51 protein-coding genes and 3 tRNA genes (2 of these 54 only partly in view) are annotated in these 56,384 nt (G+C 70.6%); 31 read left to right on the top strand and 23 right to left on the bottom strand.

Annotation, left to right across the window (positions count from 1 at the left end; all coding sequences use genetic code 11):
• On the top strand, positions 1–629 hold the 3' portion of the coding sequence (locus tag ACFP2T_RS24325) for an ABC transporter substrate-binding protein (protein WP_377425162.1). The gene continues 487 nt to the left of window position 1, outside the view; only the last 629 of its 1,116 coding nucleotides appear in the window; the start codon falls outside the window, past its left edge; it ends in the stop codon at positions 627–629.
• A gap of 2 nt (positions 630–631) precedes the next feature.
• Positions 632–1,795 (top strand): ABC transporter ATP-binding protein, encoded by a 1,164-nt coding sequence (locus ACFP2T_RS24320; protein WP_377425160.1) that lies wholly within the window; start codon positions 632–634, stop codon positions 1,793–1,795.
• A 22-nt stretch (positions 1,796–1,817) separates the two neighbouring features.
• On the opposite strand, the gene ACFP2T_RS24315 is transcribed toward ACFP2T_RS24320, so the two are convergent.
• The 5 genes from ACFP2T_RS24315 to ACFP2T_RS24295 form a co-directional block, all read right to left on the bottom strand.
• The gene (locus tag ACFP2T_RS24315; RefSeq protein ID WP_377425159.1) at positions 1,818–2,378 is read right to left on the bottom strand and encodes a TetR/AcrR family transcriptional regulator; all 561 of its coding nucleotides are present in this window, start codon (positions 2,376–2,378) and stop codon (positions 1,818–1,820) included.
• A complete protein-coding gene (locus tag ACFP2T_RS24310) occupies positions 2,375–2,869 on the bottom strand; it encodes a hypothetical protein (RefSeq protein WP_377425157.1) in 495 nt (164 codons plus the stop codon). The genes ACFP2T_RS24315 and ACFP2T_RS24310 overlap by 4 nt, the downstream gene beginning before the upstream one ends.
• Before the next feature lie 138 nt (positions 2,870–3,007).
• Positions 3,008–3,622 (bottom strand): DUF305 domain-containing protein, encoded by a 615-nt coding sequence (locus ACFP2T_RS24305; RefSeq protein WP_377425156.1) that lies wholly within the window; start codon positions 3,620–3,622, stop codon positions 3,008–3,010.
• Positions 3,623–3,726: 104 nt separating this feature from the next.
• The gene (locus ACFP2T_RS24300) at positions 3,727–4,620 is read right to left on the bottom strand and encodes a DUF1996 domain-containing protein (protein WP_377425155.1); all 894 of its coding nucleotides are present in this window, start codon (positions 4,618–4,620) and stop codon (positions 3,727–3,729) included.
• A gap of 171 nt (positions 4,621–4,791) precedes the next feature.
• Positions 4,792–5,784: a cation diffusion facilitator family transporter gene (locus ACFP2T_RS24295; protein WP_377425153.1), complete on the bottom strand. Its 993-nt coding sequence runs from the start codon at positions 5,782–5,784 to the stop codon at positions 4,792–4,794.
• A gap of 183 nt (positions 5,785–5,967) precedes the next feature.
• Here ACFP2T_RS24295 and ligA point away from each other — a divergent pair, with 183 nt between their 5' ends.
• The gene (gene ligA, locus ACFP2T_RS24290) at positions 5,968–8,277 is read left to right on the top strand and encodes an NAD-dependent DNA ligase LigA (protein ID WP_377425152.1); all 2,310 of its coding nucleotides are present in this window, start codon (positions 5,968–5,970) and stop codon (positions 8,275–8,277) included.
• Positions 8,278–8,462: 185 nt separating this feature from the next.
• Positions 8,463–9,647 carry an alanine racemase gene (locus ACFP2T_RS24285; RefSeq protein WP_377425151.1) on the top strand — a complete coding sequence of 395 codons (1,185 nt, stop codon included), beginning with the start codon at positions 8,463–8,465 and terminating at the stop codon, positions 9,645–9,647.
• 89 nt (positions 9,648–9,736) lie between these two features.
• On the opposite strand, the gene ACFP2T_RS24280 is transcribed toward ACFP2T_RS24285, so the two are convergent.
• Positions 9,737–10,546, bottom strand: a complete 810-nt coding sequence (locus ACFP2T_RS24280) for a putative protein N(5)-glutamine methyltransferase (protein ID WP_377425150.1) — start codon at positions 10,544–10,546, stop codon at positions 9,737–9,739.
• A gap of 272 nt (positions 10,547–10,818) precedes the next feature.
• On the opposite strand from ACFP2T_RS24280, the gene ACFP2T_RS24275 reads away from it, so the two are divergent.
• From ACFP2T_RS24275 to ACFP2T_RS24265, 3 genes are all read left to right on the top strand, one after another.
• Positions 10,819–11,556: a hypothetical protein gene (locus ACFP2T_RS24275; protein WP_377425148.1), complete on the top strand. Its 738-nt coding sequence runs from the start codon at positions 10,819–10,821 to the stop codon at positions 11,554–11,556.
• 251 nt (positions 11,557–11,807) lie between these two features.
• Complete coding sequence (locus ACFP2T_RS24270) at positions 11,808–13,049, top strand: sodium:proton exchanger (protein WP_377425146.1); 1,242 nt, start codon at positions 11,808–11,810, stop codon at positions 13,047–13,049.
• 117 nt (positions 13,050–13,166) lie between these two features.
• Positions 13,167–13,829: a lipoprotein gene (locus ACFP2T_RS24265; RefSeq protein WP_377425145.1), complete on the top strand. Its 663-nt coding sequence runs from the start codon at positions 13,167–13,169 to the stop codon at positions 13,827–13,829.
• A gap of 123 nt (positions 13,830–13,952) precedes the next feature.
• Here the strand turns inward: ACFP2T_RS24265 and ACFP2T_RS24260 are convergent, their stop codons facing one another.
• The gene (locus tag ACFP2T_RS24260; RefSeq protein ID WP_377425144.1) at positions 13,953–14,555 is read right to left on the bottom strand and encodes a TIGR03086 family metal-binding protein; all 603 of its coding nucleotides are present in this window, start codon (positions 14,553–14,555) and stop codon (positions 13,953–13,955) included.
• Positions 14,556–14,672: 117 nt separating this feature from the next.
• Positions 14,673–15,554: an alpha/beta fold hydrolase gene (locus ACFP2T_RS24255; RefSeq protein ID WP_377425143.1), complete on the bottom strand. Its 882-nt coding sequence runs from the start codon at positions 15,552–15,554 to the stop codon at positions 14,673–14,675.
• Between the two features lie 274 nt (positions 15,555–15,828).
• On the opposite strand from ACFP2T_RS24255, the gene ACFP2T_RS24250 reads away from it, so the two are divergent.
• Both ACFP2T_RS24250 and ACFP2T_RS24245 read left to right on the top strand, forming a co-directional pair.
• On the top strand, positions 15,829–19,134 hold the full coding sequence (locus ACFP2T_RS24250; RefSeq protein ID WP_377425142.1) for a BTAD domain-containing putative transcriptional regulator: 3,306 nt from the start codon (positions 15,829–15,831) through the stop codon (positions 19,132–19,134).
• A 259-nt stretch (positions 19,135–19,393) separates the two neighbouring features.
• Entirely contained in the window at positions 19,394–19,924 is a 531-nt protein-coding gene (locus ACFP2T_RS24245) for a DUF6244 family protein (protein WP_377425141.1), read from the top strand.
• Between the two features lie 29 nt (positions 19,925–19,953).
• Here ACFP2T_RS24245 and ACFP2T_RS24240 read toward each other — a convergent pair whose 3' ends face one another.
• The gene (locus tag ACFP2T_RS24240; protein WP_377425139.1) at positions 19,954–20,577 is read right to left on the bottom strand and encodes a hypothetical protein; all 624 of its coding nucleotides are present in this window, start codon (positions 20,575–20,577) and stop codon (positions 19,954–19,956) included.
• 506 nt (positions 20,578–21,083) lie between these two features.
• On the opposite strand from ACFP2T_RS24240, the gene ACFP2T_RS24235 reads away from it, so the two are divergent.
• The 5 genes from ACFP2T_RS24235 (at position 21,084) to ACFP2T_RS24215 (ending at position 27,292) form a co-directional block, all read left to right on the top strand.
• Positions 21,084–22,553, top strand: a complete 1,470-nt coding sequence (locus tag ACFP2T_RS24235) for an MFS transporter (protein WP_377425233.1) — start codon at positions 21,084–21,086, stop codon at positions 22,551–22,553.
• A gap of 155 nt (positions 22,554–22,708) precedes the next feature.
• Complete coding sequence (locus ACFP2T_RS24230) at positions 22,709–23,644, top strand: polyphosphate polymerase domain-containing protein (RefSeq protein ID WP_377425138.1); 936 nt, start codon at positions 22,709–22,711, stop codon at positions 23,642–23,644.
• Positions 23,645–23,649: 5 nt separating this feature from the next.
• Positions 23,650–24,327: a DUF4956 domain-containing protein gene (locus ACFP2T_RS24225; RefSeq protein WP_377425136.1), complete on the top strand. Its 678-nt coding sequence runs from the start codon at positions 23,650–23,652 to the stop codon at positions 24,325–24,327.
• Positions 24,327–25,946 (top strand): CotH kinase family protein, encoded by a 1,620-nt coding sequence (locus tag ACFP2T_RS24220; protein ID WP_377425135.1) that lies wholly within the window; start codon positions 24,327–24,329, stop codon positions 25,944–25,946. Before ACFP2T_RS24225 ends, ACFP2T_RS24220 begins: the two co-directional genes overlap by 1 nt.
• A gap of 80 nt (positions 25,947–26,026) precedes the next feature.
• A complete protein-coding gene (locus ACFP2T_RS24215) occupies positions 26,027–27,292 on the top strand; it encodes an erythromycin esterase family protein (protein WP_377425134.1) in 1,266 nt (421 codons plus the stop codon).
• A 72-nt stretch (positions 27,293–27,364) separates the two neighbouring features.
• On the opposite strand, the gene ACFP2T_RS24210 is transcribed toward ACFP2T_RS24215, so the two are convergent.
• The gene (locus tag ACFP2T_RS24210; RefSeq protein ID WP_377425133.1) at positions 27,365–27,940 is read right to left on the bottom strand and encodes a hypothetical protein; all 576 of its coding nucleotides are present in this window, start codon (positions 27,938–27,940) and stop codon (positions 27,365–27,367) included.
• Between the two features lie 182 nt (positions 27,941–28,122).
• On the opposite strand from ACFP2T_RS24210, the gene ACFP2T_RS24205 reads away from it, so the two are divergent.
• The 8 genes from ACFP2T_RS24205 to ACFP2T_RS24170 all read left to right on the top strand — a co-directional run bounded on the left by ACFP2T_RS24205 (position 28,123) and on the right by ACFP2T_RS24170 (position 36,710).
• A complete protein-coding gene (locus ACFP2T_RS24205) occupies positions 28,123–29,403 on the top strand; it encodes an efflux RND transporter periplasmic adaptor subunit (RefSeq protein WP_377425131.1) in 1,281 nt (426 codons plus the stop codon).
• A gap of 30 nt (positions 29,404–29,433) precedes the next feature.
• A complete protein-coding gene (locus ACFP2T_RS24200; protein WP_377425130.1) occupies positions 29,434–30,138 on the top strand; it encodes a response regulator transcription factor in 705 nt (234 codons plus the stop codon).
• A gap of 2 nt (positions 30,139–30,140) precedes the next feature.
• Entirely contained in the window at positions 30,141–31,631 is a 1,491-nt protein-coding gene (locus tag ACFP2T_RS24195; protein ID WP_377425129.1) for a sensor histidine kinase, read from the top strand.
• Between the two features lie 41 nt (positions 31,632–31,672).
• The gene (locus tag ACFP2T_RS24190) at positions 31,673–32,905 is read left to right on the top strand and encodes an efflux RND transporter periplasmic adaptor subunit (RefSeq protein WP_377425127.1); all 1,233 of its coding nucleotides are present in this window, start codon (positions 31,673–31,675) and stop codon (positions 32,903–32,905) included.
• Positions 32,902–33,597 (top strand): ABC transporter ATP-binding protein, encoded by a 696-nt coding sequence (locus ACFP2T_RS24185; protein ID WP_377425126.1) that lies wholly within the window; start codon positions 32,902–32,904, stop codon positions 33,595–33,597. The genes ACFP2T_RS24190 and ACFP2T_RS24185 overlap by 4 nt, the downstream gene beginning before the upstream one ends.
• Entirely contained in the window at positions 33,594–34,784 is a 1,191-nt protein-coding gene (locus ACFP2T_RS24180; protein ID WP_377425124.1) for an ABC transporter permease, read from the top strand. Before ACFP2T_RS24185 ends, ACFP2T_RS24180 begins: the two co-directional genes overlap by 4 nt.
• 14 nt (positions 34,785–34,798) lie before the next feature.
• The gene (locus ACFP2T_RS24175) at positions 34,799–35,275 is read left to right on the top strand and encodes a hypothetical protein (RefSeq protein WP_377425123.1); all 477 of its coding nucleotides are present in this window, start codon (positions 34,799–34,801) and stop codon (positions 35,273–35,275) included.
• Positions 35,276–35,477: 202 nt separating this feature from the next.
• On the top strand, positions 35,478–36,710 hold the full coding sequence (locus ACFP2T_RS24170; protein WP_377425121.1) for a vanadium-dependent haloperoxidase: 1,233 nt from the start codon (positions 35,478–35,480) through the stop codon (positions 36,708–36,710).
• A 349-nt stretch (positions 36,711–37,059) separates the two neighbouring features.
• Here ACFP2T_RS24170 and ACFP2T_RS24165 read toward each other — a convergent pair whose 3' ends face one another.
• From ACFP2T_RS24165 to ACFP2T_RS24155, 3 genes are all read right to left on the bottom strand, one after another.
• Positions 37,060–38,214: a serine hydrolase domain-containing protein gene (locus ACFP2T_RS24165; RefSeq protein WP_377425120.1), complete on the bottom strand. Its 1,155-nt coding sequence runs from the start codon at positions 38,212–38,214 to the stop codon at positions 37,060–37,062.
• Positions 38,215–38,389: 175 nt separating this feature from the next.
• Positions 38,390–39,190 carry an alpha/beta fold hydrolase gene (locus tag ACFP2T_RS24160; RefSeq protein WP_377425118.1) on the bottom strand — a complete coding sequence of 267 codons (801 nt, stop codon included), beginning with the start codon at positions 39,188–39,190 and terminating at the stop codon, positions 38,390–38,392.
• A 72-nt stretch (positions 39,191–39,262) separates the two neighbouring features.
• Positions 39,263–40,342 carry an FtsX-like permease family protein gene (locus ACFP2T_RS24155; protein ID WP_377425117.1) on the bottom strand — a complete coding sequence of 360 codons (1,080 nt, stop codon included), beginning with the start codon at positions 40,340–40,342 and terminating at the stop codon, positions 39,263–39,265.
• Between ACFP2T_RS24155 and ACFP2T_RS24150 the strand changes: the two genes are divergently transcribed.
• Both ACFP2T_RS24150 and ACFP2T_RS24145 read left to right on the top strand, forming a co-directional pair.
• The gene (locus ACFP2T_RS24150; protein WP_377425116.1) at positions 40,312–40,734 is read left to right on the top strand and encodes a CdiA C-terminal domain-containing protein; all 423 of its coding nucleotides are present in this window, start codon (positions 40,312–40,314) and stop codon (positions 40,732–40,734) included. The two genes, ACFP2T_RS24155 and ACFP2T_RS24150, sit on opposite strands and share 31 nt — an antisense overlap.
• A gap of 15 nt (positions 40,735–40,749) precedes the next feature.
• Entirely contained in the window at positions 40,750–41,199 is a 450-nt protein-coding gene (locus ACFP2T_RS24145) for a SitI3 family protein (protein WP_377425115.1), read from the top strand.
• A gap of 191 nt (positions 41,200–41,390) precedes the next feature.
• Here the strand turns inward: ACFP2T_RS24145 and ACFP2T_RS24140 are convergent, their stop codons facing one another.
• The 3 genes from ACFP2T_RS24140 to ACFP2T_RS24130 all read right to left on the bottom strand — a co-directional run bounded on the left by ACFP2T_RS24140 (position 41,391) and on the right by ACFP2T_RS24130 (position 43,537).
• Positions 41,391–42,767, bottom strand: a complete 1,377-nt coding sequence (locus tag ACFP2T_RS24140) for a glycoside hydrolase family 6 protein (protein ID WP_377425113.1) — start codon at positions 42,765–42,767, stop codon at positions 41,391–41,393.
• Positions 42,768–43,336: 569 nt separating this feature from the next.
• Positions 43,337–43,412: transfer RNA gene (locus tag ACFP2T_RS24135), tRNA-Arg, on the bottom strand.
• A 34-nt stretch (positions 43,413–43,446) separates the two neighbouring features.
• Positions 43,447–43,537 (bottom strand) — tRNA-Ser (locus tag ACFP2T_RS24130).
• Positions 43,538–43,706: 169 nt separating this feature from the next.
• Between ACFP2T_RS24130 and ACFP2T_RS24125 the strand changes: the two genes are divergently transcribed.
• On the top strand, positions 43,707–45,419 hold the full coding sequence (locus ACFP2T_RS24125; protein ID WP_377425112.1) for a hypothetical protein: 1,713 nt from the start codon (positions 43,707–43,709) through the stop codon (positions 45,417–45,419).
• Here ACFP2T_RS24125 and ACFP2T_RS24120 read toward each other — a convergent pair.
• Positions 45,380–46,204: a CPBP family intramembrane glutamic endopeptidase gene (locus tag ACFP2T_RS24120; RefSeq protein WP_377425111.1), complete on the bottom strand. Its 825-nt coding sequence runs from the start codon at positions 46,202–46,204 to the stop codon at positions 45,380–45,382. The two genes, ACFP2T_RS24125 and ACFP2T_RS24120, sit on opposite strands and share 40 nt — an antisense overlap.
• 171 nt (positions 46,205–46,375) lie before the next feature.
• Between ACFP2T_RS24120 and ACFP2T_RS24115 the strand changes: the two genes are divergently transcribed.
• Positions 46,376–47,491 (top strand): globin domain-containing protein, encoded by a 1,116-nt coding sequence (locus ACFP2T_RS24115; RefSeq protein WP_377425110.1) that lies wholly within the window; start codon positions 46,376–46,378, stop codon positions 47,489–47,491.
• Between the two features lie 84 nt (positions 47,492–47,575).
• Here the strand turns inward: ACFP2T_RS24115 and ACFP2T_RS24110 are convergent, their stop codons facing one another.
• Positions 47,576–49,102 (bottom strand): peptide deformylase, encoded by a 1,527-nt coding sequence (locus tag ACFP2T_RS24110; protein ID WP_377425109.1) that lies wholly within the window; start codon positions 49,100–49,102, stop codon positions 47,576–47,578.
• A gap of 360 nt (positions 49,103–49,462) precedes the next feature.
• Between ACFP2T_RS24110 and ACFP2T_RS24105 the strand changes: the two genes are divergently transcribed.
• Positions 49,463–50,242: an IucA/IucC family C-terminal-domain containing protein gene (locus ACFP2T_RS24105; RefSeq protein ID WP_377425232.1), complete on the top strand. Its 780-nt coding sequence runs from the start codon at positions 49,463–49,465 to the stop codon at positions 50,240–50,242.
• Between the two features lie 252 nt (positions 50,243–50,494).
• Entirely contained in the window at positions 50,495–51,205 is a 711-nt protein-coding gene (locus ACFP2T_RS24100) for a class I SAM-dependent methyltransferase (protein WP_377425108.1), read from the top strand.
• 67 nt (positions 51,206–51,272) lie between these two features.
• Here the strand turns inward: ACFP2T_RS24100 and ACFP2T_RS24095 are convergent, their stop codons facing one another.
• From ACFP2T_RS24095 to ACFP2T_RS24085, 3 genes are all read right to left on the bottom strand, one after another.
• Positions 51,273–51,815, bottom strand: coding sequence for a YbhB/YbcL family Raf kinase inhibitor-like protein (locus tag ACFP2T_RS24095; protein ID WP_377425107.1), 543 nt, complete (start codon positions 51,813–51,815; stop codon positions 51,273–51,275).
• A gap of 202 nt (positions 51,816–52,017) precedes the next feature.
• Positions 52,018–52,386 carry a hypothetical protein gene (locus ACFP2T_RS24090; protein WP_377425106.1) on the bottom strand — a complete coding sequence of 123 codons (369 nt, stop codon included), beginning with the start codon at positions 52,384–52,386 and terminating at the stop codon, positions 52,018–52,020.
• Between the two features lie 243 nt (positions 52,387–52,629).
• Positions 52,630–52,716 (bottom strand) — tRNA-Ser (locus ACFP2T_RS24085).
• 172 nt (positions 52,717–52,888) lie between these two features.
• Between ACFP2T_RS24085 and ACFP2T_RS24080 the strand changes: the two genes are divergently transcribed.
• On the top strand, positions 52,889–53,866 hold the full coding sequence (locus tag ACFP2T_RS24080; protein WP_377425104.1) for an NAD(P)H-quinone oxidoreductase: 978 nt from the start codon (positions 52,889–52,891) through the stop codon (positions 53,864–53,866).
• Positions 53,867–53,892: 26 nt separating this feature from the next.
• Here ACFP2T_RS24080 and soxR read toward each other — a convergent pair whose 3' ends face one another.
• The gene (gene soxR / locus ACFP2T_RS24075) at positions 53,893–54,330 is read right to left on the bottom strand and encodes a redox-sensitive transcriptional activator SoxR (protein WP_377425103.1); all 438 of its coding nucleotides are present in this window, start codon (positions 54,328–54,330) and stop codon (positions 53,893–53,895) included.
• A gap of 90 nt (positions 54,331–54,420) precedes the next feature.
• On the opposite strand from soxR, the gene ACFP2T_RS24070 reads away from it, so the two are divergent.
• Entirely contained in the window at positions 54,421–55,128 is a 708-nt protein-coding gene (locus ACFP2T_RS24070; RefSeq protein ID WP_377425230.1) for a transketolase, read from the top strand.
• A gap of 5 nt (positions 55,129–55,133) precedes the next feature.
• Positions 55,134–56,030, top strand: a complete 897-nt coding sequence (locus tag ACFP2T_RS24065; protein ID WP_377425102.1) for a transketolase family protein — start codon at positions 55,134–55,136, stop codon at positions 56,028–56,030.
• A gap of 9 nt (positions 56,031–56,039) precedes the next feature.
• Here the strand turns inward: ACFP2T_RS24065 and ACFP2T_RS24060 are convergent, their stop codons facing one another.
• Positions 56,040–56,384 carry the end of a glycosyltransferase family 2 protein gene (locus tag ACFP2T_RS24060; RefSeq protein WP_377425101.1) on the bottom strand. 360 nt of this gene lie beyond the right edge of the window, so only the last 345 of its 705 coding nucleotides appear in the window; the start codon falls outside the window, past its right edge; it ends in the stop codon at positions 56,040–56,042.

Raw genomic sequence — 56,384 nt, 5'->3', positions numbered from 1 at the left:
CCGGCAGCATCATGGGCATCCTCTACAACACCGAGAAGGTGCCGGCAGCGGACGCCCCGAAGTCCTGGCGGGACCTGGTCGACCCGAAGTGGAAGGGGAAGATGGTCCTCGACGACGCCACCAAGAACGGGGCGGTCGCCGGCACCTTCTCCCGGATGCTGCACGACGGCAGGTACGACGACGCGTTCCTGAGCGGGCTCGCCGGACAGGAGATCCACTGGGTGGCCTCCGGCCCGGTCGCCGGACAGGCGGTCGCGACCGGTGAGTTCGCGATGGCACCGGTCTACCCGTACAGCTTCTATCTTCGTGACAAGGCCAAGAACGCGCCGGTCAACCTGGTGTTCCCGGTCGAGGGCGGCAACCAGGTCTCCCCGCACTACCTGGGCCTGGTCGAGGGCGCACCGCACCCGGACGCGGCCAAGCTGCTGATGACCTGGCTGTTCACGCCCGAGGGGCAGAAGGCGGTCGCCGACGCCGGGTACGCGCCGACGATGCCGAACGCACCGAACGTCAACGGACTGCCGCCTCTGAGCACGATGGACCAGCTCAAGCCGTTCGCGATCGCCGACGTGAACGCCGCCCAGGCCGCGTACCTGGCGAAGTCCAAGCAGATCTTCGGTAAGGGCTGACCATGTCGAAGGACCTGGTGATCGACGGGCTGGTCAAGCGGTTCGGTGACACGGCCGCCGTCGACGGCATAGACCTGCGGGTACGTCCCGGCGAGTTCCTCACCCTGCTCGGCCCGAGCGGCTGCGGCAAGACGACCACACTGCGCTGCATCGCCGGACTGGAACTGCCCACCGCAGGCGAGATCTCGTTCAACGGACGGATCTTCGCCGCGCCGGAACGGGCGGTCTTCGTACCCCCGGACAAGCGCCGGATCGGCATGGTGTTCCAGAGCTACGCCCTCTGGCCACACATGACCGTACGGGCCAACGTCGGTTATCCGCTCAAGATGGCGAAGGTGCCCCGGGCGGAGCTCCGGGAGCGGGTGCACGAGATGCTCGGCCGGGTGGGTCTGGCCAACCGGGCGGACGAGATGGCGGTCTCGCTCTCCGGCGGGCAGCAGCAGCGCGTCGCACTGGCCCGGGCCATGGCCAGCCGGCCCGAGCTGCTGCTCTTCGACGAGCCGCTGTCCAACCTGGACGCAAAACTGCGATACCAGCTCCGGGACGAGATCCGTGGCCTGCACGACCAGCTCGGTACGACGTCGGTGTACGTCACCCACGACCAGGAGGAGGCGATCGCGCTCTCGGACCGGATCGTCGTGATGAACGCCGGCCGGATCGAACAGATCGGGCCACCACGCGAGTTGTACTCCCGGCCCGCCAGCGCCTTCGTGGCGGACTTCATGGGCTACCAGAACATCCTGCCGGGGGTGGTGGCGGAGGTGGAGGCCGGGCAGCACGTGGTCCGGGTCGACGGGTCCACCCTCACGGTCACGGTGCCCGGCCCGCCGCCCGGCCCGGCCGGCGCCCCCGCCTCGGTCGCCTTCCGCGCCTCGGCGGTACGCCTGGACCGACCGCCGAACGAGCCGGCCACCGAGATCCGGGCCGCGGTGCTCCGGTCGACGTACCTCGGTCGTACCCTGAATCTGCTGGTCGAGGCGGATGGAGTCACCCTACGTACCCAGCTCGACGAGGGGGCCCTCGCCCAGCTCGGTCCGGAACTGCCCGCCCCCGGGGACGTCGTCACGGTGCACCTGCCGGCCCGGCTGGTCGTACCGCTGGCTCCGTCCGGCGTGCCGGCCCTGGCCGGCACGGGCGACGCCCCGGCGAAGACGTCGCTCGACTGATCCGGTCCCGGTCGTGGGCCGTTCACCGTCTGTGCCGGGCGGCGAACCCGGAGACCATCGCGGTCAGTCCGGCGTCGAACCAGCGTTCGTAGTACTCGGCGACCTCCGGCGTCTCCGGCGGTGCGGCCGGAGTGCCGGGCGGGGTGCCGACCTGGGCAAGGGCGTGTCCGAGTACGAAGACGGCGACCGACTGTACGGCGGTCAGCGCCTCGGCCTGGGACAGTCCGGCGGCGGCGAACCGGTCGAGTACGCCCCCCATGAGCCGGAGGCCCGCGTCGATGTCCATCGGATGGGTGGCCAGCAGCGGCACCGCTCGCGGATGCGCCAGCAGCATCCGGCGGTACACGGTCCCGAACCGGGTGAGCGCCTCGGACCAGGAGTCTCCGGGCTCAAGATCGGTGACCGCCTCGGCCGCCAGGTGGTTGACGACCGCGGCGAGTACCGCGTCCCGGTTGGACAGGTGCCGGTAGAGCGACATCGCCGCGACTCCCAGTTCGGCACCGAGCCGGCGCATGGTGAGCGCGTCCAGTCCATCGGTGTCGATCACCCGGAGAGCCGCGGCGACGATGTCGTCGCGGGTCATCTGGGCTGGGCGACCGCCGCGACCGCTGCGGCCGGCAGGTCGGCGTTCCGGTGTCGTGGCCATGACCTCATAGTGACGATGCCGGTAGCGGCCAGCATCGCCAGGGTGAGCAGTCCGACGACGGTGTGCTGGACGTCGATGACCACGTCGTGCCCGGCGGTGGGCAGGAACCTGAGGGTGTGGGAGTAGTACTCCAGGTAGTCCGCCCGCGCGGCGGCGGTGGCGCTGCCGAAGTAGGGGATCCACCAGGAGTTGACGTGCCCGACGACGCAGAGCGCGCTGAGCGCGACGGCGGCGATGTGGGACCAGCGCCGACCGAGGGCGACGGCCCCGGCGATCAGCAGCGGGACCGGATAGTTCGCGGCGGCGGCGATCGCCCGGTCCTCGACGCTGATCACGTCGAGGTCGTTGAGCGGGAACATCGGCACCCAGTCGATCAGGACGAGCCAGCCGAGCCAGACCAGCGGAGCGATGATCGCGATCTTCTTCATGACGCCTACTCTCTAGTTTGCTTACGACGTAAGCTTACGTCGTAAGCAAACTAGCCCGCGGCCGGTCCCGCTGTCAATCCATTGAGGTGTTAGGAGGGGGCCCTTCTTCTACAGAAAACGATAAGAAGGGGCCCTTCCTTACAGGTGGTCGAGCTGGGCCAGGTACGCCGTGCCGGTGCGGGCGATGGCGGCGGCGAGGGCGGTGGTGGCGGGGTCGGCACCCGACTTCTGCTCGGCGCGGGCCACCCGGGTCGCCTGTTCGAGATGCTCGCGCAGGTGGTGGGTGAAGAGGCGACGGAAATCGGCGTCGGTCGCCGTACCCAGCGTGGCCAGTTCGGCGGCGGTCACCATCCCGGGCATGTCGTGACCCTCGTGCGGATTGGTCTTCGGGGCACGGGAGCGGTCCAGCAGTTTCCGGGACAGTGCGAGATCGGCCCGGTGAGTGTCCCGGACCTGGGCCGCCAGTCGGCGTAGCGCGGGCTCGGCGGTCTGCGCCGGCACCAGGTCCAGCATCGGGAGCACCCGTTCGTGCATCGCGACCGTCAGTTGCAGCCAGGCGATGTCAGTGCCGTTGAACGGGTCGGACGAACTGGTCGTGCCCGTCGGGGTCACCGACCCGGCGGTGGCGGGGCCGGTGCTGGTCGCCGTACCCGGATCGGAGGTGGCCGGCGGTGTCGCGGAGCCGGCGCAGGCCGCGACGAGCAGCACCACGACGAGCAGTGCGGTGGGCGGTACGACGGCGCGGGGCCTCATCTGCGGCTTCCTTCCTCCGTCCCGGAGCCGAACGGGGGGGGTGGGCCCCGGCGTCCCGGAGCCGAACGGGGGTGGGCCCGGCGACCCGGACCCACCCCGTCCGATCAGCTCGGTCGGCCGTCCGCACCGCACTTGATCACGGGACGGATGCAGTCCTGCACCCGACGGAGCATCTCCGCCGCGGGCCAGGCGTTGAAGAAGTCGCCGTGCATCGTGAAACCGGGCCCGGAGGCGAGCCGGAACCGCGCCGGGTTGCCACTGACCGGATACCTGATCACCTGCCGGAGCTTCGGTACTGCCACCGGGTGGCTGGACGGGCAGGCCTGGTTCACCGGGTACGCCATGTGACTCTTGTGGTCGGGCGAGTCCAGGTCGCGGCCGTTCCAGCACTGCGGGAAGTCCAGGTACGACTCCAGCATCGTGCCGGAGGGACAGTTGACGAAGTCCTTGGACGCACCGACGTGCCCGGCGTGCAGGCAGGACCAGCGCGAGATGGTGGTCGAGTCCGGAGCGGTCGCCCGGGCGTTGCCGGCCACGATCCGCAGCCCCAGCGGGATGGGCTGGGTGTTCGCGACGATGTCGCTGCGCACCCCCTCGCCGAGGTAGTAGAACGTGACGATGGCAGGTTCCACCGGTGCGTTGTCCGCGTACAGGGTGGGCACCCAGTACGACGAGACGTCGACCCTCGGGTTGCAGGTGGTGTTGGAGTTCAGCAGGTCGGCCAGGTTGGTGTAGGCGTTGGTGGCCGTACTGCCGAAGAAGCTGTGCATGTGCGAGGCACCGGGCAGGCCCGGGTAGATGATCGGGTCGTCCGGTAGGCGGTGGCTGAACGGGCAGTCGGCCAGGAACTCGGCCACCCGCACGATGGGCGCGCGCGCCTCGGCCGGCTCCGCCCGTCCCGCCACGGCGTACGCGCCGAGCAGGGCCAGCAGAGCGGTGAGCATTGTGACAAGCCGCAGGCGGCGGCGCGTTCCGTTCCGGGGTGCAGCCCCATCCATCTCTGACTCCTAGCTGGTGAACGGACCAGGTCGGTTCCGATGGCGCCGCCGAGAAGCATCGGAGATCGCTGGCCAGACTGGTGGTGGTCTGTCCTCCTAAGGGAGGCGAGAGAGCGCTCTCTGACACCAGCTTGAGCCTGCCGTCGAAAACTGTCAATACCTTCGAGGGACTCAGGGCCTGCGGCGGGTCGGGTCGAGGAAGACGTACCGGATCGCGGGGTTCCGGGCGACCAGCCGGCGCTCGGCCTCGTCCGCGGCGACCTCGATCTCCGCCCGGGTGGCATCCTCGGCGAAGTTGACTTTGACGGCGACGAGGATGTCCTCCGGGCCGAGTTGCAGGGTCATCAGCCGGTCCACCCCCCGGACGTCCGGCACCCGGGAAAGCTCCTCGTGGATCTCCGCCCGGACCGCCTCCCCGGCCGCCCGCCCGACCAGCTGGCGGATGTTGTTGTGCGCCAGAGTCGTGGCCACCACCAGCAGCAGTGCGCCGATCGCGATGGAGGCGATCCCGTCCCAGACCGGGCTTCCGGTGAGTTCGGAGAGCGTCACGCCGGCACCGGCCAGGACGAGGCCGACGAGCGCCGCGCTGTCCTCCAGCAGCACCGCCTTGATCGTGGTGTTGGGGGTGTTCCGGACGACCCGCATCCACGGGACCCGCCAGCGGGCCGCCCGGCGGCGCAACTGCCGCACGGAGCGGAGCAGCGAGATCCCCTCCGCGACGAACGAGACGGCCAGCACCACGAACGCGACCGTGGCGTCCAGCTTCTCGTGCCGCTCCTGGATCGCCTCGACACCCTGGAAAATGGAGAATCCGGCGCCGACGACGAAGGTGACGACAGCCGCCACGAACGCCCAGATGTAGCTCTCCCGGCCGTACCCGAACGGGTACTGGCTGGTCGGCGGCCGGCTGCCCCGGCGCAGGGCGACGAAGAGCAGCACCTCGGTGGTGGTGTCGGCGACGGAGTGGGCCGCCTCCGACAGCACCGCGGCGGAGCCGGAGATCACCCCGGCCAGCGCCTTGGCCAGCGCGACCGCCAGGTTGGCCAGGCCAGCGACGATCACCGTGCCGACGCTCTGCGAACCCTGCGAACTCGCCGGACTGAGCGGGCTCTCCGAACCTTGCGCGCTCTGCCCGTCCCCCGGACGCTGCGCCGGCTCGGCCATGAAATCAGCCTAGGTGTCCGGGCCGGGGCCCATCCGGCGGTTGCGGATCGAGTTGAGCCGGGGTGCGGGCCGGGACCTGGGCAGGGGCGACTGAGCGACGCGGGATGCGTCGTACCCAATCTCTAGGCTGTACTCACGACACGACAGGAGGTCACAACTGATGCGGAGCGCGGGGGCGGCGACATGAGTGAGCTGGTGGTCGACTCCGTTGACCCGGTGGTGGACTCCGGGCTGGCCGAGCCGTTCGAGGACCGGGCGGACTACGCTACGGCGCTCGCCGAGATCAGGTCGGCGGCGGCCGCCTACTACAGCGGCACGGATCTCGCGATGGACGACGCGACCTACGACGCCCTGATGGCCCGGGTCATCGCGACCGAAACGGCCCAGCCGGGCTGGAAGAGCGACGACTCGCCCAGCGATCTGGTCGCCGCCGGTGCCGGAGTGGTCGGCGACGTCGAGCACAGCAGCCCGATGCTGAGCCTCGACAACGTGTTCGGCGAGGAGGAGTTGAGCCGCTGGGCCGCGCGGCTGGACAAGCTGCTCGGCCGTCCGGCCGCCGGTTACACCGTGGAGCCCAAGATCGACGGTCTCGCGATCGCCGCCCGGTACGTGGCGGGCCGGTTGACCCAGGTCGCCACCCGTGGGGACGGCCGGGCCGGCGAGGACGTGACGACCCAGGCCCGCCGGGCGGTCGGCCTGCCGGAGCAGCTCAGCGAGCCGGTGACGCTGGAGGTACGCGGCGAGGTGTTCATGACCGACGCCGACTTCGTCCGCGCCAACGAAATGCGGACCGGAAACGGCGAGCCGGCCTTCGCGCACCCGCGCAGCGCCGCCGCCGGCACCCTCCGGGCCCAGGACCGGGCGTACGACGCACCGCTGTCCTTCCTTGCCTACGCGGTGCACGGGCTCGAAGACGCCGTGCCCGGGATCGGTGCCGACGACGCCGCGCCGGGGATTGGTGCCGGCGACGCCGTGACCGAGGCCGGTGCCGGCGACGCCGTGACCGGGATCGGTGCCGGCGACACCACGGCGAGGCCGCACTCCGCGACCATGGCCTACATCGAGAGCCTCGGCGTCGCCACCACCGCCGGCTCGCCGGCCGGAATGCCGCTCTGCGCCACGATCGACGAGGTGCTCGCCGCGGTGGAGGCGCTCTACGCCGGGCGCGGCGAACTCGGCTTCGGCATCGACGGAGCGGTCATCAAGGCCGACCACCCGGCAGACCGCGAGCTGGCCGGGTCGGGGACCCGGGCGCCCCGCTGGGGCATCGCCTACAAGTTCCCCGCCGACACCCGCACCACGACACTGCTCCGGATCGAGGTGCAGGTCGGCCGGACCGGCGTGATCACCCCGGTCGCCGTGCTGGCACCGGTGCAGGTCGGCGGCGTCACGGTCACCTCGGCGACGCTGCACAATTTCGACGACCTGGTCCGGCGCAACGTACGGGCCGGCGACACCGTGTTCGTCCGGCGGGCCGGCGACGTGATCCCCGAGGTGACCGGCGCCAAGCTGGACGAGCGCCCGGCCGACTCGACGCCGTACGAGCCGCCGGTCGGATGCCCACGGTGCGGCGGCGAGATCGACCGGTCGCAGAAGCGCTGGCGCTGCACGCAGGGACGCGCCTGTGGGGCCCGGGAATCGCTGTCCTACTACGCGGCCCGGGACTCGATGGACATCGAAGGGCTGGGCAGCAAGATCATTGATCTCGTGGTCGGCGCCGGCCTGGTCACCGATCCCGGCGACCTCTACGACCTCGACGCCGCCACCCTGGCCACCCTCGACCGGTTGGGTGAGACATCGGCCCGGAAACTCGTCGCCAACATCGAGGCATCGAAGAGCCAACCGCTGTCCCGGGTCCTCACCGGCCTCGGCGTACGGATGACCGGCCGCTCGATGTCCCGGCGGCTGGCCCGGCACTTCGGCACGATGGAGGCGCTGCTCGCCGCGTCCGTGCCCGATCTCCAGCAGGTCGAGGGCGTCGGGCCGGAACGGGCCGTCACCATCGCGGCGGAACTCGTCGAACTCGCGCCCGTGGTCGACAAGCTCACGGCTCGCGGAGTCAACATGACCGAGCCGGGAGTCGTCCCGGCGGCGGCAACCGGCCAGGGCGACGACGGTGATCCCGACGCCTCCGCCCCGACCCCGACAGCGCTGCCGCTACGCAGGCCGGACGGCACCCCGATGACGGTGGTGGTCACCGGTTCGGTGCCGGGACTGTCCCGCAACGAGGGCAACGAGGCGGTCGAGCGACTCGGTGGGAAGTCCTCCGGGTCGGTCTCGAAGCGGACCGATCTGGTGGTCGTCGGAGAGGGCGCGGGCAGCAAGGCGGAGAAGGCCGTCACGTTGGGCGTACGGGTGCTGCCGGCGGAACGGTTCGCCGCGTTGCTGACGGCACACACGGCCGGCGACGTGGCGACGATCGCGGAGGTCCTGGCGGAAATCGACGGGCCCGGCGAGCAGACCGAGGCCGACGTCCCACAGGACACGCCGTAGTCGACGTTCGGCAGAGGCACGCCAGAGTCGAGTCCCGCCGGGCACGCCAGAGTCGAGTCCCGCCGGGTGACCGGCGGGGCTGACCGGTCCGGGGTCTCCGACCTGCTCAACTACACTGTGGCGCTGGTCCAGGACCTCCGACCTGCGCAACTACCCTGGTCGACGCAACGCTGAGGAAGGTGGGCATGGTCGCGACTCCGCAGGACATCCGTACGGCGGACCGGACCGACGAGATCGCCACCGGAGGTCCTCCCGAGACGCCGTTCCTGCTCCTGGACCGGGCGCGGGTCGAGCGCAACATCGAGCGCCTCCGGGCCCGGTTGCGGCAGTTGGGCACGGGGCTGCGGCCACACGTGAAGACGGCGAAGTCGGTGGACGTCGCCCGACTGCTCTTCGACGGCGGCACCGGACCGATCACCGTGTCGACACTGCGCGAGGCCGACGCCTTCGCCTCGCACGGGTTCACCGACATCCTCTACGCGGTGGGTCTCGCCCCGCACAAGCTCGGTCGGGTGGTCGCGGCGCACCGGGCCGGAGTGGACCTCCAGGTGTTGATCGACAGCGTGGCGCAGGCCGAGGCGGTCGCCGCCGCGACCACCGGCTCCGGCGTACGGATCCCGGCGTTCATCGAGGTCGACTGCGACGGGCACCGTGGCGGCGTACGACCGGGCGACCCGACCGCCGTACGGATCGCCGAGGTGCTGGAGCGCGGCGGCGCCGAGGCACGTGGCGTACTCGTCCACGCGGGTGGGTCGTACCACAGCCGTTCCCGGGCGGAACTCGTCGCCGCCGCCGAGCACGAGCGGGCGAGCGCGGTCCGGGTGGCCGAGGATCTGCGCGGGGCCGGATTCGCCGCTCCGGTGGTGAGCGTCGGCTCGACCCCGACGGCGCACGCCGCCGAGGACCTCAGCGGAGTCACGGAGGTTCGAGCCGGCAACTTCGTCTTCTTCGACCTCGTGATGGCCGGCATCGGGGTGTGCGACGTCGACGACCTGGCGATGTCCGTGGTGACCACGGTGATCGGCCATCAGCCGGAGAAGGGCTGGATCATCACCGACGGCGGCTGGATGGCTACCTCCCGGGACCGGGGCACGTCCAGCCAGCCGATCGACCAGGGGTACGGGCTCGTCGCCCGGCTCGACGGGCCGCTCTATCCCGACCTGGTCATGACCGACGCCAGCCAGGAGCACGGCACCCTGACGATCCGAGAGGGCAGTGGGGCGGCGCTGCCCGAACTGCCCGTCGGCACCCAGGTCCGGGTGCTGCCGATCCACGCCTGCGCGACGGCCGCCCAGCACGACGTCTACCAGGTGCTCCAGCCCGGAACCCGGACCATCGGTTCAGTCTGGTCCCGCCTGCGCGGCTGGTGAGCGGGGCCACCGGCCGGCGTACGGTCAGCGAGCTGAATCACCGGCCGGTCGTACGGTCGGTGGGTCAGGGCCGCGCGCCGGCCGTACGGTCAGCAGCGGCCGATCACGACCGTCGCCGGTAGGTCATCGTCCCGGGCCATCGCCGGGGCGAGGCCGGCCCCGGCCAGCGCCGACAACGCGGCGCCCGCCTGTTCGAGGCTGGTCTCCAGCAGCAGATGCCCACCCGGAGCCAGCCAGTCGCGGGCTCCGCTCGCGACCCGGCGCAGCACGTCGAGCCCGTCGGCACCGCCGTCCAGCGCCAGCAGCGGCTCGTGGATCCGCGCCTCCGGCGGCAGCAGGTCGACAGCCTCGGTGGGTACGTAGGGAACGTTGGCCACCAGCACGTCGACGTGCCCACGCAGCCGGGCGGGGAGTGGGTCGTACAGATCCCCGACGTACACCTGGGCGCCCAGCGCCGCGAGGTTGCGCCGCGCGCAGCGTACGGCGGCCGGCTCGATGTCCACGGCGTGCAGCACGACATCCTCGACGAGCGCGGCGATCGCCATTCCGATGGCGCCGCAGCCACAGGCCAGGTCCACGATCGTCGCCCCGGGTACGGCCACCGCCGCGGCCCGGCGTACCAGCAGTTCGGTCCGGCGACGCGGCACGAAGACCCCCGGGTCGACGGCGACCCGCAGCCCGCAGAAGTCGACCCAGCCGACGATGTGCTCCAACGGCAGCCCGGCGACCCGTCGGTCGACCATCGCCAGCAGCGCGGCCGGGCTCGCCGCGGAGTCGATCAGGAGTTCGGCCTCGTCCTCGGCGAACACACAGCCGGCGGCACGAAGCCGGTCGACGATCGTGGCCCGGCTCGGCGCCGGGATGGAACTGGACGCCGGAGCGTCGGTTGATTTCGACACGTACAACCCTTCGGAACGCCTGGGGCGCTCCCGCGGCTACCGTGGCCCGGTCTCGACCGGTGACGCCATCGGGCCGTGCGGTGGGAGCACCCCGCCGATCATGACGAGAATCGGTCCCACCTCCTCCGGTAGCCGTAGCTGTGGCTGTGGCTGACAACGTATCCCAGCATCGAATTCCGATGCCGGTGGGGCTCTCCGGGGCTCTCCCGAATTCGTGCCGTCTCCGCCCCGGTACGTGGTTCGGAACGATCATCGCCCGCACAGTTGTCGGCATGACTTCGCCTCGTCAACTCGCCGGGCGCCTCGCCGCCCTCTCCGCCCTCGTCATGCTCGGCGCCGGCTGCGGCGTCATCGACACCGTCCAGAACGCCGTCGACGCGGCCACCACGGTCACCGACTTCGCCGACCGGCTCGGCAAGTCCGCCGAACTCACCTTCACCGCCGAGTACAAGATCGTCGATAACCAGCAGACCAAGGCCAGCGACAAGCAGACCAACGTCACCGTCGCGCAGCAGCCGCCCAACTCGGCGCTGATCACCGGCGACGGTCGCCTGATCTTCACGCCGGAACACACGACAATCTGTGACGGCAAGGAGTGCAACCGGACTCCGAACACCGTGACCGCCACGACCGGACCGGACGCCACCGCCGTCGCCTCGGTCGCCGGTCCCGGCTTCGTCACCCCGGAACTGGCGCTCGGTCTGGTCACCGCCGCCGCGATGGTGCCGAACGCCGACGTGGGCACGTCGGAGCGGAAGATCGCCGGCCAGGACACACTCTGCGCGAACGTCACCGGGATCAGCGACCCGCTCGGCACCGCCGAGGGTACGCCGGGAGAACTCACCGTCTGCGTCACCGACTCGGGCCTGCTCGCCGCGTTCACCGGGCGGACCGAGACCGGTGAGGAGGTCGCCGTCGAACTCGTGAAGTACTCCGAGAAGGTCAACAAGTCGGCGTTCGCCCCGCCGGCCGGCGCGAAGGTCGTCGACGCGGGCGGCGCGCAGGGGTAGGCCGGGACGGATTCGGCGGGGCGGGATCGGGCCGGTCGGGCCGGTCCCGCCCCGCCGTCCGCCGTCGGCACGCCGGATGCGGCGGGCCGCCTCGCCGTGTCCGGCTGAAGGGTGCCCGGCTGAAGGGTGACCGGTGCCCGGTGACCAGTGACCGGTGCCGAGTGAATCTGGTCGGTTCGGTGAATCTGGTCGGTTCGGCCGCTGTCCCCGGCCCGGTCCGGCAGGCTCGATGCCGACGGGGGGTGGCGGCAGTGCGGGTGAGACTCGATGTCACGGTGTCCTCCCGGGGCGTCGCGACCCGGGTCGGCATCGCGGCGCTGGCGGCGGTTCCGGCCGTCGCCGTCCGGCTGTCCGGCGGTCATCTGCCGCCGTTGGTCGGGATTGCGGTCTTCGGGGTGGCGGTGCTGTCGGCGGTGGCGCTGCTGATGTGGGCCTCGGAGGTGGCCCGGGTGGACCTGCCCGGCAGTCTCGCGCTGGCGCTGCTCGCGCTGGTGGCGGTGCTCCCGGAGTACGCGATCGACATCTACTTCGCGTTCGCCGCCGGTTCCGATCCGGAGTTCGCGGCGTTCGCACTGGCGAACATGACCGGCGCCAACCGCCTGCTGATCGGGGTGGCCTGGCCGCTGCTGGTCTTCTTCGCCATCTGGGCCGTACGCCGACGCGGGCAGCCCGGCGACCGCAACGGCGTATGCCTGTCCCCGCACCGGCGGACCGAGACCGTGTACCTGCTGATGGCGACCGTGTACGCGCTGGTCATCCCGGTGACCGGCCGACTGGCCTGGTACGACACCGTGGTCCTGGGCGGACTCTACGCGCTCTACCTTTCCCGGGTCGGGCGGAGCGAACACGCCGAGGAGGGGCTGGTGGGGGTGGCGGCCACCCTCGCCGACCAGCCCACCACGCGGCGCCGGTTGACGGCCGCAGCACTGTTCGGCACGGCCGCGGTGGTGATCCTCAGCGCGGCCGAGCCCTTCGGCAAGTCTCTCGTCGAGGCCGGATCGACGCTGGGGATAGACGAGTTCCTGCTCGTGCAGTGGCTGGCTCCGGTCGCCTCCGAGGCCCCGGAGGTGATCGTGGCGGTGGCCTTCGCCCTGCGCGGTCGGGCCGACGACGGGCTGGGCGCCCTGCTGGCGGCGAAGCTCAACCAGTGGACCCTGCTCGTCGCCTGCCTACCGATCGCCTTCTACCTCGGTGGCGGGGAGTTCACCGGTCTGCCGCTGGACGACCGGCAGACCGAGGAGTTGTACCTCACCACCGCGCAGACCCTGCTCGGCGTCGCGGTCCTGTTGGATCTACGCATCTCCCGGAGCGAGGCGGCGCTGCTGCTTCTGCTGTTCGCGGTGCAGTTCGCCATACCGACACAGACGGTCCGCTACGCGGTCGCCGTCGCGTACGCGATCCTGGCCGGCATCCTGTTGCTCCGCCAGCGTCGGGAACTACCCACCCTGGTACGTGCGGCCTGGCCGACCGGTCGGGCGCGGCCTCGTACCTGAGGCCACGGCGCACCGGTCGGGTCCGGTGTCACGTTCCGCTGCGAACTCGATTGACTTTCCGCTGATCACTCGGATTTGCTTGCGTCGCCTTCAACATCAACTGGGAGTAGTGCACAAGTGGGCAGACGAATTCGCGCGGCCGTGCTGGCCGCGCTCACCATCGGGATCGCCGCCGGTTGCGGTGACGGCGCGGAGACGCCGTCGGCCGGCGGTGCGGCCTCGGCGAGCCCGAGTACGACGCCGGTGGCGCCAGGTCCTCCCTGGTACGACGACGTCGCGCCAGCGACGGCGGCCACCAAGGTCGGTCCGACGGGTACGTCCTGCGAGTTGCCGATCACCTTCGACCTGCCCGCGAAGTGGAAGGCCAAGCCGGTGGTGTTCAACCCGGACTTCGCCGAACTGATCCAGGTGGGCGGCTCCACCATGAGCTGCGAGATCGACGCGAAGCCGGCCGGCAACATCGGCTTCATGCGGGTCTGGGTCGTCGACCGGGGTGCCGTGATCGGCGCCCGCAAGGGCCTTGAGGAGTTCGTCGCCAAGTACGGCAAGCTCACGGACGTGCAGTACCGGGACACCAAGGCCGGTCCGCTGATCGCCACCGAGGTGACGTTCATGGAGGAGAGTGAACTGACCGGTGAGACCAAGCGGGGCCGGGCACTGGTGGTGGCGACCCGGTTCGGCACGATGCTGTTGACGCTGAGCGGTACCGATACCGAAGAGTTCGAGGCGATGTTCCCGGCGTTCCAACTCGCGAAGCAGACGGTCTCGGTGACCAGGTAGCGCGGATCCGCGTACCCGAACACCTCCTCTCGGCCGTACCGGTGGCCGGCGAGGAGGTGTTCGGCGTTCCGGGTCTGCTCGTACTGCTCGTACTGCTCGGTACGGCGCCCGGGTGGGCCGCGACTACCGGGTCCAGGTGGTCGGGCGACCGAGATAGCGCAGCAGCACCGCGACGTCGTCCGCGCCGGAATCGGTGTCCAGCGCCGGTGCGTAGGCGCCGTAGGCCCGCAGTGGCTCGACGATGTTGGTGGCGACCACCATCAGCGGACGAGCCAGTTCGGGGGTCAGCGGAGACGGCTGGCCGGTGGCCATGGCGATGTCCCAGGCGTGCACGGCGGCATCGAGCGCGCAGGCTCCGCCGGCGAGCCACGCCGGCATCGGCCCCTGCGGCAGTGGGTTCGCCACCGCCGGGGCGTCGTCCTCGACCGTCGCCCAGGCCTCGGCCGAGGCGTCCAGGGCCGGGTTCAGGATGGCCTGCGGCTCCCCGTCGATCTGGCCGGAGGGCGTGAAGGGGTTCTCCGACGGCCCCGGCCCGCCCGTGATCGCCGAGGTGAAGGCCATCTGGTCGCCGGTCGCGTGTTGGATGACCTGCGCCACCGACCACTGTTCGCAGGGTGTGCGCAGGTGCTGGTCCTCCGCTCCGACACCGGCAACGGCGTTACGCAGCGCGGTGTGGGCCTCGGCCAGCACGGCCCGCCAGTCCGAGATGGTGATCGTCCCGCTCATTCCCGTACCTCTCTCCACCGGCATTCGCCGGCATCGCAGGTCCCGCCTGGTCCTTCTCCAGCTTAGCAGAGCGGAACGATCCGTTCCACTAGCGGGCTGCGGTGTGACGTGGGGCGCTCACTGGCGGGCCAGGAGTGATCGGAGCGCCTTGACGACCTCGGCGGGGGCCTCCTCGGCCATGAAGTGACCGCAGGAAACGGTGGCGTGCTCCAGGTCCGAAGCCCAGGTGCGCCACAGCCCGGCCGCGTCGAAGCCGAGGGCGGCGCCCCAGTCCTGCTGGAGGACGGTCACCGGCATGCCCAGCCGGTTCCCGGCGGCCCGGTCGACGCGGTCCTGCTCGACGTCGATCCCGGCCGACGCTCGGTAGTCCGCGACGATGGAGGTGACGGCTTCGCGGGACGCCTTGAGGTAGGCGCTGCGCACCTCGGCGGGGATCGCGTCCGGGTTCCGGGTCCAGATGTCGAGGAAGTAGCCGAAGAAGGCGTCAGGGCTGGCGCCGATCAACTGCTCGGGCAGCCCCGGCGGCTGTGCCATCAGGTAGAGGTGGAAGCCGACGGCGGCGGAGGTGCCGTGCATGACGTCCCACATGTCCAGGGTGGGCAGCACGTCGAGCGAGGCGAGGTGGGTCACCGCGCCGGGGTGGTCGAGGCCGGCCCGGATGGCGACCAGGGCGCCACGGTCGTGCCCGGCCAGCGCGAACCGCTCGTGGCCCAGCGCACGCGCGAGCGCGACGACGTCGGCGGCCATGGTCCGCTTGGCGTACGCCGTCCCGTCGGCGTCGACGGGCTTGTCGCTGGCGCCGTAACCGCGAAGGTCCGGGCAGATCACGGTGTGGTCGGCGGCGAGGTCGGCCGCGACGTGCCGCCACATGAGATGGGTCTGCGGAAAGCCGTGCAGCAGCACGACAGGGCTGCCCGAGCCGCCGACGGCCACATTGAGGGAGACGCCGTCGGCGACGGCGACGCGCCGGTAGTCGAATCCGTTGATCCTCGGTTCCACGATGATGCCTTCCTGTTGTGCCCCGCGAGTTTCCTGTGACCCGCGTGGCTCCTGTTACGGGCGGGCCGTCGGTGACCCGAGTTCACCCGGCCCGTACCCGGTGCTGCGTCCAGCGTGGCCGGCGGTGGTCAGCGGCGGATCAGTGTCGGATGAGTGCGCTCCGCGTACTCGGGGTGCGGGCCGAATACCGGCCGTACGGCGCGGGCGGTGGCCGGGCGGGGACTGCCGGCGGAGACTGCCGGACGGGCGACCGCTGCTGCGTACATTGGGGGCCATGACCAGGCAGGCGACGGCGCAAGCGGTCGCCTTCGGCGTGCTCGGCCCGGTGGAGGCGGTGTCCGACCGTGGTCCCGTTCCGCTGAAGGGTCCTCGCCAGCGCGCGGTACTGGCACGCCTGCTGATCGCCCGGGGCAGGGTCGTACCGGTCGACCGGCTCGTCGACGATCTGTGGGACGTACCCCCGGACGGGGCGGTCGCGGCGATCCGTACCTTCGTGTCCGATCTGCGCCGTGCCCTGGAGCCTGATCGGCTCCCCCGGGAGCAGGCCCGACTGTTGGTGACCGCGCCACCCGGCTACGTGCTGCGCGCGGCACCCGACGGGGTGGACGCCTGGAGGTTCGAGGCGATGGTCGGCGAGTCCGCGCGGCTCCTGACGGCTGGCCAGGGTACGGAGGCGCTGGCGGGTCTGGACAAGGCGCTCGCCCTCTGGCGCGGACCCGCGTACGCCGAGGTCGCCGGGGAGATCTGGGCTCGAGCGGAGATCGACCGGCTGGACGAGCTGCGGTTGCTGGCCGTGGAGCGTCGGGCCGAGGCCCTGCTGCTGTTGGGACGGGCCACCGACGCCGCCTTTGAGCTCCAGGCCCACACGCAGGATCAACCGTTGCGCGAGGACGCCTGGCAGTTGCTGGCCACCGCCCTGTACCGGTCGGGCCGGCAGGGCGAGGCTCTCGCCGCCCTGCGCCGGGTCCGGCATACCCTTGCGACGGAACTCGGCCTCGATCCGGGGCCCCGGCTGCGGCAACTGGAGGCCGACATCCTCGCCCAGGCGCCGCATCTGCGCCCCGCCACCGCGCAGCCGCCCGCACAGCCCGCGACGCCGAGCGTCCCGACGCCTACCACGGATGACCTGCCGGCAGGACCGCGCGACCGCCCGGACCCCGCACTGGTCAGCGGGGACGAACAGCGCCCGTTCGTCGGCCGCGCCGAGGAACTGGCCCACCTGGAGCAGGTCGCCGCGACGGTCGTCCGGCACGCCCGCCCCACCCTCGCCCTGGTCTCGGGGGACGCGGGAACGGGCAAGACGGCGCTGGCCGAGGCGCTCACCGGACGGCTGGCCGCAGTTGGCTGGACGACGGCCTGGGGCCGCAGCCCCGAATACGACGGTGCCGCGATCGCCGGGCCGTGGACGCAGATAATCGACGCACTGACCGGGCCGGTCTCCGGGCCCGCCCGGGAACAGCCTGGTCGGGGCGACGCGGCAAACGCCCCACCAGCGGCCGGAGACCCGGCCGTGTCCCGGTTCCGCCTCCGCCACGCCGCGCTGTCGCGGCTGGCGACGGTCGCGGAGCAGCGGCCGTTGCTGCTCGTCGTCGACGACCTGCACCGAGCGGACGAGAGCACCCTGGATCTGCTGACGGCCCTCGTGGCGCAGCCGGCACCGGTCAACGGGCCGGTGCTGGTCGTCGGGACGTACCGGGCCACGGAGATCACTCCGGAACTGACTGCGGCGCTGGCCCGGAGCGCCCGTACCGAGCCCGTGCGGGTCTATCTGGGTGGGCTGTCCGAGACGGCCACCGCCGAGCTTGCCCGCGCGGTCGCCCGGCAGCCACTCGACGCGCCCACCGCACACCTGATCCACCGTCGCAGCGGCGGCAACCCGTTCTTCGTCCGGGAGTTGGCGCGGCTGGTCGCCGCCGAGGGCGCCGTGGCGGTACAGGAGGTACCGGCGGGTGTACGGGACGTGATCCGGCACCGCCTGAGCCGGCTGCCGGGCGCGGCGCGGACCGTGTTGCGGCAGGCCGCCGTGATCGGCCGGGACATCGACCCGGACGTACTGGTCGGACTGGTCGGCGACGAGGCGACGATGCTCGACGCCCTGGACTCCGCCCTGCAGGCCGGTTTCCTGACCGAACAGGCGCCCGGTGGGCAGCCACGCTTCACCCACATCCTGGTGCGCGACACGCTCTACGGCGACCTGTCCGCGCTGCGCCGAGCCCACTGGCACGCCGCCGTCGCCGAGGCGATCGAACGACTGCACCCGCAGGACGTCGCCGCCCTCGCCCACCACTTCCAGCACGCCGAGAGCCGCGCCACCGCGCCCCGGGCCGCACGGTACGCCCACGCCGCGGCGGAGCGGGCCGAACACCGCTCCAACCCGCACGAGGCCGTACGCCTGTGGCGACAGGCGATCACCGCCCACGACCGCGCCGACCGGAGGGACGTACCCGGACGCCTGGCGGCGGTCATGGGGCTGGGGCGTGCGCTCGCCGTGACCGGCCAACTGGGCGAGGCGCGGCGGCTCCGGGCCGAGGCGATCACCACGGTCGAGAGGCTCGACGACCCGCAGCTGACCGCGAACGTCATCGCCGCCTTCGGAGTGCCCGCCATCTGGACCCGAAACGACGACGAACACCTCTCCGCCCAGGTCGTCCGGGCCGCCGAACACGCCCTGGCCGGGCTCGGTGAGGACCAGCTCGCACACCGCAGCCGCCTGTTGAGCACGGTCGCGTTGGAGCTGCGCGGGACCACCACCGACCGCGGCCGCCGTGCGGCGCGGGAAGCCACGGCGATCGCCCGGCAGACAGCCGACCCGGCGCTGTTGGCCTTCGCCCTCAACGCGCGCTTCATGCACACGTTCCAGCGCCCCGGTCTGGCCGACGCACGTGCCCGGATCGGCACCGAACTGGTCGACCTCGCCGCCCGGCAGAAGCTGGTGACCTTCGAGGTGCTCGGCCACCTCATCCTGTTGCAGGCGCATGGCGCGCTCGGCGAGCTCACCACCGCCGACGCCCACGCGGAAGCCGCCGACCGCCTCGCCGACCGTTACGGCCTGCCATCGGTGAGCGTCTTCACCCGCTGGTACGCCGCCCTGCGCCTGGCCGTCGACGGTCGCCTCGCCGAGGCCGAGGCCGGATACCGCGCCGCGAACGCCCAGCTCGTCGGCGGCGGGATGCCGGGCATGGCCGAGGGCCTACTTCCGCTCGCCCTGCTGTCCCTGTCCCTCCAGACGTCGGCACCGTCCCTCCAGACGTCGGCACCGCTGACGGAGTGGGAGAACTGGAACTGGGGCCCGTACGAGCCGTGGACCCGTCCTCTGCTGCTGTTGGGCGCCGACCGTCGGGGCGAGGCCGCCGCCGCGCTGTCGCGGGTGCCGGAGTCACCCCACGACCTGCTCTGGGAAGTCCGCCTCTGCCTCGTCGGCCGAGCCGCCCTCGCCCTCGACGACCGCCCGACGATGCGGTACGTCCACACCCGGCTCCTGCCCGCCGCCAACGAGCTGGCCGGTGCGGGAAGTGGCGTACTCACGCTGGGGCCGGTGGCCCGGCATCTCGACGATCTCGCCGCCGCACTCCGGCGCTGACCTCCGCCCGAGCTGGTAGCCGCTGTCCTGTTCCTGCCTACCGTGATCTGTCACTGCCTGCCGTTCCTACCTCGGCCTCCACCAGGTCGAGCGACCTGCCGCCCGGTTGGCCAGACGAGCACTCGCATCGGCCGTACGCCGCCTTCCACTCGACGCCCCGGCTCCGCGTGACCCGCTACACGATCTGGTGGTTCCAGGTGACGACGGCTATTTTTCAGTCGTCTGCCACCCTCACAATCGATTGAGGAAACCTCGCCACGTGTCGAACATCGAAAAGCTCACCGGTGAACTCCGTGCATTGTCGACGGGCGTCGAGCGTGCGCAGGGCCAGGCGGCCGCCGCCGGCAATCAGGCGCAGGAGGTGGCCGCCCGGGCCGCCGGCGCCGGCTTCGTCGCCGTGGCGGCGGGCATGACCCGGGTACGGGACGCGATCAACGCCATCCAGGGCCGCCTCGGTGAACTCGGTGAACTGATCGCCGAGGCGACGAAGAGGACCGCCGCCGCCGTATCCCAGGGCGCCACCCCGGAGGAGACGATCAGCGGACTGGCGCCCGTGCAGAGCGCCCTCGACAACACCCGCGGCGTGGCGGCCCGGACCATCGAGCAGGCCACCGAGGCACAACAACTCGTCACCGCCATCCTGCAGGGCGGTCAACCCGGACCGATGCTCTCGGCACTGGAAAACATCAAACAGGTCCTGACCCAGGTCGCCCAACGCACCGGCACCGCTCACCAGCTCGTCAACGCGGCGATCGCCGAGGCGCGACAGCTCGGATCCTCGGGAAACTGACCGGGGCTCCCCGCGTAGCGGCCGCCTCCTCAACGCACCGGTTCCGGCGGCGGCTCGGGCGGCAGTTCCGGTAGCCGCTCATCCCCCACGAGCAGCGCCCCGAGCCGCGGATACCGGGCCGGTAACGCCGTCAGGTCCCGTTCCTCTCCCAAAGCCCCGATGAGGCGGAGCGCATCTGTCGCCAGAACGAGCGCGCCGACTTCCACAATCGCGCCGGTCGTCCCCTCCAGAATCGGGTCCATGAATGTCGTCCACTCCGGCAGCAGGACCCAGGACGCGTGCAGGCCGTCATCGAGCTGGACGACCGGCTTGGACCGGAGAAACTCCTCCCGATCCGCGGAGGCGTCGACGAACACCGGCATCGAGTACACCGGATCGGACTGGGCCGCCGCCAACAAGACCGGGTCCTGCACCAGCGTGGCATCGACGAGCCGCGCGAACGACGACGTCCACACGACCATGTGCCCGGTCGTGGTGCCATCGGGATGTACGACCGGCGGGCGCTTCCACACGCCCACCTCGGAGACCTCGGAGAACGTGTCGGTCACCCGGTAGAGCGTGGCGCAGGCAGCCACCGGCTCGGCCTCGAAGCCGAGATGCCGCAGCGCCCCACTGATCTGATAACTCGTCGGAACGCACGCGCCGACCGGCATGCCACTCTGCCTCTGGTGCAGCCCGGCGAGGACCGCGAGCAGTGGCACGACTTCCACCGGAGCCTCGACGAGCTGACCGAACATCGGACTGAACTCGTACACCGGCATCAACGCCGGCTCGTCGCCATGAGGCCGCCGACCATCCGGAACCCGGGTGGGCGGGATCATCCGCCGGATCGGCTCCCGCCGCTGCCGCCGGCTGCTCCGCTTCCGATCGCCCACCCGAACCTCCCCGGGCGAGCGCCCAACAACAATGGTCGATCGATGCTCGCACAGAAACACCCGAACGGAACAGACGCGACCGTCGACGAGACCAGAGCCGGCCCGGTCCTGCGTGACGACGAATCCGGCATCGTCGCGGTGTGCACGGCCTATCGAGACGCCCGCCGAGGATCGTGTGCCCGGTGTCACAGTGGTTGAGCTTGCACCCGCGTTCCGTGTTGGGTTGGCGTGGTGAGGTGTTGCGTCGTGGTCTGATTGCCGTTCGTCGGCGAAGTGTCCAGCGCATGCCGTCAGTTGGGTCGTGTGGTGGCGCTCGGCGTCGGTTTCTGGTGCTTGCGGTCTGTTGCGCCAGCGTGATTGTCGTGGTGATGGATATCGCCATCGTCAATGTGGCGTTGCCGGCGATCCGCCGGGATCTGCACGCCCCGGAGTCGGGCCTTCAGTGGACCGTCGACGCGTACACGCTGGTGTTGGCCAGCTTTCTGGTGCTGGCCGGCTCCACCGCGGACCGGATCGGTCGACGGCGTGCCTTTCAAATTGGCCTGGCTACCTTCGGGCTCGGGTCACTGCTGTGTAGCCTGGCGCCGAGCATCGGGTGGCTGGTCGCGGCGCGCGTCCTGCAGGCCGTGGGCGGCACCATGCTCAATCCGGTCGCGACGGCGATCGTCGCGACGACGTTTCCCGATCCGGTCGAGCGGGCCAGGGCCATTGGTGTGTTCAGCTCGATGACCGGGTTGTCGCAGGCGTTGGGGCCGGTCATCGGTGGTGCGCTGGTGCACAATTTCGGCTGGCGCTGGATTTTCTGGATCAACCTGCCGATCGTGGCCGTGGCGATGGTCTGCGCCGCGGTGTTCGTACCGGAGTCGCGCGCCGCCCGGGTTCGCCGTTTCGACCTGGTGGGTCAGTGTCTGCTGGTTCTCGTGCTGGGTGGTGTCGTCTACGCGATCATCGAGTCGCCGCGGTTGGGCTGGAATTCCCCGGTCATCGTCGGTCTGCTCGCTGCCGCTGCGCTCGGCCTGGTGGGAATCGTGCGCTACGAACCGCGCCGTGTCGATCCGTTGTTGGAGTTGCGGCTGTTTCGTAGTTTGCCGTTCAGCTCCGCGATTCTGATATCGCTGTTCGGCATGTGCGGTTTCGGTGCCTTCCTGTTTGTCACGACGCAGTATCTCCAGGACGTGCGGGGCATGTCGCCGTTGGAGGCCGGGTTGTGCCTGCTGCCGGTCGGGGTGGTCGTGGCGGTGGTGTCTCCGCTGGCGGGCCGGGTGGTCGCCGTACGCGGGCCGCGGCTGCCGTTGTCGGTGTCCGGGTTGGCGTTGGCGCTGGGTGCCGGTACGTCGATGTTGCTAGGGCCGGCCACGCCGTTGCCGGTTGTGCTCGTGAGTTATCTGCTGTTCGGGCTCTTTCTCGGGACCGTCATCGCGCCGGTGACCAATACGGCGGTGTCCGGGATGCCTGGCTCGATGGCTGCCTTGGCGGCCTCGTTGCCGTCTGCCGCCCGGCAGACCGGTACGGCTCTGGGCGTCGCGATCTCGGGAACCGTGGTGGCGTCGGCCTCGGCCCGGGGCGGGTTGGCGTTCACGAGCGCCGAGCGCGGCGTGTGGTGGCTGGTGCTGTTCCTCGGGGTCGCGGTCCTGGTCCTGGCGTTGAGCAGCACCGGGCAGTGGGCCGCGGCCAGTGCGAGACGCGCGGCGGCGCTGTTCCACGAGGTGGACCACGGCCCTGACCGCCGGCCTGTGGGGATGGCTGCGGAGTAACCCGACCTCACCCTGTCTCATTCGGTCGATCATCGATGTCGTTCGACCGTCGTACACCCTGCGTTCACGTCTAGTTCTGACGTAGTTCAAAGCTCGCTTTGAGGTTCATCTGGTTACGTCCCTTCGTCCCTACCGCAATCAGATGGGCTACGAGGATGCGACTGCCGTTCCGACGACGTGCCGTGCCGCCGGATCGCCCCGGCATCGGTGACCCGCCAGACTCCGACCGTTCGACACCGCCGGCCAGCCCGGCTCCGGACGGTACCGATGATCACGCCGGTCATGCGCTGCGGGCGCCGAGCAGGCTGCACGCCTTCAACCGCTACGAGATCAAGTATCTGTTGCCGAGCACCGCCGTGCCCGAGCTGCGCAGGCAACTCGCCAGCCGGCTCGACGTCGACAGCCACGGCGTCGGTGGCGGCTACGGCGTCTGGAGCGTCTACTACGACACCCGTGATCTTCGGTTCTACTGGGAGAAGATCGAGGGCTTGCGGTTCCGACGCAAGTTGCGGGTGCGGCACTACGGCGACCGGCTGACCGTCGACGACGACAGCACAGTGTTCGTGGAGATCAAGCAGCGGGTCAACCGGGTCACTCAGAAGCGGCGGGTGGCGTTGCCGTACCGCCTCGCTCGTGAGCTGTGCGACCGCCGGGTGATGGTGGAGCACGAGCCGGGCCAGCGGGCGTTCCTCGAGGAGGTGCTGGATCTTCTGTGCCGGCTGGACCTGCGCCCGGTGGCGATGACCGGGTATCAGCGTGAGGCGTTCATCGGTCGCGGTGCCGAGGCCGGTCTGCGGGTCACTGTCGATCACCGGGTCCGTGGCCGGGACCGCGACTTCCATCTCGGCGCCGACGCCGAGAATCGGCTCATCGTCCCGGCTCGGCTGGCCGTGGTGGAGCTGAAGGCGAACGAGCGGGTGCCGTACTGGCTCACCGACCTCGCGGCCGACCTGAGCATGTCGGTGGTGCGGATTTCGAAGTACTGCCAGAGCGTCGAGGCATTCGGCCGGGTACCTCGATCGGTTTTCCATGTCTGCGATGACGACCCCGCCGGCGCCCCGGTGCCGGCTACTGCCCGAAGTGAGGCCTGACCCCCATGCCATTCGACGTCCAGGACCTGTCCGGCACGTTCAGCGTCGGTGACATCGCGATCGCGCTGTCACTGTCGTTCGTGCTCAGCGCGATGATCGGCTGGGTCTACCGGTTCACCCATCGCAACGTGTCCTACAGCCAGTCCTACGTGCAGACCCTCGTCATCCTCGGCATGCTGATCGCGCTGATCATGCTGGTGGTCGGGTCGAACATCGCCCGCGCCTTCGCCCTGGTCGGTGCGCTGTCGGTGGTGCGGTTCCGCAACGCCATCAAGGAGACCCGCGACGTCGGTTTCATCTTCCTGGTCATGGGCGTCGGGATGGCAGCCGGCACCAGGTTCTACACCCTCGCGATCGTCGCCGCCGTCGCGATCTGCCTCATCATCCTGGTGATGTACCGCTTCAACTGGTTCGCCTCCAGCATTCAGCGACAGGTGGTGAAGGTTCAGGTTCCGCCGGACGGCGACTACACCGCACACATCCAGGACGTGCTCATCGCGCACACCAGTGAGTTCGAGCTGGTGAGCATGGAGTCGATCCGCGGTGGTGCCCTGACCGAGATGATGTACACCGTCCGGCTCAAGAAGGGCCACGGACCCGGCGACCTGATCACGGCTCTCGGCGAGCGGACCGGCGGGCAGCGGGTGACCGTGCTGACCGGCTACGACCAGACGGACCTGTGATGACACCGTTGCAAGCGCCCCCGGCGCCCCCGCCCGCTTCGATCCGGCGGAGGCTGGCGCACCGCGTTCCGGTGCGGGTGCGGCACTACTGGAAGCTGCTCGCCGCCTGCGCGGCGTTCATCGTCGTCTGCGCGGTGGTGTTCAGCACCGTGCGGGTCACCCCTCTGGTGACCAGCGGCAGCGCCACCACCGCCGACCAGGTCACCCAGAACATCCTCGGGACGACGGACCTCTTCGACGCGACCGTGGCGCACCGCATCACGGTGACTTTCCGCGACGAGGACTACCAGCGGCTGCTCGACGACTTCTGGCAGGACGACGAGAAAAGCTTCCTCGACGCCGACCTGACGATCGACGGCACCCGCATTCCCAGCGTCGGTATCCGGTTGAAAGGCAACTCCACCCTCGGCGGGCTGACCCGTAACGGTGAAGCCCGGCAGCGGGGATTCGGCCGCGACCGGCCCCCGGGCGCCGGACAGGAACCCCAGCCGGGCGGCAACGGCCCCGCCCGGGTCTTCCCCGGCGGTGGTCTCCCCGACGGCGCACCGGCGGAGGCGCGGGGCGGTGGTGGCCCCGGCGGGTTCGGCCGGACGTCGCTCAAGGCCGAGGAGCCGGAGAACCTGCCCTGGCTGATCCGCTTCGACGAGTTCGTCGAGGGCCGCCGCTACCAGGGCCACCGCGAGGTCGCGGTGCGGGTCTCCGGCATGGGCGGCGGCCCCACGGTCCTCAACGAGGCGGTGTCGCTGCACGTGCTGGCCGCCGCCGGAGAGACCGCCCAGCGGTACGCGTACTCGAGCTTCACCGTCAACAACCGGCCCACCACCGCCCGGCTCGTCGTCGAGCACCCGGACGAAGGCTTCGCCGACACGCTGGGCGGCGACGGTGTGCTGTATAAGAGCCTGGCCACCGGCCAGTTCACCGACCAGGGCGACGACCCGACCAGCTACGCCGACGACTTCACACAGATCACGATGAAGGGCAGCCAGGACCTCCAGCCCGTCATCAACCTGATCAGGTGGGTCAACACCAGCAGCGACGCCGAGTTCGACGCCCACCTGGACGACCGGGTGGACGTGCAGGCCCTCGCCCGCTATCTGGCCGTGCAGAACCTACTGCTCAATTTCGACGATATGGCCGGGCCCGGCCGCAACTACTACCTGTGGTACGACCTGGACACGAAGAAGTTCACCGTCGTCGGCTGGGACTACAACCTGACCTTCACGGGAGACGCCACCCAGGGACCACACGACGCCGGTCGGATGGGCGGCCGTTTCCCACAGGGCGGAGACGTCCCACAGGGCTTCCAGCCACCCGAGGGCATGCAACTACCCGAGGGCATGCGGGGTCGGCCGGGCGGCCTCGGCGGCAACAAGCTCAAGGAACGCTTCCTCGCCAGCGCCGCTTTCAAGCCGGTGTACGAGAACGCCTACCGCGACCTCTACCGCAAGATCTACGCGGACGGCACCGCGTTGAAGGCCGTCGAGGGCATCACCAAGGTCCTGTCCACCGTCGCCGGATACGACGAGCAGAAGACCACGGCAGACGTCGAGCAGCTGAGGACGCTCGTCCGGCAACGTACCGCGCACCTCGCCACCGACCGCGTCACCACCGGCGGGTAACGCCGTAGTCGGCGACGAGACGCAGGACTCTGCGGTACCGATCATCGGGCTCGGAGATGACGGCCGGGTAGCGTGGCCCTGTGCCTGGCTCCTTCCTTGACTTCGTTGCCGACGAGGCGATGGCCCTGGACACGCTGGATCCGGAAGCACCGCTCGACGATCTGGAGCCGCTGGCCGTACGGCTGGCCGGAGCCCGGGTGGTGGCCATCGGCGAGAGTTCGCACCTGGTTCGGGAGTTCGCCCTGCTGCGGCACCGGTTGACGCGGTTCCTGGTGGAGCGGTTGGGGTTCACCGTCTTCGGCCTGGAGTCGGGGTTCAGCGAGGGACTTGCCGTGGACGAGTGGTTGCGTGGCGGTCCCGGCGACCTTCGGACGATTGCCGACAGTGGGATCACCTACACGTTCGGACGGTCCGCGGAGATGCGCGCGCACCTGCGGTGGATGCGGGAGGTCAACGTCGCCGGGATGACGCCGGTACGGTTCTTCGGGATCGATGTACCGGGTTCCACGGTGTCCCCGCTTCGGGCGATGCACAACATCGGGCGTTACCTGAGCGCGGTCGACGGCGACGCGGTGGTCGTCGTCGACCAGCTGCTGGCGCTGATGGAGAAGTTCGCGGGCGAGCACCCGTTGCCGGCGTACGCCGCGTACGGCCAGCTCGCCGCAGCCGAGCGGAACGGGATCACGGCGATGCTCGCGGAGCTGGCGACCCGGTTCGACTCGCTGGAAATGGAGTACGTGTCGGCGCGTGGCGTCGAGTCGTACGAGGTCGCCCGGCGCGAGTTGCGGCTGGTCTGCCTGCTGGACCAGTCGTTGCGGAGCACGGCCGCGCGAATGGCGGGTGACACGGCTCATCCGAAGGTGGCCGCCCGCGACCGTGGCATGGCCGAGACGGTGTTCTGGCTGCTCGACCGGTTCGGGCCGGACACGAAGATCGTGATCGGGGCGCACAACAGTCACATCCAGCGGACACCGGTCGTCACGCCGGCGTTCTCGCTGTCCGCGATGGGGCACCATCTGGCGAACCGGTTGGGCGACGGTTACGTGGCGATGGCCGTGACCAGCACCTCCGGCCGTACGGTGACCCGCCGGGCGAACCCGGCACGGCCGGGCGGTGTGGAGATCGTCGGAGTCGACCTCGATCCGGCGCGGGAGGGCAGCGTGGAGGCGGCGTTCGCTCCCGTGCCGGGGCTGCGGGCGGTCGACCTGCGCGGGGCACGGGGACGGCTGACCGGTCCGGAGCGGATTCGGGTCATGGACACCTATCAGGAGGTACGGCTGCTCGACGCCTACGACCTGGTGGTGAACATTCCCGAGACCTCCACGACCGAGCAGGTGTCCGGCTGACCGGGAACGTCCCATGTCGACCGGGTGTGTTCGGGGCGTTCACGTCTTCTTACCCCCCGTCAGGCAAAGTAACTACGGCGTGGCGGCGGCGGCGGTCGGACGGAGCACGGCACACGCCTGCATGGCCTCGGCGACCTTGGGATCGGTCGTAGCCGGGTTGGCCCGCAGGTCGACACCCCGGTCGGCGAGGCAGTTGCGGTAGGCCGCACCCCCGTCGCGGTTGCCGCCGCCAGGGCCGCCACGGCCGGTGCCTTGCGGTCCGCCGGTGGGCCGCAGCGACGCGCAGGCATCCTGAGCCTTCTGCCAGGTCGCGTCGTCGACCCCGTCAGGGCGGAAGCCACCCATTCGCCCACCACCTGGCCCGCCGGACGGGAACCCGCTGGGACGGCCGGAGGGAAACGCGCTGGGACGGCCGGACGGGAACCCGCTGGGACGGCCGGAGGGAAGGGTGTTTGAGATGTCCAGGCCCTGGTCGCGGAGGCAGTCGAGGTATGCCGACGCTCCTTCGGGCGCGGAGCCCTGGCCGGAGCCGCTGGACTCACCGTCACCATCCGAGCCACAACCGGCCGCCAAGAGCAGCACCGCCGACCCGGCGGCCAGCGCCAGGGTCCATCGGGTACGGGGAGACTGTCGCGTGCGCAGAGACACAGGTCCTCCATCCTCGTCGTGCCGCCGGGTCGGGAAACGTTCCGCAGCACGCCGGCCCATGCAACCGCCACTACCTCCACGCCAGGTCAGGCCAAGCTCAAAAAACCCTTCGAATCGACTCTGAGGAAACTCCGAGGTACGGCTCAGCCGGCTGCGAGGTGAGCCGCCGATACTCGCCGCTCATGGGCTTCCTCCGAAGAAGATGGCGTGGCCGCAGCCGGCTCGCCGTGTGCGGCCTCGCCGCGCTGGTCGTGATCGGCGCCGTGGCATGGGCGCTCCACTCGGGAGAGCCGGAGCCGTCGGGCAGGCCCAGCACCGCGCGGGTCGACCGGGGTGAGGTGGTCACGGCTGTCGCGACGACCGGATCACTCGAGCCCGCGCAGACCCGCACGCTCGGTTTCGCCACCGACGGCACGGTGACGGCGGTCAACGTACGCCCCGGTGACCAGGTGAAGACCGGCCAGGTGCTGGCCGAGATCGACGCCACCGACCCGAAGGAACGGGTGGAGGACACGCGGCAGTCACTCGACGACGCGGAGGAGGCGCTCGAGGACGCGGAGGAGGCGGCCGACGCCGGGACGGGCGCCTGCCCCGTCTCCGCCCCCCGCACCGGGCAGGCCCTCCCGGTTGCGCTGGTCGCCAGTAGCGGCGTGGCACCGTCGCCTACCGCGACGCCGTCGGCGTCACCGAGCAGCCAACCGTCCCCGTCGCCGACGCGATCGACTCAACCGCCGGCGGCCCAGCCGCCAGCAAGCCAGCCGCCGCGCTCCGGTCGCGGCCAGGCACCGGACGGTCGGGCAGTGGGCGGCGGCCGGAGTACCACGTGTTCCGGTCAGCGGACCGAAGATCCTCTGCTCGCCGCGCAGCAGCGGGTGACGAGTGCCGAGGTCGCGCTCGCCGAGGCGCAGGATCGACTCGTCGGCACGAAGATCAAAGCCCCGATCGGCGGAAAGGTACTCGCCGTTGCCGGTGCGGTGGGCGCCGACGTCGGCACGGGCGGCACCTTCGTCACCCTGGCCGACGTGGCGGGCATGCAGGTGGCGGCCGATGTCCCGGAGGCCTACGCGGGCCGTCTGAAGATCGGCCAGAGTGCGACCGTCACGCTCGCCAACCGGCCGACCGAGGAGTTCGCCGCACGCGTCGTGCGCGTCGACCCGGTCGGCGTCGCCGATGGCGACCTGGTGCGCTACGGCGTCGTCCTCGCTTTCGAGGAGGTCCCGGCGGAGCTTCTCGTGGGCCAGAGCGCGAACGTCCGGGTGCGGACGGGTGAGGTCGCCGGCGTGTTGCGGGTGCCCTCGACGGCGGTGCGCGGCGACGGATCCGTCGTGGTCAGGACCGCCGCCGGCGATCAGGTCCGGGCCGTCGGCGTCGGGCTGCGCGGCGACCAGTACGCGGAGATCACGAGCGGGCTCATCGAAGGCGACGAGATTGTCACAGTCGGCGTCGAGGAAAGTCCCAGCTAACTCTGAGGTACCTCCGATAGAAGAGATGACGTGGCTGGACGGTTGACCCGAGTGCTCGTCGTCGACGACGAGCCCAATATCTGTGCCCTGCTGTCGGCGACGCTGCGGCTCATCGAGTTCGACGTACGGGTCGCCAGCGGCGGGCACGAGGCGTTGGCGGCGGCTGTCGAGTTCGAGCCCGACCTGGTGGTGCTCGACGTGATGCTGCCCGACCTCGACGGCTTCCAGGTCGCCCAGCGCCTGCGGACCGGGCCGGGGCCGCACGTCCCGGTGCTGTTCCTGACCGCACGCGACGCGGTCGAGGACCGAATCTCCGGCTTGACCGTCGGCGCCGACGACTACGTCACCAAGCCGTTCAGCCTGGAGGAGGTCGTACTGCGCATCCGGGCGATCCTGCGCCGCAGCCGCGTCGAGCCCAGTGGCGACACCGGTGTCCTGCGCTACGCCGACGTCGAACTCGACGAGGACGCGCACGAGGTGCGCCGCGGCGGCCGGCTGGTCGACCTGTCGCCGACCGAGTTCAACCTGCTCCGATACCTCCTGGTGAACGCGGGCCGGGTGGTGAGCAAGGCGCAGATCCTGGACCGGGTCTGGAACTACGATTTCGGCGGCGACGGCCGGATCGTCGAGTCGTACGTCTACTACCTCCGCAAGAAGATCGACCGCGGGGAGCCGCCCCTGATCCACACGGTCCGTGGTGTGGGTTACGCGCTGCGCCTGCCCCCGGACGAATGAGAATGCCCAGGTGGCGGCACTGGACGCTGCGGTCCCGCCTCGTCGTCGCCGTCGCCGCGCTCAGCGCGGTCGCCCTGGTCGTGTCCAACGCGGCCGGCATCGTGCTGCTGCGTCAGTACCTCACCGACCAGATCGACAACCAGCTCGCCGGGATGCGCCACGTCGCGACCCGCCCGTTCCCGCCCGACCAGGCCGGCGACAACCCGTTTCCCCGGGGCCGGTTCGACATGTACCGCACCATCCTCGTCTTCGACTCCGAGGGCCGTCGGCTGCCGTCCCCGTCGCCCGACGAGATCTCACCACCCGATGTGGGGGCGATCGCCGCGCTGCGGGACAAGGCGGAGGGCGGGCCGTTCACCGTGGAATCCGTCGACGGCGAGGACCGCTGGCGGGTGGCGGTGGTCACCCAACCCGACGGCGGGATGGCCGTGCCCGCGATCTCGCTTCGCCAGGTCGAGGCCACGGCGGACCTGCTGCTCGCCATCGATCTGGTCGTGATGCTCGTCGTGCTGTTCCTGCTCGCGCTGGTCGCCGCCGCGGTGGTCCGGATCGGCCTGCGTCCGCTGATCCGGATGGAAAGCACCTCCACCGCGATCACCGCGGGCGACCTGACCCACCGCGTCGACGACGCCGACCCGCACACCGAGTCGGGCCGGCTGGGTATCGCGCTGAATTCCATGCTCGACCGGATCGAGTCGGAGGTCGCCGCGAGGACCGCGTCCGAGCAGCGGCTCCGGCAGTTCGTCGGGGACGCGTCGCATGAGCTGCGCACGCCGCTCACGTCGATCCGCGGCTTCGCCGAGCTGTACCGGCGTGGCGGAGCCCCGCCCGGGCCCCTGCTGGACGAGACGATGTCCCGCATCGAGGCGGAGGCCGCGCGGATGGGGCTGCTGGTCGAAGACATGCTGTTGCTGGCCCGGCTGGACCACCAGCGTGAGCCGCAGCGGCGCCCGGTCGACCTGCTCGCGATCGCCGCCGACACGATCCGCGACGCACACGCCCGCCGACCCGACCGCCCCGTCCGGTTGGCCAGCTTCGGCGGCGACCAGTGCGCCTTCGACCCGGTGACGGTCCTCGGCGACGAGCACCGGCTCCGCCAGGTCGCGACCAACCTCGTCGCCAACGCGCTACAGCACACGCCGCCGCACACCGACATCACCGTACGGGTCGGCCGGCTGGCGGACTACCGACCGGGCCGGATCACGGCCGCGACGGTCGGCGAGGAGCTGCCCCGGCGTACGCCGATCGCGGTACTCGAGGTCGCCGACAACGGCCCCGGCGTACCCCCGGAGCATGCCGGGCGGATCTTCGAGCGGCTCTACCGGGCGGACCCGAGCCGCGCCCGCAGCAACGGCGGCTCCGGGCTCGGTCTGTCGATCGTCGCGGCGATCGTGAACAGTCATGGCGGCCGGGTCGAACTGAAGACGAGTCCCGGCCAGGGGGCCGCGTTCCGGGTGCTGCTGCCCACCGGTTCCCAGTCAGCTTTGAGCTAGCGCGGGGCTTGCTCCGAGCCGCCTCCTGCAAGCTGTCGCGCATGCGCCACACCCTCCCGAGACCGGGCAGGCCGTCGTTTTCGAGACTGCGGACGTCACCAGCCCTGATCGTCAACGTCATACTCGCCCTGGCGGTGGCCGGCGCGGCCACCTGGGCGTACACGTCATTCAGCACCGCGGAGGCCGCCGAGCCGGGCTCCGGCGGCAGTCGCACCATCGCCGCGGCCCAGGGCACTGTCACCGCGACGGTCTCCGCCTCCGGCACCGTACGCAGCGCCTCGACGGCGACCGCCGCCTTCGGCACCTCCGGCACCGTCACCGCGATCCGGGTGCAGGTCGGCGACAAGGTGACCAAGGGCCAGGCACTGGCGGCAGTGGACGACACGGCCGCGCGGCGGCAGCTCACCGCTGCCCGGACCAACCTCGACGCCGCGAAGGCCGCGTTCGACCGGGCAGAGGACGCCGACGGCGACACCTCCGCGGCCGAGACCGAGGTAGACCAGGCTGAACTCGACGTCGACGAGGCCGAGGACGCCGTGGCCGGCACCACCCTCAAGGCGCCGATGGCCGGCACGGTGACCGCCGTCAACGGCACCGTCGGCGGATCGGCCTCGGGGAGCGGCAGCAGCAACAACAACACTTCGAACGGCGATGGCAACGCGCCGAGCGGCGCCTCCAGCGGCGGCGACACCGGGTCCGGGTCGTCGGCCGGCTTCATCGAGATCGCCGACCTGAGCCGGCTGGAGGTCTCCGCGTCGGTCGCCGAGGCGGACGCCACGAAGCTCAAGACCGGCCAAACCGGCACCGTCACCTGGAACGCGCTGCCCGGCGCCCGGTCCACGGCCAAGCTCGCCGCCATCGACCCCAACGCGACGTCAGAGAACAACGTCGTCACCTACGGGGTCACGTTCACCCTCGACGACCTGCCCGAGGGGGTACGCGCCGGGCAGAGCGTCAACGTGTCGGTCACCGTCGGCCAGGCCGACAACGTCGTGTACGTCAACTCGGCGGCCGTCACCAGCGCGGGCAGCCGCCACACCGTCACTGTGCTGGACAACGGCCAGCGAGCCGTACGCGCGGTGGAACTCGGTCTCAAGGGCGACAGCACGACCGAGATCAAGTCCGGGCTGACCGCCGGAGAGCAGGTCCTGATCGACACGCCGAGCGACTCCTCCAACCAGAGGACATTGCCGGGCGGCGGCTTCACCGGCGGCGGCGGTTTCACCGGCGGCGGAGGGCCCCCCGGCGGCGGACGTTTGGGAGGTGGCCGGTGACCGTCCTCGACGTGCGCACCGTCACGAAGGTGTACGGCCAGGGTGCGGCCACCGTGCACGCGCTACGCGGAGCGTCACTGACCGTCGAACAGGGCGAATACGTCGCGATCATGGGTTCGTCCGGCTCCGGCAAGTCCACCTTGATGAACATCCTCGGCTGCCTCGACAGCCCCACCACCGGTCAGTACCTGCTCGACGGCGTCAACGTGAGTCGGCTCAACGACCGCCAACTCGCCCTGGTACGCAACCGCCGCATCGGCTTCGTCTTCCAGTCGTTCAACCTGATCCCCCGCACCACCGCGGTCGCCAACGTCGAACTGCCCCTGGCCTACGCCGGGATCAAGGCGGCCGAGCGCGGTCGACGGGCACGAGCCGCGCTGGACATGGTCGGCCTCGCCCAGCGCGGCGACCACGAGCCCAACCAGCTCTCCGGCGGACAGCAGCAGCGCGTCGCGGTGGCTCGGGCCCTGGTCACCGAGCCCGCGCTGGTACTGGCCGACGAACCGACCGGCAACCTCGACAGCCGGTCGACCGAGGACATCCTCGGCATCTTCGACGACCTGCACGCCGCCGGCCGCACCATCCTGCTCATCACCCACGAAGACGACGTGGCCGCCCGTGCCAGCCGCCTGATCCGGCTCGTCGACGGCCAGATCGTCGCCGACGTGCGACAGCAGCGGGTGCCGGCATGAGCGTCCTCGAGGTGCTGCGGTTCGCGGTACGCGGGATCGGCGCCAACAAGCTGCGCTCCGGCCTCACCATGCTCGGCATCCTGATCGGCGTCGCGGCCGTGATTCTGCTGGTCGCCGTCGGCAACGGCTCCGCCCGTCAGGTGGCCGAGCGGATCGAGGCGCTGGGCACCAAGACCCTGACCGTGCAAGGCGTCGGGGGCAGCGCCGTCCTCACCCCGGCCGTCGCCGAAGCGCTCGACGACCCGGTCCTCGCCCCCGACATCGCGTCGGTCTCGCCCGTCACCAGCACCCAGGCGACGCTGACCTACCAGGGCACCGACCACTCGGTGCAACAACTCGTCGGCAGTTCCCCGAGCTACTTCGCCGCGTCGAACTCACCGGTCGGTGCCGGAGCGGCGTTCACCGCCGATGACGTCGCACAGGGCCGCCCGGTCGTGGTGATCGGGCAGACCGTCGCCGACGAACTGTTCCCCGGCGTCGAACCCGTCGGCAAGGAGATCACCGTCAACGGTGCCCTGTTCACGGTCGTCGGCGTGCTCGACGAGAAGAGCAGCGCCTCCGGCTTCATGGACGCCAACGACGTCGCGATCGCGCCGCTGACCGCGGTCCAGCAGGCACTGACCGGGTACGGCACGCTCACCTCGATCGTGGTCGAGGCCCGCACCCCGGAGAAGGTGACCGACGCGCAGGCACAGGTCTCCCTGATCCTGTCCCAGCGAATCCAGGCGCCCGCCGCCTCGAACACCCAGCCCTACCGCATCCAGAACGCCTCCCAACTCCTGCAGACGCAGACCGAGACGGCCGACACGTTCACCACACTCCTCGGCGCCGTCGCCGGCATCAGCCTGCTGGTCGGCGGCATCGGCATCACCAACATCATGCTCGTCACGGTCACCGAACGCACCCGCGAAATCGGCATCCGCAAAGCCCTCGGCGCACCACGACGGGCCATCCTCACCCAGTTCCTGGCCGAAGCCACGATGCTGAGCCTGCTGGGTGGCGGGCTGGGCGTCGCCGCCGCATACATCGGCAGCAACTTCGCAATCGTCGGGGTACGACCGGTCATCGTGCCCAGCTCGATCGCCCTCGCCCTGTGCGTGTCGGTCGCGATCGGGCTCTTCTTCGGCAGCGTGCCCGCCAACCGGGCGGCCCGACTCCGCCCCATCGACGCCCTCCGCTACGAATGACTCAGGAGACCCCCGTGACCGCATCCACACTGGACGCCGAACTGGCTGCCGCGGTGAACCGCCGCTGGTGGAACAGGACGACGATCGTCCTCGCTGTGGCGCTACTCCTCGTCAGCGGCCTCGTGGCCGGAATTGAGGTACAGAAAGCATTCGGCGCGCAGTCCACCAGCACGGGACCGGGTGGGTTCCGGGGGCAGAGCGGCTTCACCCCACCCACGGCCTTTCCTGGCGGTGGTTCACTCGGCGGCGGCGCCCAAGGCGGGCCGGGGCGCGGCCGAGCTACCACCGGAACCGTCAAACTCCTCGACGGCACCACGATCTACCTGCAGACAGAGTCGGGCGAGGTGATCACGATCCGCACCGACGGCGACACGACCGTGCAGGTTCCGGGCGAATTGAAGGATCTCAAGGCTGGCGACAAGGTCAGCGTGAGCGGCGACACCGACACCGGGGGCTCGGTAACCGCGTCGGCGGTCACGAAGACCGACTGAGGCGACGACCACGTCCGTGCGTCCGTGCGTCCCGTGCGTCCGTGCCAGTGCAACCGCTGTTCTGGCCAGCCACCTACCGGCCTGTCGCCGTCGGCCGCGCCGCGCGATCGCGGATCTGTCCAGTTCTTGACCACGCCGTTAAATCTATTAAGTCTATAGGTTAGATATGGATTTACCCCGGCGGGCTGGCTACGTTACGGCCATGCATCGAAGTTGGCCGAACAATCGGCTGTCCCGTCGTCTCCTCGTCACCTCTACCGCAGCTGCCCTGCTCGCCACGACCGCCGTCGCCGGCCCGGCCACCGCCGGCTCCCAGGTGGACACCGCCGTGGAGTGGTACGACGTCACCGCTGCCGCCATCGACACCGGCACCCGGCCACAGGTCACCAGCAGCCGCGCCTGGGCGATCAGCTGGCTGGCCGCCGCTCGCGCGCTACGGCACGCCCCCGGCGTCCGGGCGTACCAGGATGCCGCGCTCGCCTCCGCCGTACACACCGGACTCAGCGCGCTGGTACCGGAGAACACGGCCGCACTCGACGCCGCCCTGGCGACCACGCTGGCCCGGATCCCGGCCGGTACGGCGAGGGACCGCGGCATTGCCGCCGGCCGTGCCGAGGCGAGCACACTGCTCGCCCAGCGAGCCGACGACGGGCTCGACCCCGCGTCGGTGAACCCGCCGTTCCCGACGCCGACGCCGGCCCCCGGCATCTGGCAGCCCACTCCGCCGACGTTCACCACCGGGCAGCAGGCGGGCAACCGGTTCGCCACACCGTTCCTGCTGGACCGCGCCGACCGGTACCGCCCGGACCCGCCGCCCGCGCTGGGCTCGGCGCGCTACCTCGCCGACCTCGCCGAGGTACGGGTCTACGGCGGTGCCGACAGCACCGCACGCACCCAGGCCCAGACCGACACCGCCACGTTCTGGCTCGGATCCTCCCTGGTCCTCTACACCGGGGTACTGCGGGCGGCGCTGGCCCAGTCGCGGAAACCGGCCGCCTGGCGGGCCCAGCTGGTGGCCCTGTTCCACGTCGCCCTCGTGGACACCCAGATCGCCACCTCCGACGCCAAGTACGCGTACCTGCGCTGGCGGCCGGTCACCGGCATCCAGGCAGGTGACGACCCGACCTGGACGCCGCTGCACACCACCCCGGCCCACCCGGACTACCCGAGCGGCCACAACACCTACTCCGGCGCCGCCGAACAGGTGCTGACCGCGCTGGTCGGCCCGCGCGCCCGGCAACCCTTCACCATCACCAGTCCCAGCCAGCCGGGTGCCACCCGTACCTACGACCGGTGGCGACCGCTGACCGACGAGAACGTGGACGCCCGGATCTGGTCCGGAATCCACACGCGGTCGGCCGACGAGGTCGGGGTCGACCTGGGCCGGAGGGTCGCCGCGCACGCGCTGCGGAACGCGCACCTGCTCCTCGGCTGATGACGTCGCCGTCGCCCGCCGCTCCGGCGGGCGACGGCGGAACCGTCCGGTGAGGTCACGGACCTGTGGGAGTGATCAGACCCGGTGTAGTTGTCGAGTTCGCGAGTCAGTCATCGTCATTGGCAGGGCGCGTGGTATGCCGGTACCGCTACGCCCTTGCGCCGGAACTGGCAGACCAGGCCCGTGCCGTCATCGACCGCCACCAGGCTTTCCAGACCTTGCCAGGGCCTTGCCGCCGCCGAGGTCAAGCAGCGCGTCAACCAACACGGCCATCCCCGGTCGACGACGCCGCGAAGGTCCTCGCCGCCGACCGGTGTACGTCCAATTCCCGTTCTTTCCCCGATGACCGTCAGCCGCAGATCAGGTCATCGAGCAGTGCCATCTCCCGCTGTACGACCGCCTTCGCCCGGTCCGGGTCGGCCAGCTCGGTGGCCAGGTACAAGACCGTCGAGCGGTCCCCGTCCGGAGTGACCGCGGCGAGGGTGCTCATCCCCGGCATGGAGCCGACGTGCGCCCAGGAGCCGCCGCACCGGTTGGGTATCCACATGATGCCCAGCCCGTAGCGGATGCCCGGCCGGATTCCCTGGAAGCCATCGGCCAGCACGGTCTGGTGCAGCTCCGCCAGCTGTCCGGGCCGCAACAGCTGGCCGCGCGCCATCGCCTGCCAGAAGCGGGCCAGGTCGGTGTTGGTGCTGACCAGGCCGCCGGCCGAGGCCGTCACCGTCGGATTGAAGACGGTCGTGTCGACCAGCGGCCCGCCCGGCGCGAACTGCCGGTACCCCTCGCCGTGGGGCTGGGGCAGGGTCGGCCGGTCGCCGGGGTAGAACGTATGGGTCAGGTGCAGCGGCATCAGGATCCGGGAGCGCACCTCGGCATACCACAGGTGTCCGGTGATCCGTTTGATGAGCATCCCCGCCAAGACGTAGTTGGTGTTCGAGTAGCTCCAGTGCGTACCGGCGGCGAACAGCGGCGGGTTCCGCATCGCGATCGCTACCAGTTGCGCCTCGGTGTAGTGGTCGAAGCGGTGTGCCAGGAACTCGTCGGGCGACTTGAGCGCGTCGAGGTCGTTGGTGGGGTCGTAGAGGCCGCTGGTGTGTTGCAGGACCTGGCGTACGGTGACGCGCCGGCCGTCGTTGCCGTTGCCGTTGACGACACCGGGCAACCAGCGTTCGATCGGGTCGTCCAGCCCGATCCGGCCCTCGCCGACGAGTTGGAGCAGCACCACCGACACGAACGTCTTCGTGGTGCTGCCGATCCGGAGGTACCCGTCGACCGGCATCGGCGCGCCGGTGTCCAGGTCGGCCACGCCGCTGCGGGCCACGGTCACCCGGTTCCCGTCGCGGACCAGGCCCTGCGTCCCGGATATGCCGAGGTCGTGCAGATCGTCGAGGCCGTGCTGTAGCACTGTGGCCGTGGACCGGTGATCCGCGGCCGGCGGCGCGGCTGACCCGACCCCACCGCCGGCCGCCGCGGCCAGCACCGCGCCAGCCGTCGCGGCCGCCACGGCCCTCCGCCACCTCACCGTCCTCTGGACTGCGGAACGTGCGCTCGTCACCCGAACTCCTTCCGTCGCTCGTCGCTACGGAAGATCACGCTAGGCACGCCGCCGCCCGGGCGGGACCCGGCTGACGGCCGTCTTCCGCTGGGGGATTTCCCCCAGGCAGGCCCGCGCGCGGCCGTCACCTGGCGAGGAACTCCGCCAGTACCGGCGCGAGCACTGCCGGGTCGGCGACGTGGCCCTGTCCCTCGACGACCCGCCGCTCCGCCTTCGGGACGTGCGCGGCGATGACGTCGGCGGCGGCATCGAAGAAGCCGGGTTGCAGCCCGGCGGTGTGCGGGTCCGGCGTTCCGCCGGTGGCCACCAGGGTGGGCTGGGTGATCCGGGCGAGCCGGGTCACCGGCGGACGGCCGTCTCCCAGGCACGCGGCGTCGTAGGCCAGGGTCGGGGCGAGGGACTCCAGGCTCGGCCACATCGGCGAGGTGTGCGCTGCGGCGATGTCCTCCTCGCCGGAGCCGGCCAGTCGCATGAACAGGTCGAGCGCGTCGCCGCGCCGCCGGGCGGAAAGCGCGTGCTGGAGCTGTTCGACGTAGGCCCGGTACTGCTGGACGATGTCCTCGTCGGTCAGGTACGGCACTTCGTACACCGCGATCCGCTCGACGGGCAGGCCGGCCAGGGTGGCCTCGAACGCCAGCGCGCCGCCCGAGGAGGCGCCGAACAGGTGCACCGGCGCACCCGCCGCGTCGATCAGGGCGACGATGTCCTCGATCTCCCGGGCCACCGCGTACGGCAGGGTGTCACCGCTCTCCCCCCGGCCCCGGCGGGCGTAGTTGAGGACCGTGAACCGTTCCGCCAACGCCGGCACGAGCGGCGCGTTCTCCGACCCGTCGTCGAGATTGCCGCCGATCAGGATCACGCGCGGCCCGCTGCCGCTGCGTTCGTACGCGATCGAGGTGCCGTCCTTCGAGATGACGCGGTCCATTCTGATCTCCTTCGACAGTGGATGAGGCGGTGAGCGACCGGTCGTCGCAGCGCCTTCCGGTGGCTCGGCGTTTCAGGCGGCGACCGTCACGGCCGCGACGGCGGGGGTGCGCAGGGTCCGGCGGGCGGTGGCCAGGCTGGTGGTCAGGGTGGCCGCCGCGGCGACCGCGATGATGGTCAGCCAGATCCCGGGGCCCTGGTCGGGGAGGATCGTGTCGGTGCGGACGACGGTGAAGGGCAGGAGCCCGGCGATGGCGGCAAGGGTTCCGAAGAGGATCCCGGTGACGGTCAGGATGAGGCTCTCACAGCCGACCATCCGCAGTACCTGTCCGGGGGTGGCCCCGGCGAGACGTTGTTGCCCGAACTCCCGGCCACGGTAGGAGGTCGCGGCGTACAGACTGTTGATCAGCATGATGCAGGAGAAGACCACGACGATGCCGACGACGACGAGGTTCAGCGTTTCGAGGGTCTTGTCCTCGACCGACTTGACGACCCCGGACGCGGTGATCGCGCTGGTCTCCACGGCCTGCATGTAGAGCGTCGCGGTCGCCATCCCGGTGAACAGGATCAGCGGCATCAGGATTGCGGACAGCTCGGCTGCCCGGCGCCGCAGGTTGAGCACGGTCAGGTAGCCACTCGCGCCGAACAGTGCGGTGATCGGTCGTCCCAGCCGGCCGAGCAGCGCCCGCAGCAGCAGCGGAGAAAGGACGGCGAAGCCCACGGAGAGCAGGATGGCCCCGTACGCGGGCGCGGCCATCAACGCGTTGTCGGTGGCGTTCATCGTGAAGGTGGCGCAGACGCCGGCGGCGCCCACGAGCAGGGCCGCGTATCCCGCGACGTTCCTGGCCGGGCCGGCGGACCGACCCGATCTCGTGCCGGTGCGGGTCCCCCGGCGTACGGCGAGGAACGCGGCGCCGGCCGAGGCGAACAGAGTGATGCCGATACCGGAGCCCAGGGCGATCGGCCCGAAGACATGGTCCACGCCGCTGGCGACCTGTCCGCTGTCCTGGAACCTGTCGAGCAACGCCCGGCCGCCGAGCATGGCCGGCCAGACGGCGAGCGCCGCGCCAGCGAGGGCGACGATGCTGGCCTCGCCGACCATCATCCTTCTGAGCTGTCCCGGTGTGGCGCCGGCCCGGCGCAGTAGGTGCATCTCCTCGGCCCGTTGACGGACGTTCAGCCGACACAGTCGCCGACAAGGGTTACCGGATCCACCAGAACCCCACCAGGTCGGAGATCGCCGATGCCCGGCTCAACACCGGCGACACCGGTGATCCGAGCAAGGATCCGGATTACCTGATCGAGGGTCACGTCTTCGATTGTTACTCTCCGACTCCGACCAGGGCAGTGCGAGGCATCTGGACCCAGGTCTCCAAGAAGGTCACGGACTCACAGACCCAGCGAGTGGTGCTGAACCTCCACGACTGGCGCGGAGACCTCACAGAGCTACAGCGACAGTTCGACAATTGGCCGGTAACCGGGCTGAAGGAACTCGTGGCGGTAACACGAAGTGGTTCGATCGTGCAGATCGTACGACGGACCTGAGGAAAGGCAGCGACAGTGGCTATCGAATACCGATTGACCCTGGCGGGTGACATCCCCCTGGAGCAGGTGGCAGCACTCGCCGCGCCGAACGCAACCGAGGCGTCGTCACCGGCCGGCAACCGGCTACTCAGCGTCAACCTCGACGAGGAACGCGGATACTCCGTCAGCATCACGTCGGGCCGCCATGGTTACTACGACGCCGAGGACGACGGAGGCGCTGCCTGGGAATGGAAGCCAGACAAGTACGTGGATGTCAACTTCCGCATGCGCAAGAACGACCCGTCGGGCAAAGGAACACCGAACATGGTGTCGGCCGTCGGTAAGGTCCTGGCAGGACGCCCCGAAGACGCGGCGCTGGTACTCGACGGAAACTACCTGCTGCTGACCCGCGTCAACGGAATACTCCGCAAGCACAACCTGGCCACCTGGTACGACGAGGACTACGACAACATCCTCCCCGAGTAGAAGGCGCCTCCTCGACGCACCAGTTCCTTCGGAACCCCGGAGAACGTGTCGGTCACCCGGGATCCGTAGTCCGACGTGGACGCACCCTCTCATCCGGGGTTGGCTTTATCACCGCTTGTGCGACAGGTTTGCCGCAGTGCAGCAGGGCCGCTCTCGCTGGCCAAAAAGGGTCAGGGTGGCCCCGCCGGGCGTCACAGTGGCGGCCATGCGTTGCTCAGCAACTGTCGGAAGTGGGCCGGGAACCACTCGCCGTACGGTGGGGCGCCCGGCAGGGCGCCGGTGGTCGGGGCAACGCCATACGGGTCGTAGTACGGGTCGCACATTGGCTCGTACTGATCCGCGCTCTGCCGGTCGCTGGCGCCGTCCGACTCCCCCGGCGGCTTGACCCACACGTACGCGTCGATGCCGGTCTGCGGGGCAGCGGTCGGCCGCTCGCCGAGGCCCGTGCCCGCCTGGTTGCACCAGTTCCCGAGGTGCGTCCGCCGATCGATTCGACTGCCGTCCACAAATTGATTCAGTTCGTACGACGGCGCGGGTCCGGTGGGCCGGGTCGGACCGGCCCAGCCGTTGCGGGAGGTGTCGATCAGTACGCCGATGCCGGGGGAGAAGCCTGCCTCGATCAGCCGCTGCCGCATGTCCCGCGCGTACGGCACCTCGTCGACGAACGGGTTCCAGTCGACCCACCGCGACCACTTCACCGGTTGGTTGTTGATGACGTCGTCGGCGCTGAAATACTCCTCGTGCAGTACCGAGTAGTTGGCGGTGTTGGCGACGAAGCCGTGCACGTTTGCCCCCGTGCTGCCGGCGATCGTAGCTGCCTGGAGCAGCAGCGACACCGCCGGAACGGCGTCCTCCGGCCAGCCGAGTTGACCATGGTGACTGATGTCCAGGTACGGATAGACGTTGGGCCGGGCGCCCAGCCGGGCCAGGGCGTACCCGATTCCGGAGAGGTAGGTGCCGCGGTTCTTCGCCTCGTCACACTTGTAAGTGGAGATGCTGCGCGGGGTGGTGTGGGTGACCAGATTCGCCAGCGAGTTGGGCTCGACGATGACGACGATCCGCAGCCTGGCGTAGCGGGGAGCGGCGACGATCTCGGCGATCGGATCGACGAACTCCACCCGGTAGCGGTCGAGCTCGTCGATCGACAGCTCACCCTGGGGCGCCGGCCGATCGCAGTCGCGGCCCGGCAGGTCGTAGAGGGTCAACTGGACGAGGTCGGCATGCTGCGCCAGCGCAGCGTCCAGATGGTCGCGCAGGCCCATCGCCCCGTCGGCCCCCTCGATGGCGGCGATCCGGTCCAGCCAGACGGCGGTCGGCTGGTCGGCGACGGCGGAGCCGCCGGGCTCGGCGACGGCGTGCGCGGACCACTCGGGGTTCACGTACACCCGAGCCCCGAGGTAGGGGTTGTCCACCCGGTGCGGCGGGCTGGCCGTACTGGCGGCAGCGGCCGTAGCGGCGCCGACCAGCGGCGCGGCGGCGAGGACGAGCGAGGCGGAAACAATCGAGGCGGAGACGACCAGGACCGATCGGAGCCGCGAGGATATCGGATCAGAACCTGGCATGAGCATGACGCTGACTCCTCCCTACCCGATCAGCGCCGGGTACGAATCTCGACAACCCTCGCCATCCATTTAAACTCTTCAATTTATTCGATGCCACCTCTGCGCAGGACCGGATCCCGGCCGAGCCCGACCGGATGGGCAGGGCATGAGCACCGGCGAATAGGCCAGATCCCTGGGTGAACTCAGGTCGTCCGGCGGGCCGCGACGTACTGGATGTCTTGCGGTGCGATGGTTTCCCGCTCCACGGCGAAGTCGAACAGCGACGGGCCGGGCTCGACGCCGACGACCGTGGCGCCTCGCCCGGCGAAGATCCGGCGATCAGCTCGGGCAGGAAGCGGCGCACCGGGGCGGCTCCGCCGTGCAGGTCCGCTTAGCTTCCCATTTTCACATCTAGGAATCCCAGATGGTGGTATCCGGGTGCTCCGATGTTGCTCGGCCGTTCAAGGGTCGATCGAGGGGTGCGACTGGGGGGAAAGATGCCCCCGAGCTGCTCAAACGTGGGTCACATGGCGGCCATGACCGTGTCCCACACGAAAGCAGGGAATATAGTCGGTTGACTATATTCCCTGCTCAACTGGCGCGCCCGAAGGGATTCGAACCCCTAACCTTCTGATCCGTAGTCAGATGCTCTATCCGTTGAGCTACGGGCGCAGCTGCCGGGCCAGTCTACACACCAGCCCCAGCGCGGAGACTCCGGGATTCGAACCCGGGAGGGGCTTTAAGACCCCAACCGCATTAGCAGTGCGGCGCCATAGACCAGACTAGGCGAAGTCTCCCTGGTGGTCAGCAGACCACGTCGGTCGAGGATACAGGGCAGCCACCCGGAGGGGCAAAACGACTTCCCGGCCGGGGCCGTGAAGCCACCGGCTGCCCTGATCGTCCCGCCGAAACCTCGGTCGATTCCCATCCGGTGCCGATCCACCGACACGACTAGGCTCGCATGATATGGAGGAGCAGCCGCCCACCGAACCCCCGCGCCGCCGCCCGGAACCGAAGTCGACGCGTGGCTCCGGCCGGACCAAGGCCGCCTTCACGTCCCCACCGGAGCCGGACACGGAACCGACGGGCGAGCCGCCGAGGGCGCCCCGACCCCGTACCCGGCAGACGCCGCCAGCGGTGCTCTTCCAGCCGCCGACCGAGCCCGAGCAGCAGCAGCCAACCGGCTCCGCCCGTCGGCCACCGGCATTCCCGCCTCCCGGGCAGGGCTCGACCCCGCCTACCGGGCAGGGCTCCACCCGGCAGAACTCGCCGGAATCCGGTCCGGAGCAGGCCGACCAGCCGATCACGCCGGCGCCGGACGCTCCGGAGACCGGCGACTCCACGCCGGCCGAGCAGGACGAGTCCATCCCGGCCGCTCAAGACGAGTCGACACGGCCCAGCCAGGACACGACACCGGCCCCCCGGAAGAAGACCGCTGGGAAGAAGGCGGCCAGACCCGTCGAGAGCACCGGAGCCGCGAAGAAGACCGCCGCCAGGAAAACCACCGCAGCGAAGAAGACCACCACCGCTGCCAAGAAGACCACCGCGAAGAAGACCGCCGCCAAGGCGGCCCCTGTGAGGAAGGCCACGACCACGCCTGCGGCGGTCGAGGCCGCGCCGGCGCCACCATCGGCAGCGCCGACGCCTTCCCCAGGCGATCCGACGGCGGCGGCGCCGGCAGAGCCGGTGGTGGCCAGCCCTCGGACAACCCAGGCCGAGCCCTCGACCGGACCCGCCAGCCCTGAGCCAGCATCGAGCGGATCGACGGGTACGCCGGCAGCCGAGCCCACTTTGCCGGACAGGGCCGCCCCCCGCGTCGATACCGAGGCAGCTGAGGAGCTGACCGGCGCAGCCGACGGAACCCGCGTACCCGAACGGGTCGACGTGGTCCCCTCAGGCGGTGGCGTACCGGATCGAGCGGCCGTGGAGGGTACCCCTCGGCCAGGGTGGCAACGCTCGACGGCCCGGCACGTTCTCGACCACCCCGGTTATGCGCCGGAACTCCTCGCCCTGGCCGCCGTACGCGAGTTGGGGCCGGCGGCCCTGGCCTGGGCGGCGCGGATCCGTACGACCTATCCGACCGCCACCGCCGACGGTCTCGCCCTGCTGGCCACCCGGCGGTACGTCCGACTCTCCGCCGCCGGTGGAGCCCTGTCGATGGCGACCGGGTTGCTCGCTCCGTTCGCGGAGTTGGCCGTCGTCACCTGGGCGCAGGCGAGCCTGGTGCTGCACCTGGCCGCCGCACACGACCATGATCCGACAGCCCCGGAGCGCGCCGCCGACCTGCTGGTGCTGACCGGGGTCCATCCTGACGGGCAGAGCGCCCGGGCCGCCCTGGACGCGGCGGAGGTGGCACTTCGTGGCGGCCCGGACGGGTCGTCACCTCGGTTGGCGGAGGCCGGCTGGCGGCTCGGCGCGCCGATCGTCGCCCGAAGCGCGAACTGGCTGGCGCTCCGGCTGGCCGTACGGCGACTGCCCGGGGCGACGACGCTGGTCACCGCCCTCGCGAACTCCGCCGCCACCGAGCGGCTCGCCGCCCGGGCCACCGCGCTCTACCGGACCACCGCCACCGGTCCGCTCTCTGCCGGTCCGTCCTCCTCCGGTGGCGGAGGTACGGAGGGCGGTCCGTCGGCGTTGCCCTACAACCAGTCGAACCAGCTTCGCGGCAGCAGCGCGTAGCCGACGAAGGCGACCACGTCCAGCAGGGTGTGCGCCACCACCAACGGAAGCACCCGCTTGGTACGCAGGAAGAACAGCCCGAAGACCACCCCCATCACGGCATTGCCGAGGAACGCGCCAAAGCCCTGGTAGAGGTGGTACGAGCCGCGCAGCAACGCACTGGCCGCGATCACTGCGCCGATCCGCCAGCTCATCTCCCGCAACCGCGTCATCAGGTATCCGACCACCACCACCTCTTCGAGGATCGCGTTCTGTGCGGCGGAGAGGACGAGTACCGGCACCGCCCACCAGAGATCGGGCAGGTTCGCCGGGACCACGGTGGCATTGACGCCGAGGTGTGCGGCGACCCAGAACAGGCCGAGGCCGGGTAGCCCGATCGCGGCGGCGAGTGCCGCACCCCAGGCGAGATCCCGGCCGGGCCGCCGCCCGTCCAGCCCGAGTGCCCATCGGGCACCACCCCGGCCCTGGTCGACGAGCCCGTCCCGGTTGAGCATCCCGTCCCGGTCGAGCAACCGGTCCCGGTTGAGCAGGTGTACGGCGAGCAGCACCGGCACGAGGGCGAAGAAGATGCCCAGGAGCTGGTAGGTGAGGTCGAGCCAGGGACGTGCCGACTGGGAGGCGTTCAGGGTGGCGGTCTGCTGGGACAGCGGCCGGTCGGCGGTCAGCCGGGCGATGATCGTCACCGCCGAGTAGACCGCGGACTGCCCGAGGGACAGGCCGAGGACCAACAGCACCTCGGTGCCCAGCACCCGGCGGGAAAGTGGTCGGGCGAGATCAACCGTCACCCGACAACTGTGCCCGATCCGGCGGACCGCCGTGGTCTTCCGCACCGGGTCGCCCCGAAGTGCCGGAGCCCAGCAAGTGACGTTTGGGCTCAATCGCACATTCTGTGCGACCAACATCGACTCTCGGTATTCATTCTTACTCGCGCAGTGGCCCCGACCGAGAAGGTGTCAATGGACAACCTGGCGCAGCTCTTGAAGGAGAGCTGGACCCTAGTCGAAGAGCAGCGGGACAAGGTCGCGGGATACTTCTACGCCCGGATGTTCCTGACCGACCCCGGACTGCGCACGCTGTTTCCGGTCCAGATGGACGGGCAGCGGGACCGGCTGCTGGAAGCGATCGTCACCGCCGTCCAGACCATCGACGACCCGGAGAACTTCGACGACTACCTCCGCTCGCTCGGTCGTGACCACCGCAAGTACCACGTACGGGCCGAGCACTACGACACCATGGGCGCCGCGTTGATGGAGGCGTTGCGGCAGTCCGTCGGCGAGCAGTGGACCGTCGAGTACGACCAGGCGTGGCGGGACGCGTACCAGGCGATCGCGGAGCGGATGCAGGCCGGAGCGGCCGTCGATCCGAACCCGCCGTTCTGGCACGCCGAGGTGCTCAGCCACGAGCGCCGGGGTCCCGACATCGCCGTGCTGACCTGCCGGCCCCTCCAGCATCCCCTGCCCTACCGGTCGGGCCAGTACGTCAGCGTCGAGGCGCCGCGTTACCAGCCCCGGCTCTGGCGGACGTACTCGATCGCCAACGCCCCGAGGGAGGACAACGCGCTGGAGTTCCACGTCCGGGCGGTCGGTGCCGGCTGGGTCTCCAGTGCCCTGGTCCGCCGGGTCAAGGTCGGCGACCTGCTGCGGGTGGCCGCGCCGATGGGTTCCATGACCCTGGATCCAGGATCGACCCGGGATGTCCTCTGCGTGGCCAGTGGCGTCGGGCTCGCCCCGATCAAGGCGCTGGCGGAGGAACTGGCGGGCCACAACCGCACCCGGTGGATGCACGTCTTCGTCGGCGCGGCGGCCCGCGACGACCTGTACGGGCTGACCGAGCTGTACCAACTGGCCGCAGAGCACCCCTGGTTGTCGATCATCCCCGCGTGCAGCGCCGATCCCGGCTTCGCCGGCGAACAGGGCGAGATCGCCGAGGTCTTCGCCCGGTACGGCCCGTGGACCACACACGACTGTTACGTCTCGGGATCGGCCTCCCTGGTCCGGTCCGCGTTGCGGACGCTCGCCGCCGACGACGTACCGCCGGAGAACATCCGGTACGACGCGTTCGGCGAGCTCTAGACCCCACTCCCCCCGGCCGGGTCTCGTGCCCTTGTCCCGCAGGGCACGAGACCCGGCTCCCCCATGGGGAGGCGAGGGCCGCGTTCAGTAGCGCCAGGGATTGCCGGTGTCCCGGTACTCCTCGATCGGGACCAACGGCACGTCCGGGTCCATCCGGTCGACGTACAGCCGGCCCTCGAGGTGGTCGATCTCGTGGGCGACCAGCCGGGCCATGGCGAGTTCGAACGAGGTGATCACGCGTCCGCCGTCCCAGCGGGCGTGCTCGATGTCGAGCCGGAGCGGCCGGGCCACCAGGCCCCGGAGGTCGAACAGGGAGAGGCATCCCTCGTACTGCTCGTCGGTCTCCAGGGCCGCGTCGACGACCCTGGGGTTGAGCAGCACCACCGGCTCCGCGTCCCGGTCCGGCGGCCGGACCACGGCGGCGGCCCAGGGCAGCCCGATCTGCGGCGCGGCGAGGCCGACCCCCTTGCTGAACGGGTGCAGTTCGTCGAGCCGTTCCAGCGCGGCCCGTAGCCGGGCCACCACGTCGCGGGCGTTGGCCTCGTCGCGGGGCAGGTCGAACTGCCGGGCCGGCTGCCGGAGCAGGTCCGCGCCGAGCTGCACGATTCCGGCGGCCCGCATGCGGTCGCTGGCCCGGGTCTCCGACTCGGACGGCGGGGCGGCCGGCGTGGTGGGCGCGGCGCGGTAGCGCCACTCCAGGCGGTACCGGGCGTTCAACGGCGGATCGTCGGTCGACCACTCGAAGAGGGCCCGTCCGTCCCCGTCGTGCCGGACCAGCGGGGTACGCAGCGGTCCCTCCTCCGCCGACAGCGACGTCTCCACCCCCCACACCTGCGGGTCCAGGTCGAGCGGCAGGTCGAGTCGCAGCGCGAGCCGGCGGGTGGGCAGCCTGACGGCCCGCTGGAACCACTGCCCCCACTTGTCCTGGTTCACCCGGTACGAATACTCGGTGGTGACCCGTTCTCCGGGATAGAGCGGGAACCTCCCGTCGGAGTTCTCGAAGAGCAGCCACACCTCCTTGAACGCATCCCGGTCGTGCTTCTTGCGCCACTCCATCGGCTCGCGGGTGCCCTGGTCGTCGCAGAACGCCTGGAGATCCAGTTCCGCGAAGGTCAGCGGGTTCTCCCGGTGGTGCCGGTTCGACCGCCCCGGATCGTTGGGATAGCGGTCCACCGCCACCCGGACCAGATAGCGGGTCACCGGCTCGGTTCCGGCGTTGTAGAGGGCCCGGCGGATCACGCACCGGTAGGCGTCGTCGTGGTAGGCGAGGGTGGCCGTCTCCTGCTCCACGATGAGCCCGGTGCCGGGCGGCATCCACTGCTCGGGTACCGGCGGGTCGCGGTGCGCGACGACGGCGGAGCGCGCCTGCCGCAGTTCGTCGTACTCCTGGAAGCGCTGCCAGATCGCTCCGGCCGCGCCCAGCACGGCCTCGGCACGGCGCGCGAAGTCCTCGGTCGGACGGTGCCGTCGGCCCTCCACGTGGCTCACGTAGGAAGGGTCGAACCCCATCCGGGCCGCGAGCTGCTTCTTCGTCATTCCCCGCTCGACCCGCCGACGGGAAAGCTCGGCCGCGAACGAGTCGGCAGCCCGCTCGATAGGCGAGGTGGTCATCAGGTTCCTCTGGCCGGGAATCTCAGTTTGCTGGCCGAGCCGGCCAGTCTGACAGAACTGGCGCGTTAACGACAATGGCTTGACATTTCGGCCACTCGGGTTGATCCTCCCCGGCCGGACCTACCCGGCTCAGTCAGATGGGCGACGTGTCGAGGGAAACATTGCCGGAGGGACCCCAGGATCACCTAACTCTGGTTAGCCTTGCCTTAGTGGGCTAGGGTGACGGTGCGGTTGGCACGAATGGGGGGAGATCCTGGTGGCACTGCTGGCATCGAGGCAGACCAGTCCGGTCGCGGCGACGGTACCGGGCGACTGCTGGCGCGCCGGAACGCCGCAGATCGGTGACCGGGCGTGACCGTCCTGATCGGTGACCGGACCGCCGCACCTCTCGCTCCGGTGACCGCCACCCTGCGGGCCACCTTCGGCACCGACGAGCTGCCCGGCCTCGCCACCGGCCTACTGGTCTCCGACGAGACGGGCTGGATCTCCGCCACCGAACTGGTGGACGGCACCCGGCTGCCCGAACTCCTCGAGGCCACCCGGCAGCGCAGGGGCGCCCAGCCCCATGCCGCCGCCGCACTGGCCTGGAAGTCCTACACGTACTGGTTGGCGCTGCCCGTGGTGCTGGGCTGGGCCTCCGCCCGGCGGGTGCCGCTGCTGCACCCCGCGGACGTGCTGGTCCAGATCGAGGAGCACCGGCCACTGGTCAAGCTCGGCCTCCGCCGCTCCACCACGATCGCGGTGCTTCCGTCGGACCCGCTGGCCCTGTCCGGGCTGCCCGAGGTCCGGATCGCCCGGAGCGAGGCCGAACTCCTCGACGCGTTGCGCGCGTCCCTGCTCGACGCACACCTGACCCCGATGCTGGACGCGTTGCACTCCCAGGTCCGGGTCGGCGCCCGTACGCTGCTCGGCTCGGTGGCGTCGGGGGTCGCGCACGGCGTACTGCGCGCCGCGGACTCGCTGCCAGGTGGATCCGCCGAGACGATCGGCACGTTGCTCGACGCACTCGGCGTGGCGGACCTGGTCGACCTGGTGCCCGGCCCGACGGGCGAGCTGACCGTGCAGCGCAAGACGTGCTGCCTCGCCTTCACCCTTCCGCAGCCCAAGGTCTGCGCGGGCTGCTGCATCCGCACCCCCTGACGCGTCCGCCGGGATGCCCGGGGAGGGGAGCCGGAGGGGTTGACACCCGACTGTTATCGAGTCGACACGCCTGGCGAATGTGATCAAGATAATCTTCGGGTGCTACGTAACAAAACACCCCCGAACTGGTCACAACCGAAGTGCGATGCATGAGTTCAGCTCGCATGAGTGCCCCAATTTCCCTACGGTCGTCGTAGATGGTTCACTCTGTCGGTCCAGTGCAGGTCGAGTCAGAGCGTGAGGAATCGACGCATGGCAGAAATAACTGGAGATCAGCGGGTTCAGGAAGAGGTGCTCGAAGGCCTCGCCACCGCCGTCAACCACCGGCGTTGGTTCGTCGAGCTGGCCCTGCCGTACCTCGGCGACAACCCGATCGAGATCGGCAGCGGCCTGGGCGACTACGCCATCGAGTGGGCGCCGTTCCTGGAGCGGTTCACCGCCACCGAGGCGGATCCTGACCGGCTGATCGCCCTCAAGGAGCGGCTCTCCGACGAGCCCGCGATCGAGGTACGGCAGATGTTGCTGCCGACCAACGAGCAGGGCGACTACAGCGCCGCCGTCTCGTACAACGTGCTGGAGCACATCGAGGACCACGTCGGCGCACTCCGCAGCATGCGCGGCCTGGTACGCCCGGGCGGGGCGATCGTCCTCATCGTGCCGGCGTTCGAGTTCGCGATGGGCCCGGCGGACATCGCCACCGGCCATGTCCGGCGCTACACCAAGAAGACCATGCGGGCCGCGCTGGACGAAGCGGGCCTGCAGGTGGAGACCCTGCACTACGCGAACGCGCTCGGCCTGATCGGCTACTACATGGCCACCAACGTCTTCCGGCTGATGCCGAAGGAGGGGCCGATGGTCAAGGTGTACGACACTCTCGTACTGCCGGTGACCAAGGCCGCCGAGCGGGTCGTACGGCCACCGTTCGGCCAGTCCGTCTTCGCCGTGGCCCGGGTACCCGCCTGAGCGGTACACCGGCCACGGGCCGGCACCGAGGCCCGACGGCGCACGGATGCCGGCCCGGACTCCACCGTCAGTCCTTGACCTGGTACGTCGGCCGGATCACCGCCCGGGCCAGGGTGTGGAACGTCAGGTTGAAGCCGACGTAGGCCGGACTCGCCTCGGGAGTCAGGTCCAGCTGCTCCACGTCGAGGGCGTGTACGGCGAAGACGTACCGGTGTGGACGGTCACCGGCCGGCGGCGCCGCACCCCCGTACGACTGCTCGCCGTAGTCGTTGCGCACGCTGAACGCGCCCGAGGCGCCGGCCGACGGCGTGCCGCCAGCACCGCGGGGCAGCTCGGTCAGCTCGGCCGGAACGTTGACCAGCACCCAGTGCCAGAATCCACTGCCGGTCGGCGCGTCCGGGTCGTAGCAGGTCACCGTGAAGCTTCGGGTCTCCGCGGGGAAACCCGTCCAGGCGAGGTGCGGCGACAGGTTGCCGCCGCCCACGCTCGGATGCGCGAACTCGACGGCCAGCGGCTCGCCGTTCTGGACGTCGTTGCTGGTCAGCGTGAACGACGGTACGGCCGGCAGCACCTCGTACGGGTCGGGTGGGATCGGTCGGTCAAGAGCCATCAAGAGATCCTTTCAGCGCAACAGGTGGCTGGCGTCGGAGAGGAAGCCGCCGTGCCCTTTCTACCCGTTCCGTGCGCCGCCACCCGCGACACCTCACCCCCACCCGTGACACCTCACCCCCACCCGCCACACCGCACTCCACCCCGACACCGCACCGCGCCCGCGCGACCGTGGGCCGGGCGGGCGACGACGGCGACAGGGGTCAGCGTCGCCGGCGCGGGTGATCGGAGTCCGCACACTCGTCGTCGTCCATCCGCCACCCGACGCGATTGTGGATCCCGACGTCCCACCGGCCCATGGTCCCCGGCGCCGAGTCGGCGGCGATCCGCAACTCGGCGGCGGTGATCCCCGGCGGCGGTACGGCGGCGCGACGGTGGATCTCGACCGCCACCGGTGGCTCCGGTCGGTCCACCCGGGCCAGATAGCCGAAGGCCACGGCGAGCGCCTCGCAGAGCAGTACGCCGCAGACCGGGCAGATGCCCTCGGCATCGGGAGTGTGGTCGGCGACGATCCGGCGAGCCGCCAGGATCAGTCGGTTGCGAACCTGCACCGGGGACAGCCGCAGATCCATGGCGCCCTCGCTTCACTCCGTACGCCTGTCCGAGGCGCCCGCCGTTCGGTGGGCGGTCAGCCCATCCGTTCCGCGGCGGCCCCAGCCACGCGATATCTACGTAGAATCACTGCCCGATTACTATCCGTAGGGTAAGGGATCGCACCACATGTCCGTCAACAGGCTGTGGGCGATATCCCAGGTGGCGGACCGGGGCCTGCCTCGCCTGCCGCTGCGGACGGCGAGGGCTGTCGTGCTGGCGAGCGGAGGGTGTGGGATTCGAACCCACGAAGAGGTTGCCCCCTTACCGGTTTTCAAGACCAGCGCCATCGGCCACTAGGCGAACCCTCCCGGAGCGGCGTGGCCGCCCCGCCGGGACGAGCCGCTGCCGCCACGTAGTGTGCCAGATCGCCGGGTCGGGCCGCACCCGCCGGCACGGCCCCGCCGGCCTCGTCGCGGGCGCACGCCGTGAGCGCGGCGCCGTGGGCTGGCGGGACGGCGGGACGGCGGTAAGACTGTGTTCGTGAAGGCGATCACGATCCCCACGGCCGGCGGCCCCGACGCGCTGCTCTGGGCCGACGTACCCGACCCGACTCCCGGACCCGGCGAAGTGGTGATCGACATCCGGGCCAGTGCGGTGAACCGGGCCGACCTGCTGCAACGCCAGGGCCACTACCCGCCGCCGGCCGGCGCTCCCCCGTACCCGGGACTGGAGTGCGCCGGCGTGATCGGCGCGGTCGGGGCCGGGGTGACCGGCTGGAGCGTGGGCGAACCGGTCTGCGCCCTGCTCAGCGGCGGCGGATACGCCGAGCGGGTGGCCGTACCGGTCGGGCAGCTCCTGCCGGTGCCGAAGGGCGTCGGCCTGACCGAGGCCGCCGCGCTGCCCGAGGTGGCCTGCACGGTCTGGTCGAACGTGGCCCGGCTGGCCCGGCTGGGCACCGACGAGACGCTGCTCGTCCATGGTGGCGGCAGCGGCATCGGCACCTTCGCGGTCCAGTTCGGCGCCGCGCTCGGCGCGACCGTGCTGGCCACCGCCCGGGCCGCCAAACACGACCGGCTACGCGAACTCGGCGCCACGGCGGTCATCGACTACTCCAGCGAGGACTTCGTCGAGTCGACGAAGGCGGCCACGGACGGACGGGGCGCCGACGTCATCCTGGACATCGTCGGCGGAGCGTACCTGGGCCGCAACGTCGCGGCACTGGCCACCGGCGGCCGACTCGTGGTGATCGGCCTACAGGGCGGTCGTCGAGGTGAACTCGACCTCGGCGCGCTGCTCGCCAAGCGGGCCTCGGTGGCCGCGACCGCGCTGCGCTCCCAACCGGCGGCGGACAAGGCCGCGATCGTCCGGGGCGTACGCGAGGAGGTCTGGCCACTCGTCGAGTCGGGCGTGATCAGGCCCGTCGTCGACCGCAGGGTGCCGATGGCGCAGGCCGCCGAGGCGCACCGGGTCGTCGAGTCGAACACGCACTTCGGCAAGGTGCTGCTCACCCTCGACTGATCAGCTTCCCGTCGACGGGCGCGGGTTCAGGGGAGCATCCGGCGTGGGCCCGGGCCCTGCTGGGCGAGTTCGTCGTCCGGGTTGTAGAGGCTGCAACTGCGCAACGACAGGCAACCGCAACCGATGCAGTTGCTCAGGTCGTCCCGGAGCCGGGTGAGCAGGTCGATCTTCTCGTCCAACCGGCTCCGCCACGTCGCGGAGAGTCGCGCCCAGTCGGCCTTGTTCGGGGTACGCGAGTCCGGCAGGGCGTCGAGCGCGGACCGGATGTCCTCCAGGGACACGCCGAGCTGCTGGGCGATCCGGATGAACGACACCCGGCGCAGCTCGGCCCGGTCGAAGCGCCGCTGGTTGCCACCGGTACGACCGGCCCGGATCAGCCCGAGCCGCTCGTAGTACCGCAGCGCCGACGGCGCCACGCCGGACCGCACCGCCAGCTCGCCGATGGTCAGACTCTCCTGCCGCACGTCAATCTCCGCTGTCCGGGACCTTGAGTTGAAGTGCACTTTAACTTGCAAGCTGGGTGCATGACCAGAACAGCCACTGCTCCCGACCTGATGGTCGCCCCAACGACCCGGAGCCGGCGCGCTGGACGGCCAGCCCAACTCGGGCCGTTGCTCCGCCGGTTGACCGGTGACGAGAAACACGCACCCAGCGCCCATTCGACCCTCGACGTGCTCTGGGTGCTCTACGACCGGGTCCTGCGGGTCTCGCCGGAGACCGCCGACTCGCCCGACCGGGACCGCTTCCTGCTCTCCAAGGGCCATGGCCCAGCCGCCTACTACGCCGTACTCGCCGCCAAGGGATTCATCCCGGAGGACTGGCTCGACGACCTCGCCGGGCCGGAGAGCCGGCTCGGGCACCACCCCGACCGGACCCTGGTGCCCGGAGTCGAGATCGGCACCGGTTCACTCGGCCACGGTCTCGGACTGGGCGTCGGCACCGCGCTCGGGCTGCGGGCCCAGGGCCTGCACCTGCCCCAGGTGTACGTACTGCTCGGCGACGCCGAACTGGACGAGGGCTCGAACCACGAGGCGATCGCGTACGCCGGTGCGACCGGGCTGGCCACGGTCAGCGCGATCGTGATCGACAACCAGTCCGCCAGTCACGGCTGGCCCGGCGGGATCGCGAGCCGGTTCACCGTGCACGGCTGGACCGCCTGCACCGTCGACGGCCGGGACCACGACGCGATCGAGACCGCCCTCACCACCCGCCGACCGGACCGGCCGCACGTGGTCGTCGCGGTCGTCGAACCGAAGGAGTGAACGACATGCGGGACACCTTCACCGACACCGCCACCGCCCTGCTGGACGACGATCCGCGCACCGCGATCGTCCTCGCCGACATCTCCGCGTCGTCCTTCGCCCCCGCCGCCCGACGGCACCCCGACCGGGTACTCAACGTCGGGATCCGCGAACAACTGATGGTCGGCGTCGCCGGTGGACTCGCCCTGACCGGACTGCGCCCGATCGTGCACTCGTACGCCACGTTCGCCGTCGACCGCGTCTACGAGCAGCTCAAACTGGACCTGGACCACCAGGGAGTGGGAGCGGTCGTGGTCAGCGTCGGCGCGTCGTACGACGGCTCGAGCATGGGCCGTACGCACATGTCGCCGGGAGACGTGGCGCTGCTGGACACGCTCACCGACTGGACGGTGCACGTACCCGGACATCCGGACGAGGTGCCGACCCTGCTGCGGGCGGCGGCGAACCACGACGACCGGGTCTACCTGCGACTCTCCACCGCGTCCAACGACCTGCCCCGGCCCGCGGCCGGTCGGCTGATGGTGGTGCACCGGGGCACCGTCGGCGCACCCCTGGTGCTGGCCGTCGGCCCGATGCTCCACCCGGTACTGCACGCCATCACCGGGCTGGACGTCACGGTCGCGTACACGCACACGCCCCGGCCGTTCGACGCCGTCGGCCTGCGGGAACTGGTCGGCACGCCGTCGCCGGCCGCCCCGGCGGTGGTGCTGGTGGAGCCGTACCTCGCCGGCACGTCGAGCGCGGCGGTGAGCGGGGCGCTGGCGGGCGTACCCCATCGGTTGCTGGCGCTCGGCGTCGGCCGCACCGACCTGCGCCGGTACGGCAGTCCGGCCGACCACGACCGCTGGCACGGCCTGGACGCGGCGGGACTGCGCCGGTCGATCAGCGCCTTCCTCGGCTGACCGGGCCGGTCAGCGCTTGCCGGAAACGGCCCGACGACGGGTGCGCTCCCGCCCGAGGATGAACAGCGCCTCGACGCCGTCCTTCCAGGTGATCTTCTTGCCCTCTTCCCGACCCCGGGCCCGGTAGCTGATCGGCACCTCGTACGGGCGAATCCGGCGGCGTAGCAGCTTGCCGGTCACCTCCGCCTCCATGCCGAAGCCACGGGAGCGGACGTCCAGGGAGCGGTACAGCGCGACCGGCATCAGCTTGAAGCAGGTCTCCAGGTCACCGATGTACGAGTTGAACAGCACGTTGGCGGCCGTGGTGACGGCCTTGTTGCCCATCACGTACCAGAAGCTGTAGGCGCTGTGGCT

This window comes from Plantactinospora solaniradicis (assembly GCF_042658085.1).
Lineage (GTDB): Bacteria > Actinomycetota > Actinomycetes > Mycobacteriales > Micromonosporaceae > Plantactinospora > Plantactinospora solaniradicis.
The sequence above is the reverse complement of the archived record's forward strand: the minus strand, read 5'-3'. Positions and strand labels throughout refer to the sequence as shown.

Excerpts from the sequence above, each read along its gene's own strand:
- ACFP2T_RS24320 (WP_377425160.1), top strand. The coding sequence starts at position 632 with ATGTCGAAGGACCTGGTGATCGACGGGCTGGTCAAGCGGTTCGGTGAC.
- ACFP2T_RS24315 (WP_377425159.1), bottom strand. The coding sequence starts at position 2,378 with ATGACCCGCGACGACATCGTCGCCGCGGCTCTCCGGGTGATCGACACC.
- ACFP2T_RS24310 (WP_377425157.1), bottom strand. The coding sequence starts at position 2,869 with ATGAAGAAGATCGCGATCATCGCTCCGCTGGTCTGGCTCGGCTGGCTC.
- ACFP2T_RS24305 (WP_377425156.1), bottom strand. The coding sequence starts at position 3,622 with ATGAGGCCCCGCGCCGTCGTACCGCCCACCGCACTGCTCGTCGTGGTG.
- ACFP2T_RS24300 (WP_377425155.1), bottom strand. The coding sequence starts at position 4,620 with ATGGATGGGGCTGCACCCCGGAACGGAACGCGCCGCCGCCTGCGGCTT.
- ACFP2T_RS24295 (WP_377425153.1), bottom strand. The coding sequence starts at position 5,784 with ATGGCCGAGCCGGCGCAGCGTCCGGGGGACGGGCAGAGCGCGCAAGGT.
- ligA (WP_377425152.1), top strand. The coding sequence starts at position 5,968 with ATGAGTGAGCTGGTGGTCGACTCCGTTGACCCGGTGGTGGACTCCGGG.
- ACFP2T_RS24285 (WP_377425151.1), top strand. The coding sequence starts at position 8,463 with ATGGTCGCGACTCCGCAGGACATCCGTACGGCGGACCGGACCGACGAG.
- ACFP2T_RS24275 (WP_377425148.1), top strand. The coding sequence starts at position 10,819 with ATGACTTCGCCTCGTCAACTCGCCGGGCGCCTCGCCGCCCTCTCCGCC.
- ACFP2T_RS24260 (WP_377425144.1), bottom strand. The coding sequence starts at position 14,555 with ATGAGCGGGACGATCACCATCTCGGACTGGCGGGCCGTGCTGGCCGAG.
- ACFP2T_RS24250 (WP_377425142.1), top strand. The coding sequence starts at position 15,829 with ATGACCAGGCAGGCGACGGCGCAAGCGGTCGCCTTCGGCGTGCTCGGC.
- ACFP2T_RS24240 (WP_377425139.1), bottom strand. The coding sequence starts at position 20,577 with ATGCCGGTCGGCGCGTGCGTTCCGACGAGTTATCAGATCAGTGGGGCG.
- ACFP2T_RS24235 (WP_377425233.1), top strand. The coding sequence starts at position 21,084 with ATGCCGTCAGTTGGGTCGTGTGGTGGCGCTCGGCGTCGGTTTCTGGTG.
- ACFP2T_RS24230 (WP_377425138.1), top strand. The coding sequence starts at position 22,709 with ATGCGACTGCCGTTCCGACGACGTGCCGTGCCGCCGGATCGCCCCGGC.
- ACFP2T_RS24225 (WP_377425136.1), top strand. The coding sequence starts at position 23,650 with ATGCCATTCGACGTCCAGGACCTGTCCGGCACGTTCAGCGTCGGTGAC.
- ACFP2T_RS24220 (WP_377425135.1), top strand. The coding sequence starts at position 24,327 with ATGACACCGTTGCAAGCGCCCCCGGCGCCCCCGCCCGCTTCGATCCGG.
- ACFP2T_RS24205 (WP_377425131.1), top strand. The coding sequence starts at position 28,123 with ATGGGCTTCCTCCGAAGAAGATGGCGTGGCCGCAGCCGGCTCGCCGTG.
- ACFP2T_RS24195 (WP_377425129.1), top strand. The coding sequence starts at position 30,141 with ATGCCCAGGTGGCGGCACTGGACGCTGCGGTCCCGCCTCGTCGTCGCC.
- ACFP2T_RS24190 (WP_377425127.1), top strand. The coding sequence starts at position 31,673 with ATGCGCCACACCCTCCCGAGACCGGGCAGGCCGTCGTTTTCGAGACTG.
- ACFP2T_RS24180 (WP_377425124.1), top strand. The coding sequence starts at position 33,594 with ATGAGCGTCCTCGAGGTGCTGCGGTTCGCGGTACGCGGGATCGGCGCC.
- ACFP2T_RS24170 (WP_377425121.1), top strand. The coding sequence starts at position 35,478 with ATGCATCGAAGTTGGCCGAACAATCGGCTGTCCCGTCGTCTCCTCGTC.
- ACFP2T_RS24160 (WP_377425118.1), bottom strand. The coding sequence starts at position 39,190 with ATGGACCGCGTCATCTCGAAGGACGGCACCTCGATCGCGTACGAACGC.
- ACFP2T_RS24155 (WP_377425117.1), bottom strand. The coding sequence starts at position 40,342 with ATGCACCTACTGCGCCGGGCCGGCGCCACACCGGGACAGCTCAGAAGG.
- ACFP2T_RS24140 (WP_377425113.1), bottom strand. The coding sequence starts at position 42,767 with ATGCTCATGCCAGGTTCTGATCCGATATCCTCGCGGCTCCGATCGGTC.
- ACFP2T_RS24125 (WP_377425112.1), top strand. The coding sequence starts at position 43,707 with ATGGAGGAGCAGCCGCCCACCGAACCCCCGCGCCGCCGCCCGGAACCG.
- ACFP2T_RS24115 (WP_377425110.1), top strand. The coding sequence starts at position 46,376 with ATGGACAACCTGGCGCAGCTCTTGAAGGAGAGCTGGACCCTAGTCGAA.
- ACFP2T_RS24110 (WP_377425109.1), bottom strand. The coding sequence starts at position 49,102 with ATGACCACCTCGCCTATCGAGCGGGCTGCCGACTCGTTCGCGGCCGAG.
- ACFP2T_RS24100 (WP_377425108.1), top strand. The coding sequence starts at position 50,495 with ATGGCAGAAATAACTGGAGATCAGCGGGTTCAGGAAGAGGTGCTCGAA.
- ACFP2T_RS24095 (WP_377425107.1), bottom strand. The coding sequence starts at position 51,815 with ATGGCTCTTGACCGACCGATCCCACCCGACCCGTACGAGGTGCTGCCG.
- ACFP2T_RS24090 (WP_377425106.1), bottom strand. The coding sequence starts at position 52,386 with ATGGATCTGCGGCTGTCCCCGGTGCAGGTTCGCAACCGACTGATCCTG.
- ACFP2T_RS24070 (WP_377425230.1), top strand. The coding sequence starts at position 54,421 with ATGGTCGCCCCAACGACCCGGAGCCGGCGCGCTGGACGGCCAGCCCAA.
- ACFP2T_RS24065 (WP_377425102.1), top strand. The coding sequence starts at position 55,134 with ATGCGGGACACCTTCACCGACACCGCCACCGCCCTGCTGGACGACGAT.